Below are 57671 nucleotides of genomic sequence, written 5' to 3'. Positions count from 1 at the left end.
CTCCTGAACGCCACGATCGACCGCGCCATCGGCCTGAAGCCGAAGGGGCACGATTTCATCATCGATCGCCGCCACAACCGGCCGAGCGTCAGCCGGCATATGAGCGTGACCGGGGGGTAACCCACCGGCGGTGCTCCGTCCTTCCCCCTCGACCAATGGCCTGCGACAAACCGTCAATTTCCGATTGACGATTGCATGACGCGCTGAAATGGTGCCGCCGAATTCTTTCGCCCAGCGGAAAAAGCTGCGCTTTCTCAGTGAGAAAGACGTGATGAGCGGACAGCGGGGCGACTTTCGGGGGGAACTGTGGACGTACTCAAATTCACACGTGCGATCGATGCACTGAGCGATGTGTTCGGCTTCATCGCCAAGTGGCTCGTGCTGCTTGCCTGCCTCGTCAGCGCCGGCAACGCCACGATCCGTTATCTCTTCAACTATTCGTCGAACGGCTGGCTCGAAATCCAGTGGTACATGTTCGCGGGCATCGTGTTCTTCGGCGCGGCGCAGACACTGCGCCTCAATGAGCATGTGCGCGTCGATCTGCTCTATTCGGCCGTCTCCGATCGCGCGCGGCTGTGGATCGACATCATCGGCCTCTGCATCTTCCTGCTGCCGGCGATGACATACCTCACTTACATGACGTTCCCGTTTTTCCTGAATTCCTGGAATTCGCAGGAAGTCTCCAGCAATGCGGGCGGCCTGATCCTGTGGCCGGTGAAGCTTGTGCTGCCGCTCGGCTTTGGTCTGCTGCTACTGCAGGGTGTGGCCGAACTCGCCAAGCGCATCGCCGCGCTCGCCGGCGTCGTCAAGATCGACACCCATTACGAAGCGCCGCTGCAATAGCGGCGTTCGCTTTTTCAGCCTCTCGCATTTCGACCAATCCGTTCGATAGAACCAGTTCGATAGTCAGGACCACCGATGTTTTCCTACGGCGTGTTCCCCCCGCTGATGTTCGGCACCATGATCTGCTTCATGGTGTTCGGCTTCCCGGTCGCCTTCTCGCTGGCCGCGGTCGGCCTGTTCTTCGGCATTCTCGGCATCTTCACCGGTCACTTCGATCCGTCCTTCCTGCAGGCGCTGCCGTTCCGCTTCTACGGCACGATCTCGAACGACCTGCTGCTGTCGATCCCGTTCTTCACTTTCATGGGCGCGATCCTCGAGCGCTGCGGCCTTGCTGAAGACCTGCTCGAAGGCACCGGCCAGCTGTTCGGCAAGATCCCCGGCGGCCTCGCTTATGCGGTGATCCTCGTCGGCGCCGTGCTCGGTGCCATCACCGGCACCGTTGCTGCTTCGGTCATCGCCATGGGCGTGATCTCGCTGCCGATCATGATGCGCTACGGCTACGACATGAAGCTCGCCACCGGCGTCATCGCCGCATCGGGCACCATCACGCAGCTCATCCCTCCGTCGCTGGTGCTGATCGTACTCGCCGACCAGCTCGGCCGTTCGGTCGGCGACATGTATCTCGGCGCCATCGGCCCTTCGATCATCCAGGTCGTGATCTTCATTCTCTATATCGTCGTATTGTCGATCCTGAAGCCGAGCGCGATGCCGCCGATCCCGGAACATGCGCGCGAGCCCATGAACTGGAAGCTCATCAGCCGTGTGCTGTGGGGCATGATCCCCTCGATCGTGCTGATCTTCCTCGTGCTCGGCACCATTGGCCTCGGCCTCGCGACGCCCACCGAAGCCGGCGCCATGGGCGCGGTCGGCGCGATGGTGCTCGCCGCACTACATCGCCGCCTTACCTGGCCGCTGATCGACCAGGCGATGACATCGACCATGCGCCTGACCTCGATGGTGGTGTTCATCCTGATCGGCTCGACCTGCTTCAGCCTCGTCTTCCAGGGCATGGATGGTGCGCGCTGGATCGAGCATCTGCTCACCGGCCTGCCCGGCGGCGCGATCGGCTTCCTGATCTTCGTGAACATCTTCGTGTTCTTCCTGGCGTTCTTTCTCGACTTCTTCGAGATCGCCTTCATCATCATCCCGTTGCTGGCTCCGGTCGCGGCCAAGCTCGGCATCGATCTCGTCTGGTTCGGCGTGCTGCTCTGCGTGAACATGCAGACGTCATTCATGCATCCGCCGTTCGGCTTCGCACTGTTCTATCTGCGCGGCATTGCACCGCCCGAAGTGAAGAGCCGCGATATCTATCTTGGCGCCCTGCCATGGGTCGGGATGCAGATCATCCTGGTGATCATCGTGATCTACTGGCCCGGTCTCGTGACTTACTGGATCGACAACACGGCTGTGGATACGTCCAACGTGAAGATCGAGATCCCGCAGATCGAAATGCCGGCGATGCCGGACTTCGGGCCCCCGAAATAACGGGAAAGTCGGGCTTAGCCGTCGAACACCACTTCGGCTTCGCCCAGCCCCTCGAACCGGACGGTGCACCGATCGCCCGGTTTGAAGAACGGCAGTCCCGTCCAGCTACCTGTGGTCACGACCTGGCCAGCCTTCACGCCGTCGCGCATCATATTCACCAGCGCGACAGCGCCTGCGATCGGGTCGTCGGTGGGGTGGCCACCCTTGCGCGCGACCTGCGTCTCGCCATTCACAATAAAGGTCATCTGCAGGTTCGGCAGATCGAGATGCGACCAGTCGGCGAGTTCGGGACCGGTGACCAGCCCGGCATTGATGCCGCAATCGGCGAGCTGTTCCATCTTCGGTCGACTGAGCGGATCGCGGAAGCGGCTTGAAACCACTTCGATCACCGGAAGCACCGCGACGGCCTTCGCGACCTCGTCGCGCGTGTAGGGCGCGCTGCGCGCCGGCAGATCGCGGGTAAAGCGGAAGGCGACCTCGCCCTCGACGCCAAGATGCGGGACTTCGGCCACCGACATATGCGCCGGGCTCGAACGGACCATCCGGGCTTCGATCAGACCGCGTGTCGGTTCGCCCTCGGGCGGCGCGCCGGCCTTGAAGGCACCGATGGGCTCTCCGACCCGCGCAGCAACCCGATCCTGAATCTCGTGCGCCTCCGCAACCGAAGATGGCGTGACGGGCAGCGCTTCGATCTGCGTTCCGCTGCGGCGCGCCCCGGCAAGAATGTCGGTGGCCGTTTCGATTTCAGATTCGGTCATGGCAAATTCGGCTCCCTCCAGGAACAGAACACTTAGCGGATTCGCGATCCGCGCACCGGCGAAGGGAGACCGCTTCAACAAGAAGCCTAGCCTTCTCACGAAGGCCGGGCTCCTTTTTTCGAAACACTCTTCGATCAGCTACGGGTGCGCGAGCGGATCATGAAACTGTCGAAGCTGTACTCGGCGACCTGCCACCAAGTGTACTGGTCGCCGCGGAAGGCCACCATGCTGTCATAGACTTTCTTGAACGCCGCATTGCTGGCCGAGGTCTCGGCATAAACATCGTTGGCAGCCTTCAGCGACGCATCCATGATGGATGCGGGGAACGGCCGCAGCTGCGTGCCACCGGCCACAAGGCGCTTCAGCGCCGGCGGGTTGTAGGCGTCGTAGCGTGCCTGCATGGTTTCGTTAGCGAGCGACGAGGCGGTCCTGATGATCGACTTGTAGCTGGCAGGAAGCTGCTCCCACTTAGCGAGGTTGACCATGTTGTGCAGTGTCGGACCGCCTTCCCAGAAGCCGGGATAGTAGTAATATTTAGCGACCTTCTGGAAACCGAGCTTTTCATCATCGTAAGGTCCGACCCATTCGGCGGCGTCGATGGTGCCCTTTTCCAGCGACGGGTAGATATCGCCGGCGGCCACCTGTTGCGGAACGAGCCCGAGCCTGGTGAGCACACGGCCGGCGAAGCCGCCGATGCGCATTTTGAGACCACTGAGGTCGGATGGCTCCTTCAGCTCCTTGCGAAACCAGCCGCCCATCTGGCAGCCGGTGTTGCCGGCCGCGAATCCGATGACGTTGTAGCCTTTGAGAAATTCATTGAAGAGTTCGGCGCCACCGCCCACCTGCAACCACGAGGTCTGCATCCGGCTGTTGAGTCCGAACGGAACCGCAGTACCGAACGCGAAGGTTGGATCCTTGCCTACATAATAGTAGGCCGCCGTGTGGCACATCTCCACGGTGCCGTTGGAGGCCGCATCCAGCGCCTGCAGACCGGGAACGATCTCACCGGCGGCAAATACCTGGATCTGGAATTTGTTGTCGGTGGCCTCGGCAACGGCCTTGGCGAATACCTCGCTGGCGCCATAGATCGTATCGAGCGATTTCGGAAAGCTCGACGTCAACCGCCATTTGATCTCCGGCGAAGATTGCGCGATGGCCGGCGTGGCAATAGCCGCACCGGCAGCCCCCAGACCGGCAGCCTTGATGAACTCACGACGCTTCATGATGTGCTCCCTGGATGTGAATGTGTCAGCGCCCTTCTTGGCGAGGGCGTTGGGAGCAGCATGGGCCAGGTTCCAGCGAGAAGCCACGGCGATTTGAGCGACGCAATGCAAAAAGCCCGACCTTCTCGCGAAGGGCGGGCTTCATGTTTGATCGAGGCTTAAGATCAGCCGCGGGTACGCGAGCGGATCATGAAGCTGTCGAAGGTGTATTCGGCGACCTGCCACCACAGATATTCGTCCGAACGATAGGCCTGCATCGCGTCGATCGACTTCTTGAAGTCGGCGTTCTTCGCGGAGATTTCAGCCCAGAGTTCGTTGGTGGCCTTGAGGCACGCATCCAGAACTTCATTGGTGAACGGACGCAACTGCGTGCCACCGGCGACGAGCTGCTTCAGTGCTGCCGGATTCTGCATGTCGTAACGAGCGGCCATCCAGCTGTTGGCATTGGCGCAGGCATTGGTGAGGATCGCCTGATAGCTCTTCGGCAGCGCGTTGTACTTCTCGAGGTTGGTGAAGGCGTGGACCGTCGGGCCACCTTCCCAGAAACCTGGATAGTAGTAGTACTTCGCGACCTTCTGGAAGCCGAGCTTCTGGTCGTCATAGGGACCGACCCACTCGGCAGCATCGATGGTGCCTTTTTCCAGTGACGGATAGATGTCGCCGCCCGCGAGCTGCTGCGGCACGACGCCGACCTTCTGCAGCACCTGACCGGCGATGCCGCCGATGCGCATCTTGAGGCCGGAGAGATCAGCAACAGTCTTGATCTCCTTGCGGAACCAACCGCCCATCTGCGTGCCCGTATTGCCGCAAGGGTGACCGATGACGCCAAATTTCTTGAAGAACTCGTTGCCGAGCTGCTCGCCGCCGCCCTGGTACCACCAGGAATTCTGCTGACGTGCGTTCAGGCCAAACGGGACCGACGCATAGATCGCGAAGGTCGGATCCTTGCCGACATAGTAGTAGGACACAGTGTGGCACATTTCGACGGTGCCGTTCGATGTCGCGTCGAGCGCCTGCAGACCGGGGACCAGTTCACCGGCCGCGAAGACCTGGATCTGGAATTTGTTGTCGGTCATTTCGGCGACCTGCTTCGCCATCATCTCGGCGCCGCCATAGATGGTGTCGAGCGACTTCGGGAAGCTCGATGCGAGGCGCCATTTGACCTCGGGCGCGGACTGCGCGATCGCCGGCGAGGCAACGGCGGCCACCGCGGCGCCGGCCGTCGAAACCTTCAAAAACTCACGACGCTTCATTCAAGCTCTCCTTTTGCGGGCGTTTTCCCTAGAATTCCTTTGAGCATATTCAGCGGCAAATCGTTGCGCGATTCAACCGAAGACGCTCTGGTGCAGAGGCTGTCTAACACGGTTATTCGGCCGCGGAAAACACGACGAACGTCGTTGCCAGCCCAATTGAACGAAAGTTCTATGCGACATCTCGGCCCCGGCCACCGGCCGGGTTACGCTGCCGCAATAACGCCCTGCAACCGGTCGCGGATCTGCGTGCCGATGGCCCGATAGATCGCGGCGTGCGGGCCGTTGGGCTCGCTCACGACCACCGGCGTGCCGGCATCCGACATGGCGCGGATGGACATATGCAGCGGCACTTCGCCGAGGAACGGCACCTTGAGCCGCTCGGCCTCGTGACGGGCGCCGCCATGGCCGAAAATGTCGGAGCGCGTGCCGCATTCCGGGCACTGGAAATAACTCATATTCTCGATGATGCCGAGCACGGGCACATTGACCTTGGTAAACATCGCAAGGCCGCGCCTCGCATCGATCAGCGCCAGATCCTGCGGCGTCGAGACAATCACAGCACCCTTCAGGGGCACGTTCTGCGCCAGCGTGAGTTGTGCATCGCCGGTGCCGGGGGGCATGTCGACGATAAGCACGTCGAGCGTGCCCCAGGCGACGTCGCGCAGCATCTGGGTGATCGCCGACATCACCATCGGCCCGCGCCAGATCATCGCGGTCTCCTCCTCGACGAGGAAGCCGATCGACATGATCGACAGACCGAAGCGCTCGATCGGGATCATCTTCCTGTTGTCGTCCAGGGTCGGCTTTTCATTGATGCCGGTCAGCCGCGGCACCGAAGGACCATAGATATCGGCGTCGAGCAGACCTACCTTCAGGCCGAGATCGCGCAGGCCCAGCGCCAGATTGAGCGCCGTCGTGGACTTGCCGACACCGCCCTTCCCCGAGGCCACCGCGATGATCGCGGCAACGCCGGGAATCTCAGCCTGTTTTGACATTGGGGAGTTGGCCGGGTTCGCGTGCGGGCGATGCGCCGAGACCGGCTGCACGCCGCCCGATTGCGGACCATGCGAATGCCCACCGGGACCATGGGAATGTCCTGCGTGGTCGTGGCGCTGCGGCGCAGGCGGTGCGCTGCCCGGCTTGCGCTCGGCGGTCAGCGCGACCATTGCACCGGTGACACCAGGGATCGCTCGCACTGCGGCTTCCGCCTGCGCGCGCACGCTTTCCCAGGCCCGCGCTTCAGCGGCGTCCACATTGATCGAAAACAGCACCTTGCCGTCGGTCACGACGATCTCGGACAAAACATCCGCATGGATCAGCGGCACGCCGCGCGGCGATGTCACCTTGGCCAGACCATCCAGAACCTGCTGCTGCGAAACGCTCAATGCGTGTCTCCCGATCGACGGACAAACTAGACCGCACAGATAGAGAACTTCCGCCCTAAGTCCATGCCGTTTCTAGGCTATGTTGAGAATTCCGAGATTGCTCTGGCACAAGACCGGCACCAGATTTTCTTTTGCAGCGCACCATAAGCGGCTGCAGCCATGAGCGGTAACGGGGGCTTTGCCGCGTCCTGTGCAGCGACTATGCTGGCGCTCCTCATCACCAGCGATCTCGCCGCCACCAACCAGGGCGGCGCCTCACTTCCCAACAGTCGACGTTCGGCAGCAAAGCCGACAGCATCCAAAGGGTACGGACATGGCCAAAGTTGCATTTATCGGTCTCGGCGTCATGGGTTTCCCCATGGCCGGTCACCTTGCCACCAAGGGCGGCCACGAGGTCACCGTCTACAACCGCAACGCAGCCAAGGCCAAAGCGTGGGTCGAGAAGTTCGGCGGCAAGTCCGCACCGACCCCAAAAGCGGCTGCCGAAGGCCAGGACTTCGTGATGTGCTGCGTCGGCAATGACGACGACCTGCGCTCGGTCACCATCGGCGCTGACGGCGCATTCAGCGGCATGACTAAGGGCGCGATCTTCGTCGATCACACCACCGCCTCCGCCGAAGTGGCCCGCGAGCTCGATGCCGCGGCGACCAAAGCCGGCTTCCAGTTCATCGACGCGCCGGTGTCGGGCGGCCAAGCTGGCGCAGAGAACGGCGCCCTGACCGTAATGTGCGGCGGCACCCAAGCGGCCTATGCGAAGGTCGAGCCGATCATCACGGCCTACGCCAAGATGCAGAAGCTGCTCGGTCCCGCAGGCTCCGGCCAGCTCACCAAGATGGTCAACCAGATCTGCATCGCCGGCCTCGTCGAGGCACTGTCCGAAGGCATTCACTTCGCCAAGAAGGCCGGTCTCGACGTCAATGCGGTGGTCGAGGTGATCTCCAAGGGCGCCGCGCAGTCGTGGCAGATGGAGAACCGTCACAAGACCATGAATGACGGAAAATTCGACTTTGGCTTCGCCGTCGAATGGATGCGCAAGGACCTCTCGATCTGTCTCGCCGAGGCCCGCCGCAACGGTGCCAGCCTGCCGGTCACGGCCACTGTCGATCAGTTCTACGGCGAGGTCGAAGCGCTCGGTGGCAAGCGGTGGGACACTTCAAGCCTCTTGGCAAGATTACCCCGGTAACCATCTAGGTTTGCTGAACAAATCACGGTGGAGCGGCGCCGTACAGGTGCCCTCCGTCGATACCATTTTTATTGAATATTAACCGGATTACTTCGTTCTTTAAGGCACCTCTTAATGATTGTGCGGCACAGATAGGGTCTGTGAAAAACCGCGCGCGTTTGCGTGCAGGATTTGTGTACGAGTGATGAGTGAGCCCGCCGCCAGGCCCGAGGTCGTCCAGCTTCCGGCTGAAACGCCCGTCGCTGTTCCGCCGCGCAATCGCCGGGCGGCACAACAGCGGGTGCGCGAAGCGCGCGACCGGCTGACCTCGACTTCAGGAACACGCCCCGCTTTCGATCGCGAACTGCTCCGCCAATACGCCCAGACCCGCCTCTCCGCCTCGCTCGTCATCACGCTGCTGGTGGTCGGCACAGGCATCCTGTTCGGGTTCTGGATGCAGCCGCTGCCGGCCGCCGCATGGTCATGCGGCATGCTGTGCATTCACGCGGTGATCCTGCGCGCCTGCAATCGCTATCTGGCGGAAACACCGACACCCAACAGCACGCATAAATGGCGGCTGCGCTTTATCTTTCTGGACCTGCTCTACGGCCTGTCGTGGACGGTGATCCTGGTGCATCCGACCGGCGTCGACGTCGTCTCCAATTCGCTGATGATGTTCCTGATGCTGCTGGTGGTCGCGGTCTCCAGCATGCTCGCCGCGAGCCTGCCGATTGCCGCCTTTGCCGCCACCGCGCCGGTGACGCTCGGCGTGGCGCTGAGCTTCATCCTGCGCGGTACCTTCGACAACTACGTGCTGGCCGTTCTCGCCGTCGCAGCCGAAGGCTATTTCGCGCTTCTGGCGCAGCGGCTGCATTCGACCACGCTCGCGACACTGGAAGCCCGCGCCGAGAAGGACGCCCTGATCGGCGAACTCGAACAGGCCAAGGCCATCTCCGACGAAGCGCGCCACCGCGCCGAAGCCGCCAATGTCGCCAAGTCGCGCTTCCTCGCGCAGATGAGCCATGAACTGCGTACACCGCTGAACGCCATTCTCGGCTTTTCCGAAGTGATGAAGAGCGAGATCTTCGGTGGCCATGCCGTGCCGGTCTACAAGGACTACTCGGCCGACATCCATAATTCCGGCGTGCATCTGTTGAATCTGATCAACGAGATCCTCGATCTGTCCCGCATCGAAGCCGGCCGCTACGAGCTGAATGAAGAAGCCGTCTCGCTCGTGCATGTCGTCGCGGACTGCCATCACCTCCTGAAGCTGCGCGCATCGAGCCGCGGCATCACCATCCACGAAGTGTTCGAACACGGCATGCCGCGGGTCTGGGGCGACGAGCGCGCTTGTCGGCAGATCGTGCTGAACCTGCTGTCGAATTCGATCAAGTTCACGCCACAGGGCGGCGAGATCTGGCTCAAGGTCGGCTGGACCGCCTCCGGCGGCCAGTATCTGAGCTGCAGGGACACCGGCTCGGGCATCGCCGAAGACGAGATCCCGATCGTGCTGGCCTCCTTCGGCCAGGGATCGAACTCGATCAAATCGGCCGAACAGGGTGCCGGTCTCGGTCTGCCGATCGCCAAGAGCCTGATCGACATGCATGGCGGCACATTCACGCTGAAATCGAAACTGCGGATCGGCACCGAGGTGATCATCACTTTCCCGCCGGAGCGTGTGATGTCCGCGCTTGCTCCGATGGCGCCCGATGGACCACCGTTGCAACCCGATTACGAGATGAACGTCGCCGACGAAAAGCGTCGGGCCCGTAACAAACCCATCATGAATGCAGGAACCGGGCTGTGATTTCGACGCTTGCGCAAGCGAGCCGATCCGCTTCAATATTACTGGATGAGCAAAGAAACGCCGTGCATCGCAGTCTGCTTCATCGACCCCAAGACCAAGCTCTGCCTCGGCTGCGGACGCACGCTGCCGGAGATCGCGCGCTGGGGAAAAATGGACAGCGCGGAGCGTCTGGATACGATGGCACTGCTGCCGGCCCGCATGGCCGAGGCGGGGCTGGAGCCTTCGTCGACATACGCCGCGAAGAGGACATCCGCGGCCACCTGAGAGGCTCGCCATGAGTCGGGTCTTTCTTCTCGTCATCGTCATTGTCGCGACGGCAGGCGCCGCCCTCGCCTATGGCGATCCCAAGCAGATCTCCAAGGCCGGCAATCTCGTCACAGAAATTTTGCGCAAGCAGAGCCCGCCGCCACTGCGGCTGGTCGACGTCCCGCGCGGCAACACTGGCGAGTTCGGGCTTCAGGTCAAGATCAACGGCGTCCAGACGGCGATGGTGATCGATACCGGCGCAACCTCGGTGGTGCTGACTTATGAAACCGCAAAGGCCGCGGGCCTGCCGCTCGAATTGCTCGACTACAATGTCGATGTGGAAACTGCGGGTGGTCGCACCAAGGCGGCACGATTGACGCTGGATCGCCTCGCCGTCGGCAAGCTGGTCGAGCGATCCGTCCCGGCACTGGTGGTGCCGCGTGGACAGATGAAGACCAATCTACTCGGGATGAGCTTTCTCGATCGACTGGAGAGCTGGGAAGTGCGCGCAGACAGGCTGATGCTGCGCGGCTATCCGTAACTAGGCCGCGACCGACTCCGCAGGCTCATCCTCGACCAACGCAATTGCCTCGCGCAGGACATTGATGCTCGCACCATGCTTGACGCCATTCTCCGCCAGATAACGCCGGAATGCGCGTGCGCCGCGCACGCCGTGGAACGCGCCGACAAAATGCCGGGTGATCGAATGCAGCCGCGTGCCCTGCGCGAGTTGATCCTCGATATAGGGCATCATCGCCGCGAAGGCGTCTTTCATCGTCGCATGGGGCGCGGGCTCGCCGAACAATTCGGGATCCACCGACAGCAGCCGCCACGGCTCCTGATAGGCCGCGCGGCCGAGCATCGCGCCATCCACATGCGCCAGATGTTCGGCGGCTTCAGTGATGCCTATGATGCCGCCATTGATGATGATCGGCACGCCGGGCATTGCCGCCTTGAGCCGATAGACGCGGTCGTAGTTCAGCGGCGGAATATTGCGGTTCTCTTTCGGCGACAGGCCGTTGAGCCACGCCTTGCGCGCATGCACGATCAGGCCGTCGGCGCCGGCGGCGACCACCGCGCGTGCCAGCGTATCGAGTGCGACTTCGGGATCCTGATCGTCGATGCCGATACGGCACTTGACGGTGACCGGCACATCGACAGCCTGCTTCATCGCGGCCACACCGCGCGCCACCAGATCCGGCTCGGCCATCAGGCACGCCCCGAAGCGCCCGTCCTTCACACGATCCGAGGGGCAGCCAACATTGATGTTGATTTCGTCATAGCCGAAATCCGCGCCGATCTTCGCAGCCTCCGCAAGGTGCGCCGGCTCCGAACCGCCCAGCTGCAACGCCACCGGATGTTCGCTCGCGTCGAATCCAAGCAGCCGCGCGCGGTCGCCATGGATCACGGCGCCCGTCGTCAGCATCTCCGTATAGAGCCGCGCCCGTCGCGACAGCAGACGATGGAAGACGCGGCAATGCCGGTCAGTCCAGTCCATCATCGGGGCAATGGAAAAGCGGCAGTATAACATATTGTTTTCATTGAACTTTGTGATTTTAGTTCGTGTATCTGATTTTTGGGCTGACATATGGTCAGAGCCACAGAGCTAAAGCATTTTCCTTTCTTTTCAACTGCTTGATCAGATCTCAGTCCTGTTCGCGGAGATTTCCCCTCGCCGGCACAGTATTGCGGTACCGGATGACCCAAGAGCAGCGATTATATGTCCACGGTCATCGACAGGAGATACGTACGCGGTGCTCCCAGGAAGAACGTTCCGAATGAGGCCACGCTGGACCAGTAATTCGCACCGGTCACATTCTGAACGTTCGCGCGGAAAACCGTCTTCCTGCCGTTGATTGCCGTCGTGTAACGGGTACCGAGATCGAGTCGCGTCCAGTCCGGAATGGGTTGCTTGTTCGCTGTATCGACGAACTGCTTGCCCGTGTAGATGACTGCCCCATTCAAAGTGAGCCCCCTCACCCACGGGAGATCCCACTCGGCGCCAATATTGGCCTGTACGTTCGGAACGCCGATTGGCGTGTTACCCACGTTAGCCGCGACAGCGGTCTTCGTCAGGGTGCCATCCAGCAGCGACAAGCCTCCGAGGACACGGATATCGGGCATGAGTTCGCCATAGACGTTGAATTCGAGCCCACGGACTTGCTGTTCGGCGGTCGCCGCGAAGCGTCCGCCGGACAGCTCGCCGCTCGCCTTCGATATCTCGAAGGCGCTGAAGGTGGTGGCGAACCGACCGAAGTCCAGCTTGATGCCGGCCTCGTACTGCTTGGCGATGTAGGGCGAGAGTACTTCGCCGAAATTGGAAGCGGTCTGGGGCGCGACGTCGCCTCGGCTTAGACCTTCGATATAGTTCGCGTACAGAGAGACGTTGTCCCGGGGCCGGATGACGAGACCAACCACTGGGGTAGTCGCGCTCCTGTCGTAGGACGACGTGAGCGTTCCGACATTGGAGAGATAGTTGTTCGCCTCGATGCCCTGGCGCCGGACACCCAAAGTCAACAAGACACGCTCATCGAGCACGGACAAGGTGTCAGCAATCGAGAGCCCCGTGAGTTCACTGTCCGAGAGCCGAGGGCGCTCGCTGATCTCGTTCGCGAACTGGGTCGGCGCCACCGTCGGATTATAGATGTTCGACGTGACCAGACTGCCATTGGTGAGTCGCCGGTACAGCGCGTCATGATAGACCGAAGCCTGGAAGGCGACCGCGTGGTGGACGACGCCGGTATCGAAGCGGGCGCGGACGCCACCATCATATGTGGTTCGATCGATGCTAAGCCCGAAAAATTGAGGCGTTGCGGTCGTGTCACCGCTCGTATTGATGATCGTCGGAAGACCGAAGAATCGCTCGACGTTAGTCCGAGATCCGCCCACGTCGGCGAACAGCGTAACCTGATCGCTTACATCGTATTCGGTCCGCAGCAAGGCAGATTGATCGTTGATGTGCGACCATTCCCATGGTTGCGTCATGTTCAACCGACCATCCGGCGCCTTTGATACTTGCAGGCCGGGAGCCATGAGAAAGGGACGTGACGGAGCGTCGAACCGATCGGTCTGGGCGATGAGGTAGAGCCAGGACCTGAACCGTTCGCCCTGATAGTCAAGGGCCAGCGATCCGACACCTGTCGTTTCGGACTGGCGGTCAATGGGCGTATCGCCGTCGCGCAGGCTGCCGTTGACGCGCACGCCCCATTCCTTGCTGTCACCGTAACGCCTCGCAATATCCCAGTGGCCACCGAACTGTGCGGCAGAACCGTAACTTGCGGTGAAGCGAGTCAAGTCCTCTCCCGCGCGCTTGGGCACGACATTGATGACGCCGCCGACGCCGCCATTGGGCGCAATGCCCGAGAGCGCGGCTGAGGGGCCCTTGAGCACTTCGATGCGCTCGACGTAATCCGTGAAGATGCGGTATGTCGGTGCGATCCCATAAAGGCCCTCGAAGGCGAACTCACCGCTGTTGCCTTCGTTGACCGGGAAGCCGCGAATGTTGAAGGAATCGAGCACACCGCCCGTTGGGTGGGAACTGCGCACGGAAGGATCCAAGATCAAGGCATCCGCAGCCGTCGCCGCCTGCTGATCCCGGATGAACTTGTCCGTGTAACTCGTCATATTGAACGGCGACTTCATCGTATCGGTGTTTCCGAGCAGTCCCAGCCGTCCGCCTTGAGCGACCTGGCCGCCTGCAAAGGCGGGCACGACACCCGGCTGCGACGGCCGCGATTGCGCCGCGACGATTTGCGTTTGCGGGGCGTCAGACACCGTGGCGCGCCGCGAAGTTGATCGGACCCCGGCGACATTTCGTTTGATTGGTGCGCGGCGGACCAACCGCTGCGTCGGAGCATCGACGGTCACAGGAGGAAGAGCGGTGGCGCCTTGCGGTGTTTGGGATTGAGCAGGCGATTCAAACCACGCCACAAACGCCACGCCACCTAGTAGTGTCACGCCAAAGCGAGCCACCGTCCGAACCCCACCTGCAAGTCGCATTCCCAGAAAGTCCTTCATCAACAGCACGTCGGCCGACGCGAAATGGTTCCGCACGTGGCCTGCAACGACCATAGCTCCGAGATCCGCTCTCCGCGTCCGAGCAGGGCCGACACTCAACGTGAATCATTTTCTCCGCAGAATCGCATTCCGCGTTAGCCGCCTGTGCCTCATCGGCAACGTCCGATTGCTCGTGATCTGCAGCGCTTCACTAGAGAGACGCCATCGTCACCGCAACGCTAATGCACGCGCTGCGATTTAGAATGCCTCGATCATCGACGAATCGAGTCAGTTGAAATCGTGTCTGGAAAGATTCCAAAGGTGCTTTGAAAGACTCAAAATCAGTGCCGTTGAAATTTGGCAGGAAGATAGACGCAGCGCTCTCGTCGGCGAGCCATGCTTTTCCTGAACGCGGCAACGTAATAGGCTGCGCTTTTCTGGAACGCTCCAGACATCGTCACGGCCGACTGTTGCGCGCAACCATTTCGTTCCTGTCGCTGTCATTACGACGACAATCTGCAGCAGCTCAAGATGCGCAAATCAAAGGGAACGTGAAGAGCTCTGGCGATGGTTCGATGGGCCGCCGTCGTCTACTAATATGGTCGCCCTGTTTTCATAGCGGCGAGCAGCCTGACTGGCGCCGCGGCCCGTGCAGAGAAATCGACTTTCGATGTCGTTCGTGGAGCCGAACTACAGCTCAGTCCTTGTATTCATACAACAAGCGGGCGCGGATCGTACCTTCGAGCGCCCGAATGTCTGCCAGCACCCGCTCGCTATCCGCCGCCGATGCATCGGCGTCAAGGACGACATAGCCGATGTCGTTGTTGGTCTCGTAATATTGCGCGGCGATGTTGACCGCATGGCGCGCCAGCACTTCGTTCAGCCGCCCCAGCATGCCCGGAACGTTGCGCTGAACCTGAATGAACCGGGTGCCTGACGGACGCGCCGGCAGTTGCACCTGCGGGAAGTTCACCGTGCCCATAGTCGACCCGCTGTCGCTGTAATCGATCAGTTTGCGTGCGACTTCGGCGCCGATGCGCTCCTGAGCCTCTTCGGTGGAGCCGCCGACATGCGGCGTCAGGATGACGTTCTCCAGACCCTGCAGCGGAGTAACGAAGCGCTCCTGATTGGAGCTTGGCTCGACGGGGAATACGTCGACGGCCGCGCCACGCAATTTGCCCTGGCGCAGTGCATCAGCCAGCGCATCGAGATCGACCACGGTGCCGCGGCTGTTGTTGATGAAATAGGCGCCGTCCTTCATGGCGGCGAACTCGTCGCGACCGATCATCCCCTGCGTGGCCGGGGTTTCCGGCACATGCATGCTGACCACATCGCTCTGCGCCAGCAGTTCCTGCAGGCTTCCGACAGGCTCGGTGTTGCCGTGACGCAGTCGATCGGTGTGATCATAGAAGATCACGCGCATGCCCAGCGCTTCCGCCAGGTTCGAGAGCTGCGAGCCAATGCTGCCGTAGCCAACGATACCAAGCGTCTTGCCGCGCACCTCATAGCTGTTATTGGCCGATTTCTCCCAACCGCCTTCATGCGCCAGATTGGAGCGCGAGATGATCCGGCGGAACAGCATGACGATCTCGCCGATCACCAGTTCGGCAACCGAGCGCGTATTCGAGAACGGCGCGTTGAACACGGGAATGCCACTACGGCGCGCCGCGTCGATATCCACCTGATTGGTGCCGACGCTGAAGCAACCGATCGCGATCAGCCGGTCCGCGGCATCGAGCACGTCCTGGGTGATCTGCGTGCGCGACCGGATACCGAGAATGTGTACGCCCTTGAGTGCTTCCTTCAGCTCATTGCCACCGAGCGCCTTGGAGAGCCGCGTCACGCTCGAATAGCCCGCCGCCTCGATCAGCTCGACCGCGCTGTCGTTCACGCCTTCGAGCAGAAGGATTTTGATCTTGTCTTTCGGGAGGGAAAGCTGCGGCAAAGGCAGGCTGTTCATGGTCACGGTCGCGGCGTCCTTTGAGCAATGAATGAGATAGAAACCACGCTGGAGCGGTAAAGCCCCGGTTGGTCCGGCTCACATCGTCTGGTTTGGTTTGGCGCCTGTTTAACGTCACCGCGCCGATCTTGCTACGGGTATCTAACCCATTGAAATCACTTATCTCTGATCCAAGGTCATAGAGAAGCCGGCTCGGGACCGCGCTGTGGCCTGCGAGAATCTGGAGCAGCCTGCGCACCAGCGCGCTCCCCCAGGGAACGGAACGGGGCCCGGGAAATTGTCACGTGACTTCGGTACGAGGCGCGGACAGCGCCTTCCTTCCCCAGCCTCATGGTGCCCCATTTCCGATCTCAATCCCGATACCACCGAGCACGCTGATTTGCGCGGCGGACATTCGCCGTGGTTTGCCGGCCTGCAGCATGCCCCCCGTCGGCCCCTTACCGAAGACATCACATGCGATGCCCTGATCGTCGGCGGCGGCATCACCGGCGCCCTGATGGCCGAGCAACTGACGCGGCAGGGACTGGATGTGGTGATCGTCGATCGCGAATTGCCTGGGCGCGGCAGTACAGTAGCGAGCACGTCGATGCTGCTGTGGGAGATCGATCGTTCGCTGGAGGAGCTGACACATCTCTATGGCTATGAGCGCGCCGCGCGTGCCTATCGCGCCAGCTATGACGCCGTCCATGGATTGAAGGCGCTGGTCCGGACGCTCAACCTGCGATGCGACATGCGTGCGAAGGACTCGCTCTATCTTGCCGCAGGCGAGAGTGCCAAAGGGCTGATCGACGAGCACGCGCTTCGCGCGCGCGCCGGCCTGCCCGGCACACTCCTCGATCACAAGACCCTCCTGTCCGAATACGACATTGCCCGGGCGGGTGCCATCGTCTCGCCGGACTCGGCAGATTCCGATCCGTTGCAACTGGCACTGGGACTGCTGAATGTCGCCACGGCGCGCGGCGCGCGATTATTCGAGGCGGAGACGGCCGCGTTCGACTCCGCAGGCCACGCCGTCGGCGTTCAATTGACTGACGGCCATACCGTCGAGGCCCGCCACGTCGTGCTGGCCACCGGCTATGTTATGCCCGATATCGTGCACACAACGGTACAGAAACCCTCTTCAAGCTGGGCGATCGCGACGAAGCCGCAGCCGGACAGACTCTGGCGCGACGGCGTACTGATCTGGGAAGACAGCAAGGATTATCTCTACGCCCGAACCACCGCATCCGGCCGCATCATCATCGGCGGCGAAGACAGCGACGAGATCATCGATCCCGATGCACGCGATGCCCTGATCCCTGCCAAGGCACGTGCGCTGAAGGAGAAGCTCGCATCGCTCTGGCCACGCGCCGAACTTGCCATCGACTATCGCTGGGCCGGCACTTTCGACACCACGCGCGATGGGCTGCCGCTGATCGGACCCGTGCCCGGCCATCCGCATCTCTATGCCGCCTATGGTTATGGCGGGAACGGCATCACCTTCAGTTATCTCGCAGCGCAACTGATCGGCGGGATGATCGCGGGCAAACGCTCGCCATTGCTGGATGACTTCGCGCTGCAGCGCGATATCGCCTGAAACTTAGCGCGCTCGACTCGGCGAATTCAGCTATCCCCATTCTACTGTCACCACGTGATCAAAACGCAGGCGGCGAACGCCCCGTTTTGCGTCAGCGACACTGATTGACTTCCAAAAGACGATTGTTAGCATACAAGTGAATTTTGGCCCTCCTGCCCGGGGTTTTTCCATATGAAGCCGGCGCCGTTCACGCGACACGTCCCACGCACCGTGGATGAAGTTGTGAGTGCATTGGCCGAGTTTGCGCCGCTCGATGGCCGCATTCTGGCGGGCGGCCAGAGCCTGGTGCCGATCATGGCGTTCCGCATGGCGCGGCCAGCACACTTGATCGATATCAATGAGGTCGAAGGGCTCGACCGCCTCGCTGTCGACGGCGACTATCTCTCGATTGGCGCGCGGGTGCGCCACGGCGCATTCCACAAGCCTGTCATCGACGGTCCGCTTGGTAAGCTCCTCGCTTTCGTCGTCAGCCACATCGCGCATTATCCGATCCGGATGCGCGGCACGTTTTGCGGCAGCCTCGCCCATGCCGACCCTGCATCGGAATGGTGCCTCGTCGCGGCAACGCTGGACGCCAATCTAGTGGTGAAAAGTGTGCGCGGCGAACGCATCGTGCCCGTCACCGATTTCCTCGAAGGCATCATGTCGACATCGCTGGCCGAGGATGAGTTCCTCGCCGAAGCGCGGTTGCCGCTGCTGCCCGACGATACCAAGTTCGGCTTCTATGAATTCAGCCGCCGTGCGGGCGATTTTGCGATGTCTGCCGCACTCGTTACCTATCGTCTCGTCGATGGCCTGATCGCCGATGCACATGTCGGCATTGGCGGTGCCGAGGATCGTGCGCGACGGATCACTGAGGCCGAAGACGTGTTGAACGGTCAGGTTCCCTCGCCGGACCTGTTCGTCGCCGCCGGTGAAGCCGCAGCGAATGCAATCGAACCGCTGGAGGATATTCAGACCACGGCCGAATATCGCTGCGATCTGGTCCGCGCCGTGACGCGCCGCGCGCTGGAGCGGTCGACGCAATGACGATCCACACCAAGGGCACCGGCACGACCTGGGTTGGGCGCTCGATCCGCCGGCTCGAGGATCCCGCCCTCGTCACCGGCCGCGGCCGCTTCACCGCGGATATGCCGGCCACACACTGGGTGCGCTTCGTCCGCAGCAGCGTGGCCGCCGGAACGATCGAGAATATTACGGCACCAGGGGGCGCAGGCACCGTCACGGCCAAGGACCTCGCAAAGCTGAAGCCGATCCGGCCGATGCTGAGCAAGTTCAATTATGTCGCGGTCGGTCAGCCGATCCTTGCCGATGGAGTGGTGCGGTTCACAGGTGAGTCCATCGCGGCCGTCTACGCGCCGAGCAAGGATCAGGCGGAGGACATTGCCGATCAGGTCGAGGTCGAGATATCCGAAGGCGCACCGCTGATCGATGCGATGGATGCGCTTGCCGAAGGCGCTCCGCTGGTTCACGCCGACACCAAGCACAACGTAATCGTCGAGGGTCGCATCGCGACACCCGGCTTCGAGGATGTTTGGAAGACCGCACACAAGGTGCTGCATGTTGAAGCGCGCTCGCACCGTCAGAATGCGACGCCTATGGAGGCCCGCGCGGGTCATGCCTCCTATGACGCATCGACCGGCCGCGTGACGCTGACCTGCACCACGCAGATGCCGCATCTGACGCGCACGGCGGTGTGCGACATTCTCGGCATTCCGGAATCCGATCTGCGCGTCGTCGCCCCCGATGTCGGTGGCGGCTTCGGCCAGAAGATGTCGCTGGCGCCGGAATATGTGCTGCTGGTCTGGCTGGCGCGCAAATTGCGCAGCTCCGTGGCCTGGACCGAGGATCGCCGCGAAAACCTGATTGCGAGCTTTCACAGCCGCGACCAGCATGTGCAGCTCGAAGGCGCGTTCGACAAGAGCGGCAAGCTGCTCGCTTTGCGCGGCGATATCGTCGCCAATATCGGCGCCTATTCCTGTTTCCCGACGACCTGCGGCGTCGAGCCCTTGATGGCGCTGGCCGAACTCCCCGGCCCCTATGACGTCCGCGCCTATGATTGTCGCTCGCGCGGCGTGATGACCAATACCTGTCCGATGGCGCCCTATCGCGGCGTCTCGCGGCCGGTCATCACCTTCGTGCTCGAACGGCTGATGGACAAGGCTGCCGCAGCCTTCGGCATTGAACCGACTGAATTGCGTCGCCGAAACCTCATCGACAAATTTCCCTATACATCAGCGACCGGTCTCGTCTTCGACGACGGCAGCTACAAGGAAACCATGGAGATGGCCATCAAGGCCATCGACCTCGACGCATTCCGCAAGCGCCAGAAGATCGCGCGCGATGCCGGCCGCTATCTCGGGATCGGCCTTGCCACCTTCTCCGAGCGTACTGGCTATGGCAGCCCGGCTTTCGCGGCACGCGGGATGGAGATCACGCCGGGCTTCGAGACGGTGTATCTGACCATCGATCCCTCGGGCTTCGTCGAAGCGCGGATCGGCTCGTCGCCGCATGGCCAGGGACTGCGCACATCACTGGCGCAGATCATCGCCGACGAGATCGGCATCGATCCGGAATTCATCAAGGTGGTTCACGGCGACACAGACCGCTCGCCCTATGGCTGGGGCACATTCGCCAGCCGCTCGCTGGTGCTCTCGGGCGGCGCCAGCTTGCTTGCGGCGCAGAAGATCCGCGCCAAACTGCTGAAGATGGCGAGCCATTTCCTTGAAGCAGCGCCCGAAGACATCACGCTGCAGTCCGGCTCGGCGCATGTGATCGGCACCGACCGCTCCGTCACCATCGCGTCGATGGCGCGTGCGGCCTATCACCAGACCCACATCTTCAAGGGCGAGATCGAACCGGGTCTCACCGAAACCGGCACTTACGATCCATCCGGAACCTTCTCCAATGCCTGCCATGTCGCCATCGTCGAGGTCGATATCGAGACTGGCCGCGTCGAGATGGAGAAATTTCTGGTCGCGGAGGATGCCGGGCTGATCATCAATCCGATGATCGCCGACGGCCAAGTCCATGGCGGCGTCGCGCAGGGCATCGGCAACGCGCTGCTGGAAGAGATCATCTATGACGAGACCGGCAATATCCTGACCAGCACGCTGGCGGATTTCCTGCCGCCGACGACGCACGAAATTCCCGAGATCGAGTTGCATCACATCGAGACCCTGACCGGTAACTCCATCACCAAGGCCAAGGGCCTCGGCGAAGGCGGCGCCATCGGCGCGCCGGCAGCGGTGATCTCCGCAATCAACGATGCGCTGTCGCCATTCGGAATCTCCATCGATGAAATGCCGGCAACGCCACAGCGTATTCGTGCGGCCCTGCGCGCAAGCGGGAAATTGCCAAGCAACGGAAAACTTGCATGAGCGACAAGACCGACATCACCCTCACAATCAACGGCCAGTCCCACGCCATTCGCGTGGAGTCGCGCCGGACCCTCGCCGACGCGATCCGCGAGGACTGTGGCCAGACCGGCACGCATATCGGTTGCGAGCACGGCGTCTGCGGCGCGTGCACCGTGCTCGTGAATGGCGAACCGGTGCGCTCGTGCCTGATGTTCGCGCAGCAGGCGGACGGCAAGCAGATCCGCACCGTCGAAGGCCTCGCCGATGGCGACGAGATGCACCCGATGCAGCGCGCCTTCATGGAGAACCACGGGCTGCAATGCGGTTTCTGCACACCCGGCTTCCTGATGCTCGCCGTCGGCGTGCTGGAGCGCGAGCCGGATATTTCCGACCATGATCTGGTCGACGTGCTGTCGTCGAACCTGTGCCGCTGCACCGGCTATCAGAACATCATCAAGGCGGTCCGCGCCGCCGCGGTGGAGATGCGCCAGTCGTGACTGCTGCCGCCAAACCGGGACTGGTTGGCCAATCCGTCACTCGCAAGGAAGACGGCCCGCTGCTGCGCGGCCAGGGCAAGTTTGCCGCCGATATCAACTTCCCGAACCAACTCTATATGCGTGTGGTGCGCTCGAACTACGCGCACGGCAATATCGTCTCGGTCGATCTCGCGCCGGCTCTGGCGATTCCGGGCGTGGTCGCCGCCTGGAGCTTTGCCGATGTCTCCGAGATTCCACCGATTGATTTCCGTCTGACGCGGCTGGAGCAACTCGCCGCCTATCGCCAGACCATTCTGGCCAAGGACAAGGTGCGCTATGTCGGCGATCCCGTCGCCGTCGTGTTCGCCGAAGACCCCTATCTTGCCGAAGATGCCGCCGAGCATGTCGAGGTCGAGATAGAAGAACTGCCGGTGATCCTGCAGGCCGATGGCGAGATCGGTGAGTTCCGCGACGGACTACCGACCGAGACCGCGCTGATCGAGAAAGGTTATGGCGACGTCGATGGAGCGTTCGCCAATGCGCATGCCGTAGTCAGCCTTTCGCTCTCTATCGGCCGTCATTCCGGCGTTCCCCTGGAGACGCGCGGCGCCATCGGCCGCTATATCGCCGAGACCGACATGCTGGAAATGTACGGCGCGGCAAAGGTCCCGCACTGGAATCGCGACCAGCTTGCGAAAATGTTTGGCCGCACTGCCGAAAACACCAACCTGTTCGAAGGCCATGTCGGCGGCGGCTTCGGCATTCGTGGCGAGATGTATCCAGAGGACGTGCTGGTGTGTCTGGCCGCGCTGCGCCTCGGCCGCCCCGTGAAATGGATCGAGGATCGCCGCGAGCATCTGATCGCGGCCAATCACTCGCGGCAGCAGACCCATCACATCCGCGCGGCGATCGATCGCGACGGCAATATTCTGGCCATCGACAACGAGTTCTTCCACGATCAGGGCGGCTATATGCGCACGCATGCCGCCACCGTGCCCGACCTCGCCGCTGCGATGCTGCCCGGCCCCTATCGCATTCCCGCCTATCGCGTGCTCGGCCATATCCGCCTGACCAACAAGACGCCTGGCGGCACCTATCGCGCGCCCGGCCGCTATGAGAGCACCTTCGTGCGCGAACGCTTGCTGGATGCGGTCGCGGCCAAAGTGGGGATCAGCGGCGTCGAGGTCCGCCGCCGCAACCTCATCGCGACCAGCGAGATGCCGGTCACGCGTGCATTGGAAACGCTCGGCACCGACATCGTGCTGGATTCAGGCGACTATCCAAAGTTGCTAGACAAGGCGCTGAATGGCATCCGCTGGGACGACCTGCAGACGCAGATTACATCGCGTCGCAAGGCGGGCGAACTGGTCGGCTCCGGTGTCGCCATGTTCGTCGAGAAAAGCGGTCTTGGCCCATTCGACGATGTGCGGATCAATGTCGGGACCGACGGGCTCGTGGAAGTCATCACAGGCGCCGCTTCGGTCGGCCAGGGCGTCGAAACTGTCATCGCTCAGATTTGCGCAGAGAAACTCGGCGCCAGCTATGACAATGTCAGCGTGATCCACGGCCAGACCAACCGTATCGCCAGAGGCCTCGGCGCCTTCGCCTCACGCGTCTCCGTGATGACGGGCGAAGCGACGCGGCAAGCCGCGCTGAAGCTGCGCGACAAGGCTCTGGCTGCGGCAGCCGAATTGATGCAGTTGACGGCCGATCAACTCGATATCGTCGATGGCGAGATTGTCCGCCTCGATGGCGGTACCGGCCCATCGATGACGCTCGCCGAGATCGCAAAGGCGCTGAAACCGGGAGGCAATCTGGTTGGTGATGGCGAACCGGGCCTGTTCGCCGAAGCGTCGTTCGAATCCAAGCATATGACCTACCCATACGGCGTCCATGTCGCCGTCGTCTCGCTGGCGCGCGATACAGGCGGCATCAGCGTCGAGCGGTATCTTGTCGCCTATGACATCGGCAAAGCTATCAACCCGATGCTGGTCGATGGCCAAATCGTTGGCGGCGTGGCCCAAGGCATCGGTGGTGCGCTTTATGAAGAGTTCACCTATGACGACCGCGGCGAACCGCTGGCGGTAACCTTCGCGGACTATTTGATGCCGACGGCCCGCGAAGTACCTGATGTCGAAGTGATCATTTCCGAGGATGCGCCGAGTCCGCTCAACCCGATGGGGCTCAAGGGCGCCGGTGAAGGCGGCACCAATGCCGTCGGCGCGGCGATTGCAGCGGCCATCGACGACGCGCTCGGCCAGCCCGGGGCTATCACGCAGCTGCCGGTCTCGCCGCAGCGCGTGAAGGCGCTGCTCAACGCCAAAGTCTGATCAGGTAATCTTCTTCAGCAACCGCGTCAGCGTGCGCTGCTCTTCGGCCGTCAACGGTCGCAGCGTCTTGGCGCTGACCTCCGCTGCAACGCGGATTGCCGCATCGACCACACGGGCGCCCTTCTCGGTCAGCGACACCGCACGGCGACGGCGATCCGTAGGGTCACTACCGGTGGTGATGAAGCCGCGCAGACCCAGCCGATCCACAACCCCCTTGATGGTCGCGGCATCGAGATAGACCAGCCGCCCCAGATGGTTCTGTGAACTCGGGCCGACCTCATGCAGCTTCGCCAGCACGGCGAATTGCGTCTGGGTCAGATCCTCGATCATGTTGGTCATGAAGATGGAGGTATGGCGCTGCATCGCCACGCGCATCAGGAAGCCGACCTGGGCGTCGAGGACATAGTCCGGCGACGGCTCCGCGGCCGGAAGGGCCTTCAGCTTGCTCGGTTTCTGCGCCATGTCATCCCCGATGATCTCTCGCTAGTTATGGACGATCTTCGGTTGCTGCGACAGATGAAGTTTTGATCGTTACACCGTCAAATAGGCCCGTTGAATATCAATATTCTCCGCAAGCTCGGCCATGGTGCCATCCCACTGGATCTGGCCCTTTTCGAGGACATAGGCCCTATCCGAGACCAGTTCGGCAAAATGCACATTCTGCTCAGACAGTAGGATCGACACCCCCGCCTTTTTGAGCTCCAGAATAGTGTTGGCCATCAGTTCGACGATCAGGGGAGCAACGCCCTCGGACGGCTCGTCCAGCAGGATCAGCAGCGGGTTGCCCATCAGCGTCCGCGCCACGGTGAGCATCTGCTGCTCGCCGCCGCTCATCCGGCCACCCGGGCGGTTCGGCATTTCGCCAAGATTGGGAAACAGTGCCAGCAACTTCTCCTCGGTCCAGACCGGTGCCGGTACGCCATCGCTGAACTTGCGCGGCGGCTGGCGGCCGATATCGAGATTTTCCAGCACCGTCAGATCGGAAAAGATACGACGGTCTTCGGGGGTGAAGCCGAGGCCAAGCCGTGCGATCTCGTAAGGCTGCCTACCGGAGATGTCGTGGCCGTCAAACTGGATCTTTCCAGTGGACTGCGCCATCAGGCCCATGATCGCCTTCATGGTCGTGGTCTTGCCGGCACCGTTGCGGCCCATGAGTGCCACCACTTCGCCGCGCCCAACCTGCAGGCTGAGATCATAGAGGATCTGCGCGGCGCCGTAGGACGCGCCGAGATTTTCGACCGAGAGCATCGGAGCGCTCATCAGTGGGCCTCCGATTTCTGGAACGTCTTGCCGGTGCCGAAATACACTTCGCGCACCTGAGGATTGTCTCGGATCGATTTCGCGTCGCCGTCTGCAATCAGCCGTCCCCGCGCCAGCACAATGATACGATCGGCGAAGGCGAAGACCACATCCATCGAATGTTCGGTGAACAGCACGGAGATGCCTTTCTCGATCACCAGACGCTTCACCAGCGCGATCAGGTCGTTACGCTCCTTGGGCGCCATGCCGGCCGTCGGCTCATCCATCAATAGAAGGCGTGGATCGTTGGCGAGTGCAATCGCCAGCTCGACGCGCTTGACGTCGCCATAGGCCAGTTCGCGGCTCGGGCGATCGGCAGCATCCTGCATACCGACCTGGGCCAGCAGCTCCAGAGCGCGCTCGCGGTGCAGCGACGATGCCGGCTTCCACAGCCGATAGACCTGATTGGCGTGAGATATCAGCGCCATCTGCACGTTCTCGATCACCGTCATCGAATTGAACGTGGCGGCCACCTGAAAGGTGCGACCGATCCCGAGCCGCCAGATGTCACGCGGCTTCTTGCCGTTGAGCTTGGCGCCTTCAAACCAGATCTCGCCGGAATCCGGCGGCAGCTGGCCGTTGATCATGTTGAAGCAGGTCGACTTGCCGGCCCCATTCGGGCCGATCAACGCGAGGAATTCGCCGCGCTTGATGTCAAACGAAACCTCGTTGACGGCACGAACGCCGCCGAAGGATTTCGAGAGCGAACGAATGGCGAGGTCGCTCATGACGCGGCCTTCGATGTTGTCTTTCGTCGTGAGATCAGCTTGACGAAGCCGCCGACGATGCCACTCGGGAAGGCCAGCACCAGTAGCAGGATAATGCCGCCAAGCAATGCACGCCAGTATTCCGTCGAACGCATCATGAAATCCTGCAGCACCGCATATACGGAGGCGCCGACGATTGGGCCGGTCAGCGTCTGGATGCCGCCGAGAAGAACCATGACGAGACCATCAATGGAGCGGCTGACGCCGATGGTCTCCGGCGAGATCGAGCCCTTGGCGAAGGCGAACAATCCACCGGCGATGCCGCAGATGCCGCCAGCAATGGCGAAGGCCAGCCAGTGCACGCGCTTGACGTCGAGACCGATCGCTTCGGCGCGCAAGGGAGAGTCACGCCCTGCCCGCATCGCGTAACCGAATGGCGCGAACAAGAATTTGCGGAGTAGCAACACCCCGAGCGCAGCGAGTGCGAGTGTCAGGAAATAGAATGCTCCACGGCTGTCGAATGGCACCGACGGCCACACCCCGAGCACGCCGTTGGAGCCACCTGTGAGTGTTTCCCATTGGAACACGGCCGCCCATACGATCTGGGCGAAGGCGAGTGTGAGCATCGCCAGATAGACACCGGACAGTCGCACAGCGAACCAGCCGAACAGCAGCGCGCCGACCAGCGCCAGCACCGGCGCGGCTGCCAGTGCGAGCCCCATCGGCGCCGCAAACCATTTCACCAGCAGCGCTGCGCCGTAAGCACCGAGGCCGAAATAGGCCGCGTGGCCGAAGGAATGCATACCGCCCGGCCCCATGATGAAATGAAGGCTGGTCGCGAACAGCACGGCGATCAACACGTCGATGCCGAGCACCAGCGTATAGGGCGAGCTCTTGGCGATCAGCGGCAGGCACACGAGGACAACGAGAAGAATGAGGCCGGCAATCTTCGTGGCCGTTGTCGCCGGACGTAGCGGCTCTTCGGGCTCCGCGACACTGCGCACAGCCACCTGCTCCCGACCGAGCAAGCCGTAGGGCCGTGCGATCAGCACCGCGGCCATCACGAGAAATTCGGCAACCAGCGTCATCTTGGAGAAATTGACCGTGAAGCCGCCAAAATTCACGACGCCAAGGCCGATGCACAACGCCTTCACCTCGGCGATGATGACCGCCGCAAGATAGGCGCCGGAGATCGAGCCCATGCCGCCGACCACAACGACGACGAAGGCGTCGCCGATCACGATCAGGTCGGTCGCCAGCGTCGCCGGCTCGCGCGCAATCTGCAGCGCGCCGCCAAGGCCAGCGAGCAAAGCGCCGAGCGCGAACACGCCCGTGAACAGCATGGCCTGGTTGACGCCGAGCGCGCCCACCATCTCACGGTCCTGCGTGGCTGCGCGCATCAACCGACCGAAGCGGGTCTTGGCCAGCGCCAGATGCAGCATCCACAGTACGAAGGGGCCGACGAAAATCAGGAAGATATCGTAAGTGGGCAGCCGGCGGCCGAGCACCTCGACGGAGCCGGTCAGGCCTGGCGCGCGCGGGCCAAGCAAATCCTCAGGACCCCAGATCCACAGCGTCGCGTCGTTGATAACGAGCACCAGCGCGAAAGTGGCGAGCAATTGAAACAGCTCAGGCGCGCGATAAATCCGCCGCAGCAGAAGGATCTCGATCGCGGCGCCGATCAGGGCCACCAGCAATGCGGTCAGAACAATGCCGCCCCAGAAGCCGACGGCACCGCCGACCTTGGTGGCGATGCTGTAGGCGATATAGGTCCCGATCATATAGAGGGACCCGTGAGCGATATTGACGATCCGGGTGACGCCGAAAATCAGCGACAACCCGGCCGCCACGAAGAACAGGCCGGAGGCGGCCGACAGGCCGTTCAGTGCCTGAAACAGAAACGCGTTGAAACTCATCGGAGGAATCCCCCTCCCCGCGTTGAACATGCGGGGAGAGTATCAACGGCGATCATCGTCGTACTTCCTGTTACTCGGTCGCGGGACGGAGCTTCTTCACTTCGGCGTCGCTGGGCAGCACCGATGCACCATCGACATATTTGAAGTCGGCCATGGTGCCCTTGCCGCCCTCAAGCGCGATCTTGCCGACATAGGCCCCCATGGTCGCCTGGTGATCGCTGGCGCGATACATGAACGGACCGAACGGGCTGTCGAGCTTCAGACCTTCGAAGGCCGTAATCAGCTTGTCGGTGTCCGTCGAACCTGCCTTGGCGATACCGGCAGCCAGAGAAGTCATCGTGACATAGCCGACGATCGAACCAAGACGCGGATAGTCGTTGTACTTCTTCTGATAGGCCGTCAGGAACGCCAGGTATTCCGGGGTCTTGATCTTGTCCCAGGGATAGCCGGTGACGATCCAGCCGACCGGCGCTTCTTCCTTCACCGGATCGAGATATTCCGGTTCGCCCGACAGCAGGCTCACGACGGTGCGATCCTTGAACACGCCACGTGTGGTGCCTTCACGCACCAGCTTGGAGAAGTCCGCGCCGAACAGCACGTTGAAGATCGCATCCGGCTTGGCATCGTCGATGGCCTGCACCACGGCGCCGGCATCAACCTTGCCGAGCGGCGGTGCCTGCTCGGTGACGAATTCGATGTCAGGCTGCTTCGCCTTCATCATTTCCTTGAAGGTCGCGACCGCCGCCTGACCGTATTCGAAGTTCGGATAGACCAGCGCCCAGCGCTTCTTCTTGGCAGCCAGCGCATCCGGCAGCAGCATTGCGACCTGCATATAGGTCGTGGCACGCAGGCGGAACGTATACTTGTTGCCGTTCTGCCAGGTGATCTTGTCGGTCAGCGGTTCTGCAGCGAGGAAGAACACTTTCTTCTTGCCGGCGAATTCGGTCACCGCGAGACCGATATGCGAAAGGAACGTGCCGGCGATAATGTTGACGCCTTCGCGCGTCACCAGCTCATCGGCCACGCGCACGGCATCGCCCGGCGTCGAGCCATCATCGCGCGAGATCACTTCAAGCTTCTTGCCAAGCACGCCGCCCTTGGCATTGATCTGTTCGATCGCCAGCTCCCAGCCCTTCTTGTAGGGATCAAGGAATGCGGTCTGTGTCTTGTAGCTGTTGAGCTCACCGATCTTGATCGTGTCCTGCGCGAGAACCGCGTGGCCGAACGACAATGTCAGTGCGCCGGCCATTGTGCCGGCAATCGCGAGTGAGTGAAGGGAACGAGCCGTCATCATGATCGAACTCCGTTGTGATCGACGTTTGCGATAGAAGTGATTCTCGCCGAAGCCTTCGCAAGAAACGGATCAACCGTTCGCCCTTGCGTCGCTTACAGCCCCATGTTTGCAACGCGAATTAGTTTGTACGCAAATAGTCCGGCGCACCCTCTTCGTTGTCAAGACCGGTCTTGGTGCAACATGCCTAGCACATCGCCGAAGTTTTGATCATCTGATGTCGGTCGATGCGCGCGCATCTGCGACCGAATTTCGCAGAGCTGCGCGGCAGCGATATTCCGCCGCCGCGCGTCCTGTTTTGACGACTACCGGTCGCGGAAGCGATCCATCAGCGCCTTGTCCTGACCGCCATCGATTTCGATCATCGTGCCGTTGGCCATCTGCACGAGTGGTGACGCGAGCATGACGACGAGATTTGCAACTTCCTCGACTTCCGCGATGCGGCCGAGTGGGATCGAGGCCGGCGCAAGCTTGTCGGCTTCCTCGTAGGAGATCTTCATGTCGCGCGACATGGCGTTGACGAGGCCAGCCCAGCGCTCGGTGCGAACCGGGCCCGGATTGACGGCGCAGAACGAGATGTTGTGACGGCCGTACTGACCGGCGAGCGACAGGGTCATGTTCTGACCAGCAGCGTTCGCAGCCCCCGGTGCGATTTCCCAATACGATGGCTTGACGCCGTCATTGCCGATCAGATTGACCACGCGGCCACCACCCTGCTTGACCATGATGGGCAGCGCGTAGCGCAGGCAGCGCACATAGCCCATGAATTTGAGCTGCAGCGCCTGTTCCCAGTCGGCTTCGGTGAGCGTCTCGATCACGCCGCCCGGCGCCGAACCGGCATTGTTGATCATCAGATCGATGCTGCCGAGTTCCTTGGCGGCCTTCTCGACGAAAGCCTTGGCATCCGCATCCTTGGTGAGGTCGGCGGTAATCGCGACCACCGTCACCCCGTAGGCGTTGCGGATTTCTTCAGCCGTTTTCTCCAGCGGCTCCATGCGGCGGGCGCAGATGGCGACATTGACGCCCTCTTTTGCCAGCGTCATGGCAATCGCCTTGCCGATACCTTCGCTGCCGCCGGTGACGAGAGCGCATTTGCCTTTGAGTTGGAGATCCATGTGCGTGTCCTTCTGAGGTTGGCGGAAATGAAAACGAAAATTCTTAGGTCAATCAGCTTCCTGTAAAGCGCGGGGGTCGTTTCTCGGCAAAGGCCTTGCGGCCTTCGGCGTAGTCGGCGCTGGCGTCCGCTGCGGCATAGAACTGCTCGGCTTCAGCCAGGAGTTCGGCGTTGTTGGTGCTCAGTGCACGGATGGCAGCCTTGGCCGCCTTGATGGTCAGCGGCGCATTGCCGGCGATCTTCCTTGCAAGCTCCCCAGCCAGCGATTCAATGTCAGCCTTCGGTGCGATGACATGTACCGCGCCCAGCTTATGAGCGCGCATGGCGGGCAGACGATCGGCCGTAAACAAGACTTGTCGCGTCGCGCCGGCGCCGAACACGCGGATGAAGCGCGCAATGCCGCGCGGATCGTAGCCCAGACCGAGCCTGGCGGCGGGTACTGCGAAGAAGGCATCATCCGCAGCAACGCGCATGTCGCAACTCGCAGCAACGGATGACCCGGCGCCCATGCAGCCGCCATAGATCAGGCCGATGGTCGGCTGCGGGATCGCCTCGATCGCCAGGCAGGTATTCTCGACCAGATCGTCATAGGCCCGGGCATTGCCCTCGCCTGATCGAGCCGTGGCAAAGTCGGAAATGTCTGCGCCCGCGGAAAACATTAGCTCGCCCTCGCCGCGGATGACCACGACACGGATATCCTTGCGGGTGGCGACGTCGCCGGCAAAGGCGGCGATCTTGTTCCACATCGCCGTGGAGATCGCGTTACGTCGTGCCGGATTGGCCAGACGCAACGTTGCGATGCCGTCCGCAATATCAATGACGATATCGCCAGGCGTGCTCATCGCTCAGGCCGCCGGCTTGTGCGACATCCAGCGACCGGACTCGGCCGCCGGAAAAAGCTCCGCCAGCGCTGCATTGAATGCCGCCGGCTCTTCGCTGGTGATGGTATGGCCGGCACGCGGCAATACCAGAAGACCTGCCGTCGGCACCGTGCGCTTGAGAAAGATGCTGGGATCGAGGCACCAATCGTCCTCGTCGCCAACGATGATCAGCAGTGGCGGCGTGAATGTCTCGAGTTGCGGCTTCATCTCCCACAGCATCGGCCGCTTGGCCTGCAGCTCGCGCATGGTCAGCGCGTGCCCGACCGGCGAATGATCCGCCAGCATCCGCGCGAACTCGGCGAAACCACGCGGGTCCTTGTTCTTGTGCGTCTGACGCGTTGCACCATCGGCATAGCGCGCCGCAGCTGTCGGGAAATCGACCGTCTCGAACATTTTTGCGGTTTCGCGTGAGGCTGCACGGCCCTGCTCCACAAAGGCAGGATCGGGACTGGAGCCGTAACCGCAGCTTGCAGCGGTTACCGACAAACAGCGATCCGGATAGTGAATGCCGACATGCAGCGCCGTCGATGCGCCCATGGAATGACCGACGATATGCGCCTTGTTGATCTTCAGTGCATCCATCAATGCGATGACGTCATCGCGTGCAATATCCTGGCCGTAACGCGCGGGATCGGTCGGTACATCCGATGGCGGATAACCGCGCTGGCTGTAGGTGACGCAACGATAGGAGCGCGAGAAGTAACGAAGCTGCGGCTCCCAGGTGCGGTAATCCCCCGCATACTCATGGACGAAAACCACAGGACTCCCGGTGCCGACTTCCTCATAATAGAGTTGCGTCCCGTCGGGCGTCGTCACGTGCGGCATCGTCGCCTCCTGCAGTCAGAGCAGATTTCATTTGCACACAAACGAAATGCTAGTAGCGTTACTTCATGACTGCAAGAGGATTTAGTGGATTCAATTTTGGCATATCATTTGCAAACAAACAAATATCGCACCGCCGCATAAACCGATCGAAAAGCCACGCGCCACAACGTTTCTTGAGGAGATGTCATGACCGGACTTTCGCGACGCGCCTTCACAATGGGCACGGCTGCTACGCTGATGAGCAGCGCGCTCGCAACAAATTCGCAGGCGCAGGCGCCGACAAAAATCCGCGTGGGTAGCCTGACACTTCCCGTCTTCGCGCCGATCATCATCAACATCATGAAGGCGCAGAAGTTCGATACCAAGAACGGTTTCGAGGCCGAAGTTCAGGTCTATCCTTCCTTCTCCTCTTATTATGCGGGCCTCGCCACCGGCGAAATCGACACGCTGATCGGCGGGCCCACCTACTTCCAGAAGCTGCGCCTCGAAGGCGTGCCGCTGCAAATCGTCGCAACAGGTGCCACGCTCGCCGATCTCGTCATCATCACCAAGGACCCGGCCATCAAGTCGCTGGCCGACCTCAAAGGCAAGCAACTCGCCGCCGACATGGGCAGCGGGCAATTCCAGATCCTGTCGATCTACGCGAAATCCAAAAAGATGGACCTCGCCAAGGACATGACATTGGTCAACGCGAACTTTGCTGTAGCGCGTGCGCAGCTTGCCGCCGGCCGCGTCGATGCCGCGATGATCATCGAGCCGATCGCCACCATGATGATGAAGGACGATCCGTCGCTGAAGATCATCTTCAACGCTAATGACGGATGGAAGGAGATTGCGGGCACCACCGGCTGGGAGCTGGTCTATGCCATGCGCGAGGATACCATCAAGAAAGCCCCGGATGCGCCGAAGAAGTTCGTCGCGGCGCTGGCGGACGTCACCAAATATCTGCGCAGCGATCCGGATGGTGCTGACAAGATCGCAGTCGAGACTGTCAAACTCCCCCCCGGCATCTTGAAGGAAGCCGTGCTCGCCAAGCGCTGGGACTTCGACGCCAAGCCAGCCTGGGACGCCACCGAACGCAAGAGCATCTGGGATACGTTCGAGCGCGCCGTCGCCGCCGGCTTTCATCCAAAGCTGCCTGACGAAGCGATCATCTATGCCCCCTGACGAACCGAGACCTGCCACGCCATTCGAGGAACCGATCTTCGAAAGGTCACCGCGAAGCCTGATGATCTCCAGCCTGCCGCGCGAGACGATCATATCGATCGTACTCTTCGCAGCGGTCTGGCAGGTCATGTCCTATCTGGCACCGTCGCTGGGCATCCCCGCTTTCGCGATCCCGGGCCTCGGGCGTATTGCCGAAAGCCTGACCAAGATCACCCCGCTCGACGTCGCGGTGACGCTCGGCCGCGTGCTGCTGTCGCTGGTCGTGTCTTTCGTCATCGGACTACTGGTGGCAGTGCTGATGTATCTGTCCGAGAGCGTCGAGAAATATCTGCGCCCGATGGTGCGGATCCTGATGGCCGTGCCGGTCGTCTCCTGGATCCTGTTCGCGGTGCTGTGGTTCAAGGGCGTCGAGTTTCGCATCGTCTTCGTGCTGGTTGTGGTCTGCGCACCGGTCTTCACCGTCGATTCCCTCGACAACATGCGCGAGGTGTCGCGCGATCTGAAGCAGATGATCCGCTCCTTCCGGCCGACGCCATTGCAGTTCTTTCACAAGCTGATGCTGCCTGCGATCACGCCGGGGATCATCACGAGCTGGAAGATCACGCTCAGCCTCGCCATACGCGTCGTGACCATCGCTGAACTGGTAGGTGCGGTAACCGGCATCGGGCATCAGCTCTCGGTCGCGCAGGAATTATTCTCGGTGGCCGACGTATTCGCCTGGACGCTGGTATTGGTCGTCCTGCTGTTCTTCCTCGAAGCGCTGCTCGTCAGACTCGAAACACACGTATTGCGGTGGCGGGCATGACGGCAGCTTCAGCGCCCATCGAGATCGCCGGCCTGCGCAAGGTATTTCGCCAGACCACATCCGGCCAGTCGATCACAGCCATCGACCAGTTGTCGCTGCGGATCGAGCCTGGCGAACTCATCGCCATGGTGGGCAAGACCGGTTGCGGAAAATCGACCCTGTTCGACCTCTTGATCGGCCTCGAACATCCCACCGCCGGCAGCATCACCATCGGCGGCAAGACGCCCTATGACGACTTCAATGCCTTTCGCGGCAAGATAGCGACGATCTTCCAGCAGGATCGGCTGTTTCCGTGGCGCTCCGCGCTCGACAACGTCAAGCTCCCGCTCGAACTGATCGGCATCGCCGAAGATGTTCAGCAGGAGCGCGCGATGACCTGGCTGAAGCGGCTGGGGCTGGAGAAATTCGCCAATGCCTATCCGCGCGAACTTTCCGGCGGCATGCGCCAGCGTGTTGCGATTGCCCGTGCTTTCGCCGTGCAGCCGGAAATTCTGCTGGCCGATGAATCGTTCAGCGCGCTCGATGAAGTTACGGCCAATGAGCTGCGAAAGACCTTCGTCGATCTGGCTCGCGAGTTTAAATCGACCGCGATCCTGATCACGCATCAACTCGAAGAAGCCATGGCCGTGGGTGACCGCATTGTTGTGTTCGGCAAGTCGGCGACGCTGCTCGCCGATATCAGGATGGCGGACTGGAATCGCGCCAACTATCCCCTGCTCCGCGAAGCGATCCAGAATACGCTGCAGGCGAACGCACCTGATGCGAGACTAAGGCGCTAGAAGACGATCAACCGACCTCTCCACGTCTTGCCCGGGCTTGTCCCGGGCATCCACGACTTGGCCGCTATCCAGACAGACGTGGATGGCCGGGACAAGCCCGGCCATGACGGCGTGGGCCTAAACTACATCACCCCATGATCGCCTTCGCCGCGTTCCCCATGGCTTCCACCGAGGCATCGCCCGTATCTGTGAAGCACAGGATACGACACGGGCATGACTCAAGCCCATCATAGCGCCACGGGAATGCGCCGATCAGGCAACGCTGGTTGAGCATGAGCTCGATGTCGCCGCCGATATTCTCGGCATGCAACAAGCCTTCCTGGAACGCGTAATTGTGGAACGGAAACATGTCGGCAGTCACGTGGCGGCCCGAGAGCTTGTGATTATACTCAAACGTGCCGAAGAATTCCGCCGGCGTCTTGCCGTGCTTCTTGGTGAACTGCGCCGCGATGTCCGGCCGCATGTTGCGGATCGAGGTGTTCATCGAGTGATCGCAGGAACCAGTGTCCATGCCGAACCACTTGATCTTCTTCTCGAGCATCCAGTGCAGCGTGTCGAGGTTCGGGCCCGGATGATAGCAGAAGTATTTCACCAGATCCTGCTGCGCCTGACCTTCGTAATATTTGTGCCAGCCGGTGTGCAGGATCAGAATGTCGCCTTCGCGAATATCCGCGCCGGACTTCTCAAGCATCTCCGGCGTGATGACCGCCCAGTCATGCATCTGGCTTGAGATGTCGACGACAACGCCGCGATTGAACAGGTAGTCCAGCGGCAGCGAGGCCATGTCGCCCTTGCGCCCGTCGGTGGCGTGCATCGCGCCGTCGAAATGGGTGCCGGCATGCAGCGCCGTCTCGATCCGCTGCGCCACGATCATCTGCGTCTGCAGGTTCTGCGCATAATACATCTTGTTGCCGGCATAGCCGACCCAGCCGGGCGTGTGGATGTTCATGACGTGGGAGAGATCGACGACTTTCATGGTGCTGTCCTTCATCGTTTCGGGGCGCCCACCGGCAGGTGGAAATCGTAAGCATGCAAACAATTCTGCGCAATGCCCGCAGATGCAGGATCAAGGCCAAAAACAGAGGGACAAACGCTGGGCTGCCACGACAATCCTCGATTGTGAAAGCGCGGTTCAGCGCTTGCGTTGACATCGATAAACCCGGCGGATACGCCAATTTAATGAACTGCTGCAAAGACAGCGTCAGCGATGCGGCCACTGCCGTTTCGGTGCAGGTGCCACGATCAGGCACGTTACCAGGAGTGGCGTTGCCATGATGGATTTCGCCACCCGGGTCCACAATCACAACTACCGGCTTGATCCGATCATCCGGTCGCTGCTGGACACCGACTTCTACAAATTCCTGATGCATCAATTCATCTGGATGCTTTATCCGAAAGTGCCTGTGACCTTCGGCCTGATCAATCGGACCAAAACCGTCCGCCTTGCCGAGATCATTCCGGAAGCGGTGCTGCGCGCGCAGCTCGATCATGCCCGCACGCTTTCATTCCGCGAGAACGAACTGATCTGGCTGGCCGGCAACCGCTTCTATGGCCGCCGCGACATTTTCCGTCCTGAATATATCGAATATCTGCGCAGCTTCAGGTTGCCTGACTACAAGCTTGAGACCATCGATGGTCAATATGTCCTCACCTTCGAAGGTGACTGGGCCGAAGTCACGATGTGGGAGATCTACGCCCTCGCCATCGTCAGCGAATTGCGATCGCGGATCGCCATGGCCACGCTGGACAAGTTCGAGCTGGATATTCTCTACGCCCAGACCAAGACCAAGATCTGGAACAAGATCAAGAAGCTGAAATCCTATCCGGACATGCGGCTCGCGGAATTCGGCACCCGTCGCCGCCACGGCTTCCTGTGGCAAGAATGGGTGACGGACGCGATGGCCAACGAGCTTGGCCGCAGCTTCGTCGGAACGTCGAACGCCCTGCTCGCCTTCAAGCATTCATTCGAAGCCATCGGCACCAATTCGCACGAACTGCCGATGGTGTTCGCCTGCCTCGCCGAAAACGACGACCAGCTGAAGACCGCGCAATATGACGTGCTGGCGAAATGGCAGGAGGTCTATGACGGCGAATTGCTGATCATTCTGCCCGATACGTTCGGCATGACGCAGTTCCTGCGCGACGCACCACCCTGGGCCTCACAATGGACCGGCATGCGCATGGACAGCAAGGAGCCGGTTGCGGCGGGCGAAGAGATGATCGCCTGGTACGCGATGCGCGGCGAGGATCCGCGCAAGAAGCGCGCGATGTTCAGCGACGGTCTCGAAGTCGATCTGATGATCGATCTGCATCAGCGTTTCCGTGGGCGCATCCGCGAGAGCTTCGGCTGGGGCACCATGGCCACCAACGACTTCCGCGGCGCGCATCCGCGCGGGCTCGATTCACTCGACCCGATCAGCCTGGTCTGCAAGGTCACCTATGCCAACGGCCGCTCGGCCGTGAAGCTGTCGGACAATCCCGCTAAGACCACCGGCAGCAGCCCTGCAGAGATCGAACGCTATCTGCGCATCTTCGGCCGTGAGGGCGTCGCCGAACAGCCGGTGATCGTCTAGCCAGAACCGCAAACGCAAAAAAGCGCCGCCCGGTTTCCCGGACGGCGCTTTGTTTTGTGTATAGATCGAAGCTGCTTACAGCAGGCCCGCTCCGCGTGCCCACTTGTACTTGGCACCGAGCACCTCGACCGGGAGTTCGGTCGAATAAGCGTAAGCCGGAATGCCGTTCTGGTAGAGATATTCGGCGGCTTCCTCGACTTCCACGTCGCCCGCGAGCGAAGCCACCATCGGCTTCTCGATGCCCTTGGCCTTCATCTCGTTCTTGATCTCGACCATGTTGCGCGCGAACACCATTGGCGGCGTCACGATCGTGTGCCAGTAGCCGAGGATCAGCGAGTGGATGCGATCATCGGTGAGACCGAGCTTCACAGTGTTGACGTAGGTGATCGGCGGTTCGCCACCGGTGATGTCGACCGGGTTGCCGGCGGCGCCGAACGGCGGGATGAACTTGCGGAACGCCGCATCCAGATCCGGCGGCATTGCCATTAGCGACATGCCGTTATCGACCACCGCATCGGACAGCAGCACGCCCGACCCACCGGCACCGGTGATGATCAGCACGTTCTCGCCCTTCGGCGTCGGCAGCACGGGAATGCCACGGGCGAATTCGAGCAGCTGGCGCAGCGAGCGGGCGCGAATGACCCCCGACTGCTTCAGCACGTCTTCATAGATCTTGTCGTTGCCGGCAAGTGCGCCGGTATGCGATGAGGCCGCCTTGGCGCCGGCCGAGGTACGGCCTGCCTTGAGGACGACAACCGGCTTGATCTTAGAGACGCGCTTGGCGGCTTCGGCGAAGGCACGGCCATCCTTCAGATCCTCGCAGTGCTGCGCGATGATCGTGGTGTTCGGATCCTGCTCGAAGAAGGCGAGCAGATCGTCCTCATCGATATCCGACTTGTTGCCGAGGCCGACGATCGCCGACACGCCCATCTTGGCAGAGCGCGAGAAGCCGATGATCGCCATGCCGATGCCGCCGGACTGCGACGACAATGCCGCCGAGCCCTTCACGTCGTAGGCTGTACAGAAAGTCGCGCAGAGATTGGCCGGCGTATAATAGAAGCCATAGATATTCGGCCCCATCAGACGGACGTCGTATTTCTTGCCGATTTCGACAATCTCTTCCTGCAGCGCAGGCTCGTTGGCTTCGGCAAAGCCCGATGGGATCAACACCGCGCCCGGAATTTTCTTCTCGCCGCATTCGATCAACGCACCTGCAACGAACTTGGCGGGAATTGCGAATACCGCGGTGTCGATCACGCCCGGGACATCCTTGACGCTCTTATAGGCCTTGCGGCCCATGATCTCTTCGGCCTTCGGATGGATCGGGTAGATGTCGCCCTTGTAGCCGCCGTTGATGAGGTTCTTCATCACCGAATTGCCGATCTTGCCATCTTCGGCGGAAGCGCCGATCACAGCGACGGCCTTTGGCATCATGATGCGGTTCATCGCCGTGACGATTTCGGCGTTGGAGCGCGGCGCGGGGCGCGGCTTGTAGTCGAAGTCGACGACGATGCGCACGTCGGCGGCAATCGCGTCTTTCTTGGTGGCGAAGACCGGGTTGAGATCGAGTTCGACCATTTCCGGGAAATCGCTGACGAGCTGCGATACCTTGACGATGATGTCAGCCAGCGCCTCGCGGTTGGCGGGATCGCCGCCGCGCACGCCGTGCAGCATCTCGGCGGCCTGAATGCCATCGAGCATCGACAGCGCGTCATCATTGGTCGCGGGTGCGAGACGGAAAGTGACGTCCTTCAGCACTTCGACGAGCACGCCGCCGAGGCCGAAGGCCACCAGCTTGCCGAACGAACCATCGGTGATCGAACCGATGATCACTTCGGTGCCGCCCATCAGCATCTGCTGAACCTGGATACCTTCTATCTTGGCATCGGCCTTGTACTTCTTGGCATTGGCCAGAATGGTGTCGTAAGCTTTCTGCGCGTCTTCGGCGGTCTTGACGCCGACAATGACACCGCCCGCTTCGGTCTTGTGGAGAATGTCCGGCGAGACGATCTTCATCACGACCGGGAAGCCCATGCCGCTTGCCATCTTGGCGGCGTCAGCGGCTGAGGTGGCCACGCCTTCTTTCGGCACGGGAATGCCGTATGCGTCACACACAAGCTTGCCCTCGGGGGCGGTCAGGCTGGTGCGCTTGTCGGCTTTGACCGCATCGAGAACTTTGCGGACGGCCTGTTTCGCCGATGGTGTTGCTTCTTTGACGGCAAGATTCGATTGGGACATGGCTTCCTCCTTCACGTCTTTTCCAATAGACGGATTGATGGCATTTGGTATGCCAGAAACTTGATTGTCAAGGCGCGTTGCAGCGCAAAATTGCTGAAATAGCTGTCATCTTGACATCCTGGCATCTGGTATGCCAAAAATTCTTGACGTTATTTCTGTGGTAGGACATCTCGACTGGAGATGATTCATGCCCACGCGAAAACAAACCAAGGCGCCGTCCGTCATGTCTGAAGCCGATATTGCGATCGTTCGGATTGCACCGGAGACCAGCTTCAAGACCAAGGCCTATGAAGCCTTGAAAGAAGCCATTCTTAAGATGGACATCTACACCTCACCCGATCCGGTGATGCTTGACGAGCGCGCTCTGTCGGAACGGCTCGGTGTCAGCCGCACACCTATCCGCGAAGCCATTGCGATGCTGGAGCAGGATGGCTTCGTAAAGACTGTGCCACGCCGCGGCATCGTCGTTGTCAGAAAGACCAAGGTCGAGATCGTCGACATGATCCGCGCCTGGGCGGCGCTGGAAAGCATGGCCGCGCGTCTGATCACGACTACCGCACGCAAAAAAGATATCTCGGCGCTGCGCGACTTTTTCAAGGACTTCAACAAGGACCGTCTGCCACAGGACCACGTTGAGGAATATTCGAAAGCGAATATCGCTTTCCACCAGGCACTGATCTCGCTCAGCGAGTCGCCTGTGCTGGTCGATATGACCAACGATATTCTGCTGCATGTGCGTGGCTATCGTCAGCTGACCATCGGACGCACGGACCGTACCGCGACGTCCCTGCCCGAACATCTGGCCATCATCGAAGCGCTTGAGGAGCGCAACACCGAGCTCGCGGAAAAGCGCGCGCGCGATCACACGCTCGGTCTGGCTTCTTATGTCGAAGCCCACGGCCAGGAGTTGTTTACGTAAGCGCCGTCTCGCGACGGTTCACCACTCCGCACCACGTCCAATTGAGCAACGACCAACAGTCACAAGAAAAGTCAGGGAGAGCGGGATGTCCGCAGTAGTCCAGAGCATCGATACCAACGCAGCCGCCGAGCAGGAATTGACCGATGGCTTCCATCTGATCATCGATGCGCTCAAGCTCAATGGCCTCAACACGATCTATGGCGTGCCGGGCATTCCAATTACCGACTTCGGCCGCATGGCGCAGGCCGAGGGCATCCGGGTGCTGTCGTTCCGTCACGAACAGGCCGCCGGCTATGCCGCATCGATCGCCGGCTATCTTACCAAGAAGCCTGGCGTCTGTTTGACCGTGTCGGCACCCGGCTTCCTCAACGGCCTTACGGCGCTGGCCCATGCCACCACCAACTGCTTCCCGATGATCCTGATCTCCGGCTCGTCCGAGCGCGAGATCGTCGACCTGCAGCAGGGCGACTATGAAGAAATGGATCAGCTCGCGATCGCCAAGCCGCTCTGCAAGGCCGCGTTCCGCGTGCTGCATGCGGCCGACATCGGTATCGGCCTCGCCCGCGCGATCCGCGCCGCGGTGTCCGGTCGTCCCGGCGGTGTCTATCTCGATCTGCCGGCCAAGCTGTTCGGTCAGGTGATGAATGCCGATGCAGGCAAGAAGTCGCTCGTGAAGGTGATCGACGCCGCGCCGGCGCAGATCCCTGCCCCGGATTCGATCAAGCGCGCGCTCGACGTGCTAAAATCGGCCAAGAAGCCACTGATCATTCTTGGCAAAGGTGCAGCCTATGCGCAGGCCGACGATGCCGTGAAGGCGCTGGTCGAGACATCCGGCATTCCGTTCCTGCCCATGAGCATGGCCAAGGGTCTTCTGCCTGACACCCATCCGCAGTGTGCGGGTGCTGCACGTTCGACGGTCCTGAAAGACAGCGACGTCGTCATGCTGATCGGCGCACGCCTGAACTGGCTGCTGTCACACGGCAAGGGCAAGGCCTGGGGCAGCGCGCCCAAGAAGTTCATCCAGATCGACATCGAGCCGAAGGAAATGGATTCCAACGTCGAGATCGTCGCGCCCGTCGTTGGCGATATCGGCTCCTGCGTCACTGCCCTGCTCGATGGCATGGGCAAGAGCTGGCAGAAGGCATCGTCCGACTGGACATCGACCGTCACCACGAAGCGCGACGAGAACGTCGCGAAGATGGCGCCAAAGCTGATGAACAACAACTCGCCGATGGATTACCACGGCGCGCTCGGCGTTCTCCGCACCATCATTGCCGAACGCCCCGACGCAATGCTCGTCAATGAAGGCGCCAACACGCTCGACCTCGCCCGCGGCATCGTCGACATGTATCAGCCGCGCAAGCGTATCGATGTCGGCACCTGGGGCATCATGGGCATCGGCATGGGTTATTGCATCGCTGCTGCGGTCGAGACCGGCAAACCTGTCCTCGCGATCGAAGGCGACAGCGCATTCGGTTTCTCCGGCATGGAGGTGGAGACGATCTGCCGCTACAATCTGCCGGTCTGCATCGTTGTCTTCAACAATGACGGCATCTATCGCGGCACCGACGTCAATCCGACCGGCGGTTCCGACGTGGCACCGACGGTCTTCGTCAAGGGCTCGCGCTACGACAAGATGATGGAAGCCTTCGGCGGCATCGGCGTGAACGCGACCTCGCCCGACGAACTCAAGCGCGCCGTCAATGCGGCGATGGATTCCGGCAAGCCGACGCTCATCAATGCGGTGATCGATCCGGCGGCCGGCAGCGAGAGCGGCCGCATCGGCAACCTCAATCCGCAGAGTGTGCTCAGCAAGAAGAAATAACACATCAGGCGGGGTCGCGAGACCCCGTCTCCTTTTCTCATATGCCGAGGCGGCAAAACTAGTTTACGGGAGCAAAACAATGACACAGGCGCTCAAAGGCGTTCGCATTCTGGACTTCACCCACGTTCAATCTGGCCCGACCTGCACGCAGTTGCTGGCATGGTTTGGCGCCGATGTGATCAAGGTCGAACGCCCCGGCGTTGGCGACATCACCCGCGGCCAATTGCAGGACGTGCCGAATGTGGACAGCCTGTATTTCACCATGCTGAACCACAACAAGCGTTCGATCACCCTCGACACCAAGAACCCGAAGGGCAAGGAAGTCCTCACCGCGCTGATGAAAGAGTGCGATGTTCTCGTCGAGAACTTCGGACCCGGCGTGCTCGACCGCATGGGCTTCCCGTTCGAAAAGATTCAGCAGATCAACCCGAAGATGATCGTCGCCTCGATCAAGGGGTTTGGTCCCGGTCCCTATGAGGACTGCAAGGTCTATGAGAACGTCGCGCAGTGCACCGGCGGCGCCGCTTCCACCACCGGCTTCCGCGATGGTCTGCCGCTCGTCACCGGCGCGCAGATCGGCGATAGCGGCACTGGCCTGCATCTCGCCCTCGGCATCGTCACCGCGCTGTATCAGCGCACGCAAACCGGCAAGGGCCAGAAGGTCACCGCCGCGATGCAGGACGGCGTGCTCAACCTGTCGCGCGTCAAGCTGCGCGACCAGCAGCGCCTCGCTCACGGTCCGCTCAAGGAATACAGCCAGTTTGGCGAAGGCATTCCGTTCGGCGATGCCGTGCCCCGCGCCGGCAACGACTCCGGCGGTGGTCAGCCCGGCCGCATCCTGAAGTGCAAGGGCTGGGAAACCGACCCGAACGCCTACATCTACTTCATCACTCAGGCGCCGGTGTGGGAGAAGATCTGCGACGTGATCGGCGAACCGACCTGGAAGACCGACACGGCCTATGCCAAGCCGGCGGTGCGCCTGCCCAAGCTCAACGCGATCTTCGCGCGCATCGAACAGTGGACGATGACCAAGACCAAGTTCGAGGCGATGGAAATCCTGAACCAGGACGACATCCCGTGCGGCCCGATCCTGTCCATGAAGGAACTGGCCGAAGACCAGTCACTTCGTGCGACCGGCACCGTGGTCGAGGTCGATCACCCCGAGCGCGGCAAGTATCTGTCGGTGGGTAATCCGATTAAGCTATCGGAAAGCCCTACCGAAGTGACCCGCTCGCCCCTGCTCGGCGAGCATACCGACGAAATCCTCAAGCAGGTGCTGGGCTTCAGCGATCATCAAGTGGCCGAAATCCACGATTCAGGCGCGCTCGATCCGCCGCGCAAGGTTGCCGCTGAGTAATTTCGCCAGTTATTTCAGATAATTACATGCGAAAGGCCGCCGATTGGCGGCCTTTTTCATTTACGGTGGTCAACGCGGAACTTTAATAAGAGAATCAAATCGATCTATATCGCACTGCAAAATTCTCATGCTGCCATGCAAACAAGACAATTGTCCTTGGCATCTGGTATACGTAAATTGATCCCAGATGACGAGCCGCCAAGACGGGGCGGCCTCCAGCAAAGGATCAAATCATGTCGAAGACTGCTTCTCTCGACCTCGCGACATCCACCAGCTTCTTCGCTCGCTTCATGGCCTCGCTCGATCGCGCGCTGATGGCCAGCGCACGCATCTCGGCCCGCAACGGCGACCTGCCCCGCTTCGGCCTGTAAGGCTGCGACGTCACTACTTTTGCGCGGCCAGCCCGCGCAAAATTCTCTGCGTTCCTCCCGACGACTGGCCCCGGATTTCCGGGGCCTTTTTTTGTTTGTGTAGTTGCATCGCAGCGACGTCTCGCGCTCCCTGCGACATTTCAGCCTCCCCGGCTTTTAACGGCTCTAATCGCTTGCCGCCTGGCATATCGCATACCAAAATGCGCGAACGGTAATGCTTCACGTCTGAATAGAAAGCATACCTGGGGAGGACAAAGGCTGCGCTGCCTTCGCGGGCACGCGATGCCGCATGCGCCATGACAGAGCGATCGAGACCCACTCATCCTTTTTGCAGGCGAGCCGCTTTGTTGCTCGACAGTCTGACGTGCGCATATGGCGCATGCAAGGGCGCGTTTGAACACCTGCAGTCAGGACATTCGAAGGAAGACCCAACCACGCACTGACGATTTCAAAGTCGACGAACGATCGACGCTATCAAAACGAATGGGAGAGAAACAATGAAACGCCTAGGTTCATGTCTCACGCTAGCCGCCGCTGCATCCATTCTCTGCCTGGGAGCGTCTCTCCCGGCATCTGCTGCATGGGAGCCGACGCGCCCCGTCGAATTGATCGTTCCCGCGGGCACCGGCGGCGGCGCCGATCAGATGGCGCGCACCATTCAGGGCATCATCACCAAGCACAGTCTGATGAAACAGCCGCTTGTCGTCATCAACAAGTCGGGAGGCGCGGGCGGTGAAGGTTTCCTCGACGTGAAGTCGGCGAACAACAATCCGCATAAGATCATCATCACGCTCTCTAACCTATTCACGACACCGCTCGCCACCGGCATTCCCTTCAACTGGAAGGATCTCACCCCGGTCGCGATGCTGGCACTGGACGAGTTCGTGCTGTGGGTAAATGCCGACAAACCGTACAAGACGGTAAAGGACTATATCGACGCCGTGAAGGCCGCACCGGCCGGCACGATCAAGATGGGCGGCACCGGCTCGAAGCAGGAAGACCAGATCATCACGGTCGCAGTTGAGAAAGCGATCGGCAGCAAGTTCACTTACATCCCTTACAAGGGCGGCGGTGAAGTCGCAGTGCAGCTCGTTGGCCAGCATGTCGATTCAACCGTGAACAATCCGATCGAAGCTGTTGCGCAATGGCGCGGCGGCAAGGTGCGTCCGCTCTGCGTCTTCGACAGCAAGCCGATGGCCTATGACGAGCAGGTTGCCGACGGCAAGGGCTGGAAGGACATTCCGACCTGCAAGTCACAGGGGCTCGACATCGAATATGTGATGCTGCGTGGCATCTTCATGGGGCCGAAAGCAACCAAGGATCAGATCGACTACTATGTCGAGCTGTTCAAGAAGGTCCGCGCGACGCCTGAGTGGCAGGACCTGATGAAGAGCGGCGCCTTCAACACGACCTTCATGACCGGTGGTGACTACGCCAGCTGGGTTGGCACCGAAGAGAAGCGCCACGAGACGCTTATGAAGGAAGCCGGCTTCCTCGCGCAAGGCAACTGACGCGGGCACCATGACGCCGGACCTGATCGCACATCAGGTCCGGCGCATGCAACACGCTGATCGACGCTGATCTCTCACACAGAGTTGTCCATGACCACGCAGCAATCTCACAACGCAGGCCCGTCTCACAAATCGGTCGAAGCCGGCGTCACCACCGTCATCGGCCTGTTCGGCGCCATTGTCGTCTATGGCAGCGTCAAGGCCGGCATCAACTGGGGCGCAGAGGGACCGAAAGCCGGATTCTTCCCGTTCTATATCGGGCTGTTCATTATCATCTCCAGCCTCGTCAATATTTGGAACGCGCTGCGCGAGGACGACGGCAGCCTGTTCGCCGAATGGGGCCAGCTGCGCCAGGTCTTCAGTGTCGTCATTCCCACCGGCATCTATGTCGGCGTCCTGCCGTTCATCGGACTCTACGTGTCGTCGATGATCTTCATCGCATGGTTCATGCGTTGGCTCGGCAAATATGAGTGGCCGATCATCGCCGCGATCTCTCTTGGCATGCCTGTCGTCACCTACCTGATCTTTGAACGCTGGTTTCTCGTGCCGCTCCCCAAAGGGCCCCTCGAGGATCTGCTCGGTCTCTGATTTCCGCGATCTTTAATTCCGTTGCGTCTGCCGGTCTCTTTCTGAGGACTACTCGAAATGGAAGAAATTGCTAATCTGTTCCAGGGCTTTGCGGTCGCGCTGCAGCCATTCAACATCGCGGTGATGGTGCTCGGCATCGTGCTTGGCGTCATCATCGGCGTGCTGCCCGGCCTTGGCGGCGCCAATGGCGTTGCGATCCTGCTGCCCCTCACCTTCAGCATGCCGCCGACATCGGCCATCATCATGCTGTCCTGCATCTATTGGGGCGCATTGTTCGGAGGTGCGATCACCTCGATCCTGTTCAACATCCCCGGAGAGCCATGGTCGGTGGCCACGACATTCGACGGCTATCCGATGGCGCAGCAGGGCAAGGCTGCCGAAGCACTGACAGCCGCCTTCACCTCCTCTTTCGTTGGCGCACTGTTCGCCGTCGTCATGATCACCCTGGTCGCGCCGCTGGTCGCAGGCTTCGCCTTACGATTCGGGCCCGCGGAGAAATTCGCGGTCTATTTCCTGGCATTCTGCAGTTTCGTCGGGCTGAGTAAGGAGCCGCCCTTCAAGACCATTGCGGCGATGATGATCGGCTTCGCTCTCGCCGCCGTCGGCCTCGATTCAATCACGGGACAACTGCGACTCACGTTTGGCTCGACCGAGCTCCTCAATGGCTTCGACTTCCTGATCGCAGTCATCGGCCTGTTCGGTCTTGGCGAAATCTTCCTCACGATGGAGGAAGGCCTGCGCTTCCAGGGCGGCAAGGCGAAGATCGATCTTCGCGTCGTGCTCCGTACCTGGATGAGCCTGCCGCAATACTGGATGACGTCGCTGCGCTCCTGCGTCATCGGCTGCTGGATGGGTGTTACGCCGGCAGGCGCAACACCCGCGTCCTTTATGAGTTACGGCATCGCCAAGCGCGTCTCCAAGAACGGCAACAATTTCGGCAAAGGCGAGATCGAAGGCGTCATCGCTCCGGAAACGGCCGCGCATGCCGCCGGTACCGCAGCCCTGCTTCCGATGCTCTCACTCGGCGTCCCCGGTTCGCCAACTGCCGCTGTGCTTCTTGGTGGTCTACTGATCTGGGGCCTGCAGCCTGGCCCGATGCTATTCGTCGAGCAGAAGGAGTTCGTCTGGGGCCTGATCGCCTCGATGTATCTCGGCAACCTCGTCGGCCTGATCATCGTGCTGACCTGCGTACCGATCTTCGCAGCAATCCTGCGGGTTCCATTCAGCATCATCGCACCTCTTATCCTGGTGCTCTGTGCGATCGGAGCTTACTCCGTCCACAACTCGACCTTCGACGTGGTGATGATGCTGGTATTCGGAATCATCGGTTACGCACTGAAGAAGTGTAACTATCCCCTCGCCCCGCTGGTGCTGGCCATTGTGCTTGGCGACAAGGCCGAGGAAGCCTTCCGTCAGTCGCTGCTGGGGTCGCAGGGATCGCTCGGGATCTTCTTCTCGAACACACTGGTCAGCAGCATCATGATCCTCGGCCTGATCGCGCTGTTCTGGTCGGTGATCCAGAACGGCTTCACCCGGCTGCGTACTCGCACTGCAGCAGCGTAAGTAACGATACAAATAACTGTTAAACCCAAAAGCCGGCGGTCTGGACCGCCGACTTTGTGCTGTCTTGTAGTATCGCAGTACAGCATTCAGTCATGCGAAACTTGCAGCGGCAAATTGGCAAGATTTCGCTTGTTAGTTGGCATATCATATACCAAACTATCCTTCGCAGCTGTCGAGCTCTCAATAGAACAGCGCTTTAGGAGGAACTATGACTGATGCAGTTCACGGGGTGGCGCCAGCTGCCGCACGTGTCAGCGATGCCTACCGCTGGACACAACTCGCCATCGGCGTTGGCGCGATGGTGATGATCGCCAACTATCAATACGGCTGGACGTTCTTCGTCCCCGACATCCAGAAGAAGTTCGGCTGGGATCGTGCGTCGATCCAGTGGGCCTTCACCCTCTTCGTTCTGTTCGAGACCTGGCTGGTGCCCGTCGAAGGATGGTTCGTCGATAAGTACGGCCCGAAGCTCGTCGTCCTTATCGGCGGCATCCTCTGCGGCATCGGCTGGGCGATCAATGCACAGGCGGAAACGCTCAACGGCTTCTATCTCGGCATGATCGTTGCGGGCATCGGCGCTGGCGGCGTCTACGGCACCTGCGTCGGCAATGCGCTGAAGTGGTTTCCTGACAAGCGCGGCCTCGCGGCTGGCATCACCGCCGCAGGCTTTGGTGCCGGCTCCGCCCTCACGGTCGCGCCGATCCAGGCCATGATCCAGGATTCCGGCTTCCAGACCGCATTTCTGTATTTCGGTCTCGGGCAAGGCATCATCATCGTGATCCTCTCCTTCTTCCTGTTCGCACCAAAGGCTGGACAGGTACCGGCGGTCACGCAGAACGCCAACGTTATCCAGACCCGCCGCAACTACGCGCCGACAGAAGTCATCCGCCATCCGATCTTCTGGCTGATGTACTTCATGTTCGTGATCGTCGGCGCCGGCGGCCTGATGGTGACGGCCAACCTGAAGCCCATTGCGGCCGACTGGAAGATCGACAACGTACCCGTCACGCTGATGGCGATGACGATGACGGCGGTCACCTTCGCAGCCACCATCGACCGCGTACTCAACGGCCTGACACGCCCGTTCTTCGGCTGGATCTCCGACATGATCGGCCGCGAGAACACGATGTTCATCGCCTTCGGCATGGAAGGCGTCGGCATCTGGGCGCTGTACATGTGGGGTCACGATCCGCTGTGGTTCGTGCTGTTGTCGGGCTTCGTGTTCTTCGCCTGGGGTGAGATCTATTCGCTCTTCCCATCGACTTGCACCGATACCTTCGGCTCCAAGTTCGCAACGACCAATGCCGGCCTGCTCTATACGGCAAAGGGGACGGCAGCACTTCTGGTGCCGGTCGCGAACTACATGCAGCAGTCGTCGGGCACGTGGGACAGCGTCTTTCTCATTGCAGCCGGCGCCAATATCCTGGCATCACTGCTCGCCATTGCGGTGTTAAAGCCTTGGCGTAAGGTCGTCGTCAGCAAGGCGCTGGCGACCTAAAAAACGCAAAAAGCCTCAAGAAAACAACGCGCTCAGCTCCGGCTGGGCGCGTTTTGCGTGGGCGATGCGCTGCTCGCCAAGGCGTGATCGCCTTCACGCAACAATCTGCCAAGACCACCTTGCATCGTGGAATATAATATACCAGTCTCCGACCAAGCGACGCCTGCGGCAATACGCCACAACCTTAGCGACACCACGCCGCAAGGGAAAAAGCGCGCATCGGAGGAAACACGATGGCTCAGCCAGACTTCACCACCGCGTCCAACCCACCCGGCAGCTTCCGCTGGATCCAACTCGTGATGGGCATCGTCTGCATGGCGATGATCGCCAATCTGCAATACGGATGGACGCTGTTCGTCGATCCGATCGACGCCAAGTATCACTGGGGTCGCGCCGCGATCCAGCTTGCCTTTACTCTGTTCGTCGTCGTCGAGACCTGGCTGGTGCCGGTCGAAGCGTGGTTCGTCGACAAATACGGTCCCCGCGTCGTCATCATGTTCGGCGGAGCCATGATCAGCCTCGCCTGGGTGCTGAACTCCTATGCGGACTCACTGGTGATGCTTTACACCGGCGCCGTCGTCGGTGGCATCGGCGCCGGTTCGGTCTACGGCACCTGCGTCGGCAATGCTCTGAAGTGGTTTCCCGATCGCCGCGGCCTCGCTGCGGGCGCCACGGCGGCAGGCTTCGGCGCTGGCGCTGCGATCACCGTCGTTCCGATTGCGCATATGATTGCCGAGAGCGGCTATCAGCACGCCTTCTTCACCTTCGGCATCGGCCAGGGCGTGATCGTGTTCATGCTCGCCTTCTTCATGCGTCCGCCTGGGCAGGCCGTGCCGGTAACGAGGAAACAACTCAATCTGCCGCAGACAAAGACGGATTTCACGCCGCCGCAAGTCCTGCGCAGCCCGATCTTCTGGGTCATGTATCTGGTCTTCGTGATGGTCGCCGCCGGTGGCTTGATGACCGCAGCGCAGATCGCGCCCATCGCGCATGACTACAATATTGCGAATTCTCCGGTGACATTAGCCGGCTTCCAGATGGCAGCACTGACCTTCGCCATTTCGCTCGATCGCATCTTTGACGGGTTCGGCCGCCCGCTCTTCGGTTGGTTGTCGGATCAGATCGGTCGTGAACACACCATGTTCATCGCCTTCGGCACCGCCGCGCTGATGCTGCTGACGCTGTCGGCCTATGGCCACAACCCACTCGTCTTCGTACTGGCGACTGCGGTCTATTTCGGCGTGTTCGGTGAGATCTACAGTTTGTTCCCGGCAACATCAGGCGATACGTTCGGTGCAAAATATGCCGCGACGAATAACGGCATGCTCTACACCGCAAAGGGCACGGCGGCATTGTTGGTACCGCTCGCGAGCCTGATTGCAGCGAGCTATGGATGGCAGGCCGTGTTTGTGATCGCCGTTGCACTCAATGCCACGGCTGCATTGCTCGCTTTGTTCGTCATCAAGCCGATGCGGCGCGCATTCATTCTGGGAAGCGAACCTGTGGTGACGGAAGCGGCACCGCAGAGCGCCAAAACCGCCTGATCGATCGGGCTATGCCGAGAAGGGTCGCACGCGAGTGCGCCCCTTCTTTCATGCCCAATTGGCATGCCAGACCTCCAACTGGATTCGCGGGTGCGATAGAAGCACGTCGAAAAACACGCGCCACGCAGCAATAAACGTCAGAAATACTGACTTTCTTTCTTGACCACCGGGCTTCGATATCCTCGTTTCCGCGTTGACAACTGGCATACCGTATACCAATCTTGCGCCTACAAGATCGATCCTCAGCCGATCAGCCAAGGGAGGTTATTGCCATGCAAGTCGGAGATATCCTGCGTAGGAAGAGCACCCGTATCGCCACTGTCCGCATGAACGAGACCGTCGCCATCGCGGCGCAGTTGCTCCGGACGGGCAATATCAGCGCACTGGTCGTGAAGGACGTGTGCCGCACCGAGGGCAACACCGCTGTCGGCATGTTCTCGGAACGCGACGTGGTGCGCGCGATCGCCGAACACGGCGCCGCCGGCGTCAATCGCAAGGTCTCGGATATGATCTCGGTCCAGGAATTGATTTCCTGCCACTCGACCGACACGCTCGAACATGTGCGACACCTGATGAACAAGCATCACATTCGGCACGTCCCGGTCATCGACGATCACACGCTGATCGGTGTGATCAGCATCCGCGACATCAGCAGGGCGCTCGACCATGAGGATGCACCGCAAGCGCATGCAGCGGTCGCCTGAGGCCTAGCCTCAAGCTCACTTCGCGTTTCATACCGGTATCGACACGGACCGCCAGCGGTCCGTGATGCCAGTTCTTTTGCCTTGTCCGCGCTGCGGGCGATCCTTCAATCGCTGAGCAGCTTGTCCGGCGTCAGCGGCAGATCGCGGACGCGTTTTCCGGTCGCGTTGAACACAGCATTGGCGATGGCGGCGGCAACACCGGCGATGCCGATCTCGCCGATCCCGCGCGCCCCCATCGGCGTGCGAGGGTCCGGAATGTCGGTCCACAACACATCGATCTCCGGCACGTCGAGATGTACGGGCACGTGATAGTCCGTCATCGACGCACTCATGATCCGCCCGTTACGTTTGTCGAGTAGCGTCTCTTCGGTGAGCGCCATACCAAGCCCCATGATCATGCCGCCGCGAAACTGGCTGGTCGCCGTCTTGGGATTGAGGATGCGGCCGCAATCGAACGCTCCAACAAGACGGGTGACCCGGACCTCGCCGGTCACCTCGCTAACGCGGAGTTCACAAAAGATGGCCGATCGGCTGTGCATGGAGAATTTCAGGATTTCGAGCGGTGCCCCGCTCTCTCCCATCGCGCTGATCTCGCTGCGCGACGCGCGCTCGAGGATCGACGCGAAGCTCTCGTAGCGCGATGGCTCGCCGATCTTGCGGAGGCCGTGATTGGCGAATTCGATCTCGTTCGCCCGCAATCCCGCCAGCGGCGTGTCGTTACCAGCCAGCCGCAGCAGATCTCCGGCCAGTTTCACGCTGGCCGCGTTGATCGCGGCGCCGAGCGAAGCTGTCTGCGATGAGCCGCCCGCAAAGCTGCCGAAAGGCAGATCGGTGTCGCCGATCCGCACGGTGACGTGATCGAGCGGCAAACCGAGACGATCCGCAGCATGCTGTCGCTGCACCGTCGCAGTGCCCATGCCCATCTCATGCGCGGCACTCGACACCGTGGCGTGGCCATTGCTGTCGATCGTGATTCGCGCCGACATGCCAGGCATGCGCACATAGGGGAAAGAGCCGGTGGCACAGCCCATGCCGATCAGCCATTCGCCGTCCTGACGCGACTTTGGTGTCGCCGCGCGGCGATCCCAATCGAACTTTTTCGCGCCGAGCTCATAGGCCAGCGTCAGGTCACTTTGGGAATGCGGCGCACCGCTGACCGGATCGGTATCGCCGATATTGCGCAGCCTCAATGCGATCGGATCGATGCCGAGATCATGCGCGAGCTCGTCCATCGCGCTCTCGATGGCAAAGGTGCCGACCGCCTCGCCGGGCGCGCGCATGAATGTGTTGGCCAGCAGATCGAGATCGAGCGTGTGCTGCACGATATCGTAGCTCTCCGATTCATAAAGCGAGCGGCCTGACAGGGTGAAGGCCTCGTCGCAGACGCTATGCGGGGGTTTGACGGAGAAACCTTGATGCAACAGTGCCTTCAGCTTTCCGGTCGCATCGGCGGCCAGCGCCACGCGCTGCTCGGTCTGGCTCCGGCCGCCGATCAATCGATGCATGCTGGCACGCGACAATGCGATCCGCACCGGCCGGCCCGCGAGTTTCGATGCTGCAGCGCCCAGTATCTGGTGATCCCACAGCGCCTTGCCACCGAAAGCGCCGCCGACGAAGGGGGAGCTGACAAAGACCTGCGTATCCTTGATGCCGAACACTTTGGCGAGCGAACCCGCGGTGCCATTGAGCATCTGCGTCGCGTCATGCACGATCAGGCGGTCGCCTTGCCAGGTAATCGTCGCGGCATTGGGCTCGATCGGATTGTGATTATGCCAGGGCGTCCGATAGACCGCATCGACACTGCCCACGGCATTTCGAAATGCCGCGTCCGTATCGCCGCGCTTCAGCCGGTTGCGTTCGATCATCAGCGAGTCCGGCGTCGTCGCGTCAGCCTTGGCATCCTCGAACCGGGTGCGTGCGGCAGCTTGCTCGTAACGAACCACAATAAGCGACGCCGCATGGTTCGCCTGCTCCTGGGTCTCGGCCAGCACCAGAGCGACCGTCTGCCCGTTCCAGCGGATGTCTGCATCCTGCATGATCGGGAGAATGTTGTTTCCTGCGGCCTTGAGATTGGTCATGCCGATCGGCGGCGGCAGCGCCAGTTTCGGCGCATTGCGATGGGTCATCACCAACACCACGCCCGGTGCGGCTTCCGCGGCAGCAAGATCGAGTTCGGTGATCTTGCCGCGCGCGATGGTCGAATGCACGCAGGCTGCATAGACCAGCCCGTCCATTCGCACTTCCGCAGCAAAGCGTGCAACGCCCTGCACTTTGTCGGGACCATCGACCCGCGACTGCTGCGTGCCGAGGGTGACGCGCTTATCGATCAGCGGATCGCGCGTGCCGCCCGGCAGCCAGCTCGATGGCACATAGCCCATCGCCGTGCGAACACCACCGACGATCGCGTTTTGCAGCTTGCTCATGCGCCTGCTCCTGTCAGATCGCCGAGAACGGCGGCCATGGTTCGCTTTGCGAGTTCGATCTTGAAAGCGTTGGCTTCGGTGGGTTTAGCCGCAGCGAGTTCGACATCAGCGGCGCGCAGAAGGTTCTCCCGGGTCGGCGCCTCGCCGCGCAGGACGTCTTCGGCCTGCAAAGCGCGCCATGGCTTTGCGGCGATACCGCCCAGAGCAATCCGTACGTCCCTGATCCGGCCGTCGGCGACATCCAGCCCCGCGGCGACGGACACCAGCGCGAAAGCGTAGCTCGAACGATCGCGGACCTTGCGATAGCGCGAATTGGCTGCGGCAGCGCTGGGGGATATCGCGATTGCGGTGATCAGCTCGCCGGGCCGCAAAACGGTCTCGATGTGCGGCGTCGTCCCCGGCAGTTGATGGAAATCCAGCAGCGGCACGCTGCGTGGGCCCATTGGGCCATCAAGATGCACGATTGCATCCAGCGCCGCGAGCGCCACGCACATGTCCGACGGAAGCGTCGCGATACAATGCTCGGAAGTGCCGAGGATCGCATGATTGCGGCTGAGGCCGTCGATGGCATCGCAGCCGGCTCCGGGATCACGTTTATTGCATCGTGATCCCGCAGCGTCGTAAAAATACGAGCAGCGCGTTCGTTGCATCAGGTTGCCGCCGACGGTGGCCATGTTGCGGATTTGTGCCGACGCGCCGGCCAGCAGCGCGCGGGACAGCATCGGATAATGCGCACGCACGACGGGATGCGCGGCCAGCGCGCTGTTGCGAACGGCGGCGCCGATGATCAGGCCGCCTTCGGAGGTCACATCGATAGTAGCAGGCAATCGGCTGACATCGACCAGCGCCGCGGGCGCTTCGATATTCTGCCGCATCAGATCGACGAGATTGGTGCCACCGCCGAGAAAGCGGCAGTGGCCGGCTGCAGCGAGCGACAGGGCTTCAGTCTGGTCGGCGGCGCGCCTATAATCGAACGGCGTCATGCGGCGTCTCCAACCAGCTGTTCTTCGATCGCTTCGACAATGCCGTGATGGGCGCCACAGCGGCACAGATTGCCGCTCATGCGCTCGCGGATTTCTTCGCGGGTGGTGCTGCCCAGCCCTGCAACGAGATCGGCGGTGACATAACTGGGATCGCCGCGGCGCATCTCGCCGAGCATCGCGACCGCCGAGCAGATCTGCCCGGGCGTGCAATAGCCGCACTGCAAGCCATCGTGCTCGATGAATGCGCGCTGCAGGGGATGCATGTCACCCCGCTTGCTCAGGCCTTCGATGGTGGTTACCGCGCTCCCGTCCGCCTGCACCGCAAGTGTCAGACAGGACAGCACCCGCTCGCCATCGAGAATGACGGTGCAGGCGCCGCAGGCGCCCTGATTGCAGCCCAGCTTGGTGCCGGTTAGGCCGATCCGTTCACGCAGAAGGTCGAGCAGCGAAACCCGGGGATCGTCGGGCAACGAGTAGTCCGTACCATTGATGGCGATGGCCATGAGCGCCTCCGTCAGGAACCGGCTTACGGCCGGCGGCACGCTCAAGATATTACGAACTTCGTAATGTTCAAGTTTCGTTGTCAGCGATTTTTTCCGTCAACCGGATCAATTCGTTACGCTCGATCGGGTCGAGTGACCGCAGCATCATCTGACAGGCCGCGCGATAGCCGGCGACCTGTTCTTCCACCACCTGCTTGCCCTTCTCGGTCGCGGTCAACGCCACGGACCGGCGATTGTCTTCGGGCCGGCGACGCTCGACCAGGGCCTTTTTGACGAGCCGGTCGATGGCAGAGGACATGGTGGTCATGGCGACATTGAGATAGCGGGCGACGTCGCCTATCAAGCAGCCGGGATTGTCACCGACAAACACCAGCGTCTGCGCGTCGAGCGCATTGAGCGCGTTGTCGGCGGCAGCGGCTGCCTCCGCGACTTTGAATTTGCGCGTAAAACGTTCGAAGGCGCGCGTGAGTTGTTCGATCTGTTGCGGGGTCGGCTCGGTCATGCGCGGGAGAAAAGCATGTTCGCGCCGCGAGTTCCAGCGATCACGACGGCACGCCCCACGCATCAGACCTGCATCGGCGGCGCATGGGGCCGTATCCCGTGGCGGTAGACATTGCTGCGCCCCACCGGCATCCTTCGCCCCGAACAAGCAAGAACCATTCGGCGCCAAGCGCGTCTCCGGGGAAACAAGAGGACCATCATGATCAAGACGCGCTTTACCGAGCTCGTGGGTGTCGAACACCCGATCGTCCAGGGCGGCATGCAGTGGGTCGGCCGCGCCGAGCTCGTCGCCGCAGTGGCCAATGCCGGCGCGCTCGGCCTGATCACCGCACTGACCCAGCCGACGCCGGAAGACCTCACCAAGGAAATCGCGCGCTGCCGCGACATGACCGACAAGCCGTTCGGCGTGAACCTGACCATTCTGCCAACCATCAAGCCGCCACCCTATGCGGAATATCGCCAGGCCATCATCGAGGCCGGCATCAAGGTGGTCGAGACTGCCGGCAACAAGCCGCAGGAACACGTCACCGAATTCAAGAAGCACGGCATCAAGGTCATCCATAAATGCACCAGCGTGCGCCACGGCCTTTCCGCCGAGCGCATGGGCGTCGATGCGATCTCCATCGACGGCTTCGAATGCGCCGGCCATCCCGGCGAGGACGACACTCCTGGCCTGATCCTGATCCCGGCCGCGGCCGACAAGATCAGGATCCCGATGATCGCCTCGGGCGGCTTCGGCGACGGCCGCGGCCTTGTCGCCGCGCTGGCGCTTGGTGCCGAGGGCATCAACATGGGCACGCGCTTCATGTGCACCAAGGAAAGCCCGATCCATCAGCTGGTGAAGGAGCGCATCGTCGCCAATGACGAGCGCGAGACCGACCTGATCTTCCGCACCATGCGCAACACCTCGCGCGTCGCCAGGAACGCGGTGAGCAAACAGGTCGTCGCCATGGAGAAGGAAGGCGCCACTTTTGAGCAGATCAAGGAACTTGTCGCCGGCGCCCGCGGCAAGCTGGTCTATTCGCACGGCGATGCCGAAGACGGCATCTGGTCGGCCGGCCAGGTCCAGGGCCTGATCCACGACATCCCGAGCTGCCAGGAACTCGTGTCGCGCATCATGCATGATGCCGAGACGATTATTCGCGCACGCTTCGAAGCCATGCTTGATGGCAGCCAGCGCCAAGCCGCTGAATAGACGGAACGGAAAGCAGAGCCATGAAAGCTTATGTCTACGGCGCCAATGGCGCTGCGATCGGTGATGCCCCGAAGCCCTCGCCCACCGGCACGCAGGTGCTGGTCAAGGTGAAAGCCTGCGGCCTCAACCGCGCCGACCTCGGCATGACCAAAGGCCATGTCCACGGTGCTGCCGGCGGCGTCGGTACGGTGCTGGGAATGGAATGGGCCGGTGAGATCGCCGAACTCGGCCCGGAGGCCAAGGACGTCAAAGTCGGGGATCGCGTGATGGGGTCCGGCGGTGCGGCCTTTGCCGAATTCGCCGTGACCGATCACGGCCGGCTGTTCCACATGCCAGCCAGCATGAGTTTCGAGGATGCCTGCACCCTGCCCGTCGCCATCACCACGATGCACAATGCGCTCATGACCAATGGCGGACTGCAGCCCGGCCAATCGGTCCTGATCCAGGGCGCCAGCTCCGGCGTCGGCCTGATGGCGCTGCAGATCGCCAGGCTCAAGGGCGCAAAGACGGTGATCGGCTCATCGACCGACGCCGCACGTCGCGCCCGGCTGAAGGATTTTGGCGCCGACCTCGCCATCGATTCGAAGGATGCCGGCTGGGTCGATCAGGTGCTCAAGGCCACGGACGGCGACGGCGTCGATCTGATCGTCGACCAGATCTCAGGGCCCGTCGCCAACCAGAACCTGAAAGCCACGAAAGTGATGGGACGCATCGTCAATGTCGGCCGCCTCG

At 61.3% G+C, this 57671-nt stretch carries 49 protein-coding genes (1 of these 49 running past the window's edge); 28 read left to right on the top strand and 21 right to left on the bottom strand.

All coding sequences use genetic code 11. From position 1 onward, the window contains the following. The 3 genes from moaA to AB8B20_RS00235 all read left to right on the top strand — a co-directional run. Positions 1 to 120, top strand: partial view of a GTP 3',8-cyclase MoaA gene (gene moaA / locus AB8B20_RS00245; protein ID WP_175367385.1) — the final stretch only. It extends 912 nt beyond the left edge of the window; the window shows 120 of its 1032 coding nt (coding positions 913-1032); its start codon lies off the left edge, out of view; the stop codon is at positions 118 to 120. Between the two features lie 186 nt (positions 121 to 306). Beyond that, a complete protein-coding gene (locus AB8B20_RS00240; RefSeq protein WP_089267141.1) occupies positions 307 to 843 on the top strand; it encodes a TRAP transporter small permease subunit in 537 nt (178 codons plus the stop codon). 75 nt (positions 844 to 918) lie between these two features. Then, complete coding sequence (locus AB8B20_RS00235) at positions 919 to 2328, top strand: TRAP transporter large permease (RefSeq protein ID WP_093758926.1); 1410 nt, start codon at positions 919 to 921, stop codon at positions 2326 to 2328. A 14-nt stretch (positions 2329 to 2342) separates the two neighbouring features. Here AB8B20_RS00235 and AB8B20_RS00230 read toward each other — a convergent pair whose 3' ends face one another. From AB8B20_RS00230 to apbC, 4 genes are all read right to left on the bottom strand, one after another. Then, on the bottom strand, positions 2343 to 3086 hold the full coding sequence (locus AB8B20_RS00230; protein WP_439071245.1) for a 2-keto-4-pentenoate hydratase: 744 nt from the start codon (positions 3084 to 3086) through the stop codon (positions 2343 to 2345). 134 nt (positions 3087 to 3220) lie between these two features. Further along, positions 3221 to 4309, bottom strand: coding sequence for a TRAP transporter substrate-binding protein (locus AB8B20_RS00225; protein ID WP_439071244.1), 1089 nt, complete (start codon positions 4307 to 4309; stop codon positions 3221 to 3223). A 164-nt stretch (positions 4310 to 4473) separates the two neighbouring features. Further along, positions 4474 to 5562 carry a TRAP transporter substrate-binding protein gene (locus tag AB8B20_RS00220; RefSeq protein ID WP_089267138.1) on the bottom strand — a complete coding sequence of 363 codons (1089 nt, stop codon included), beginning with the start codon at positions 5560 to 5562 and terminating at the stop codon, positions 4474 to 4476. 203 nt (positions 5563 to 5765) lie between these two features. Further along, positions 5766 to 6947, bottom strand: coding sequence for an iron-sulfur cluster carrier protein ApbC (gene apbC / locus AB8B20_RS00215; RefSeq protein WP_068730555.1), 1182 nt, complete (start codon positions 6945 to 6947; stop codon positions 5766 to 5768). A 313-nt stretch (positions 6948 to 7260) separates the two neighbouring features. Between apbC and AB8B20_RS00210 the strand changes: the two genes are divergently transcribed. From AB8B20_RS00210 to AB8B20_RS00195, 4 genes are all read left to right on the top strand, one after another. Continuing rightward, positions 7261 to 8130 carry an NAD(P)-dependent oxidoreductase gene (locus AB8B20_RS00210; protein ID WP_439071242.1) on the top strand — a complete coding sequence of 290 codons (870 nt, stop codon included), beginning with the start codon at positions 7261 to 7263 and terminating at the stop codon, positions 8128 to 8130. A gap of 184 nt (positions 8131 to 8314) precedes the next feature. After that, positions 8315 to 9916, top strand: a complete 1602-nt coding sequence (locus AB8B20_RS00205) for a sensor histidine kinase (RefSeq protein WP_439071241.1) — start codon at positions 8315 to 8317, stop codon at positions 9914 to 9916. Positions 9917 to 9961: 45 nt separating this feature from the next. Beyond that, complete coding sequence (locus tag AB8B20_RS00200; RefSeq protein ID WP_068730727.1) at positions 9962 to 10180, top strand: DUF1289 domain-containing protein; 219 nt, start codon at positions 9962 to 9964, stop codon at positions 10178 to 10180. 10 nt (positions 10181 to 10190) lie between these two features. Continuing rightward, complete coding sequence (locus AB8B20_RS00195; RefSeq protein WP_175367389.1) at positions 10191 to 10703, top strand: TIGR02281 family clan AA aspartic protease; 513 nt, start codon at positions 10191 to 10193, stop codon at positions 10701 to 10703. Here AB8B20_RS00195 and dusA read toward each other — a convergent pair whose 3' ends face one another. The 3 genes from dusA to serA form a co-directional block, all read right to left on the bottom strand. Continuing rightward, the gene (gene dusA / locus AB8B20_RS00190) at positions 10704 to 11693 is read right to left on the bottom strand and encodes a tRNA dihydrouridine(20/20a) synthase DusA (protein ID WP_439071240.1); all 990 of its coding nucleotides are present in this window, start codon (positions 11691 to 11693) and stop codon (positions 10704 to 10706) included. It lies immediately after the preceding gene. A gap of 185 nt (positions 11694 to 11878) precedes the next feature. Beyond that, entirely contained in the window at positions 11879 to 14233 is a 2355-nt protein-coding gene (locus tag AB8B20_RS00185) for a TonB-dependent receptor (RefSeq protein ID WP_439071239.1), read from the bottom strand. 622 nt (positions 14234 to 14855) lie between these two features. Further along, positions 14856 to 16118, bottom strand: coding sequence for a phosphoglycerate dehydrogenase (serA, locus tag AB8B20_RS00180; RefSeq protein ID WP_089267132.1), 1263 nt, complete (start codon positions 16116 to 16118; stop codon positions 14856 to 14858). Between the two features lie 379 nt (positions 16119 to 16497). Here serA and AB8B20_RS00175 point away from each other — a divergent pair, with 379 nt between their 5' ends. From AB8B20_RS00175 to AB8B20_RS00155, 5 genes are all read left to right on the top strand, one after another. Next, positions 16498 to 17694 carry an NAD(P)/FAD-dependent oxidoreductase gene (locus AB8B20_RS00175; RefSeq protein WP_439071237.1) on the top strand — a complete coding sequence of 399 codons (1197 nt, stop codon included), beginning with the start codon at positions 16498 to 16500 and terminating at the stop codon, positions 17692 to 17694. Between the two features lie 171 nt (positions 17695 to 17865). After that, the gene (locus tag AB8B20_RS00170) at positions 17866 to 18723 is read left to right on the top strand and encodes an FAD binding domain-containing protein (RefSeq protein ID WP_439071236.1); all 858 of its coding nucleotides are present in this window, start codon (positions 17866 to 17868) and stop codon (positions 18721 to 18723) included. Further along, the gene (locus tag AB8B20_RS00165) at positions 18720 to 21074 is read left to right on the top strand and encodes a xanthine dehydrogenase family protein molybdopterin-binding subunit (protein ID WP_439071235.1); all 2355 of its coding nucleotides are present in this window, start codon (positions 18720 to 18722) and stop codon (positions 21072 to 21074) included. Before AB8B20_RS00170 ends, AB8B20_RS00165 begins: the two co-directional genes overlap by 4 nt. Continuing rightward, positions 21071 to 21550, top strand: coding sequence for a (2Fe-2S)-binding protein (locus AB8B20_RS00160; RefSeq protein ID WP_439071234.1), 480 nt, complete (start codon positions 21071 to 21073; stop codon positions 21548 to 21550). The genes AB8B20_RS00165 and AB8B20_RS00160 overlap by 4 nt, the downstream gene beginning before the upstream one ends. After that, positions 21547 to 23859 (top strand): xanthine dehydrogenase family protein molybdopterin-binding subunit, encoded by a 2313-nt coding sequence (locus AB8B20_RS00155; RefSeq protein WP_439071233.1) that lies wholly within the window; start codon positions 21547 to 21549, stop codon positions 23857 to 23859. Before AB8B20_RS00160 ends, AB8B20_RS00155 begins: the two co-directional genes overlap by 4 nt. Here the strand turns inward: AB8B20_RS00155 and AB8B20_RS00150 are convergent, their stop codons facing one another. The 8 genes from AB8B20_RS00150 to AB8B20_RS00115 form a co-directional block, all read right to left on the bottom strand. Further along, a complete protein-coding gene (locus AB8B20_RS00150) occupies positions 23860 to 24321 on the bottom strand; it encodes a MarR family winged helix-turn-helix transcriptional regulator (protein ID WP_439071231.1) in 462 nt (153 codons plus the stop codon). A gap of 69 nt (positions 24322 to 24390) precedes the next feature. Next, positions 24391 to 25119, bottom strand: coding sequence for an ABC transporter ATP-binding protein (locus AB8B20_RS00145; RefSeq protein WP_439071230.1), 729 nt, complete (start codon positions 25117 to 25119; stop codon positions 24391 to 24393). Then, complete coding sequence (locus AB8B20_RS00140) at positions 25119 to 25886, bottom strand: ABC transporter ATP-binding protein (RefSeq protein ID WP_093758939.1); 768 nt, start codon at positions 25884 to 25886, stop codon at positions 25119 to 25121. The genes AB8B20_RS00145 and AB8B20_RS00140 overlap by 1 nt, the downstream gene beginning before the upstream one ends. Beyond that, the gene (locus AB8B20_RS00135; protein WP_439071229.1) at positions 25883 to 27781 is read right to left on the bottom strand and encodes an ABC transporter permease; all 1899 of its coding nucleotides are present in this window, start codon (positions 27779 to 27781) and stop codon (positions 25883 to 25885) included. Before AB8B20_RS00135 ends, AB8B20_RS00140 begins: the two co-directional genes overlap by 4 nt. 70 nt (positions 27782 to 27851) lie before the next feature. After that, the gene (locus AB8B20_RS00130) at positions 27852 to 29072 is read right to left on the bottom strand and encodes an ABC transporter substrate-binding protein (RefSeq protein WP_120291209.1); all 1221 of its coding nucleotides are present in this window, start codon (positions 29070 to 29072) and stop codon (positions 27852 to 27854) included. A 305-nt stretch (positions 29073 to 29377) separates the two neighbouring features. After that, a complete protein-coding gene (locus AB8B20_RS00125; RefSeq protein ID WP_089267123.1) occupies positions 29378 to 30187 on the bottom strand; it encodes an SDR family NAD(P)-dependent oxidoreductase in 810 nt (269 codons plus the stop codon). Between the two features lie 52 nt (positions 30188 to 30239). Further along, positions 30240 to 31028 carry an enoyl-CoA hydratase-related protein gene (locus AB8B20_RS00120; RefSeq protein ID WP_439071228.1) on the bottom strand — a complete coding sequence of 263 codons (789 nt, stop codon included), beginning with the start codon at positions 31026 to 31028 and terminating at the stop codon, positions 30240 to 30242. A 3-nt stretch (positions 31029 to 31031) separates the two neighbouring features. Next, a complete protein-coding gene (locus AB8B20_RS00115) occupies positions 31032 to 31892 on the bottom strand; it encodes an alpha/beta fold hydrolase (protein ID WP_439071227.1) in 861 nt (286 codons plus the stop codon). 186 nt (positions 31893 to 32078) lie between these two features. On the opposite strand from AB8B20_RS00115, the gene AB8B20_RS00110 reads away from it, so the two are divergent. From AB8B20_RS00110 to AB8B20_RS00100, 3 genes are all read left to right on the top strand, one after another. After that, positions 32079 to 33059 (top strand): ABC transporter substrate-binding protein, encoded by a 981-nt coding sequence (locus AB8B20_RS00110; RefSeq protein ID WP_093758943.1) that lies wholly within the window; start codon positions 32079 to 32081, stop codon positions 33057 to 33059. A gap of 61 nt (positions 33060 to 33120) precedes the next feature. Then, complete coding sequence (locus AB8B20_RS00105; RefSeq protein ID WP_439071226.1) at positions 33121 to 33864, top strand: ABC transporter permease; 744 nt, start codon at positions 33121 to 33123, stop codon at positions 33862 to 33864. Next, on the top strand, positions 33861 to 34643 hold the full coding sequence (locus AB8B20_RS00100; protein WP_439071225.1) for an ABC transporter ATP-binding protein: 783 nt from the start codon (positions 33861 to 33863) through the stop codon (positions 34641 to 34643). Before AB8B20_RS00105 ends, AB8B20_RS00100 begins: the two co-directional genes overlap by 4 nt. 127 nt (positions 34644 to 34770) lie before the next feature. Here the strand turns inward: AB8B20_RS00100 and AB8B20_RS00095 are convergent, their stop codons facing one another. Then, positions 34771 to 35619, bottom strand: coding sequence for a cyclase family protein (locus tag AB8B20_RS00095; RefSeq protein ID WP_170849696.1), 849 nt, complete (start codon positions 35617 to 35619; stop codon positions 34771 to 34773). Positions 35620 to 35914: 295 nt separating this feature from the next. On the opposite strand from AB8B20_RS00095, the gene pncB reads away from it, so the two are divergent. Further along, a complete protein-coding gene (gene pncB, locus AB8B20_RS00090) occupies positions 35915 to 37216 on the top strand; it encodes a nicotinate phosphoribosyltransferase (protein WP_089267118.1) in 1302 nt (433 codons plus the stop codon). A 75-nt stretch (positions 37217 to 37291) separates the two neighbouring features. On the opposite strand, the gene AB8B20_RS00085 is transcribed toward pncB, so the two are convergent. Next, the gene (locus tag AB8B20_RS00085; RefSeq protein ID WP_093759141.1) at positions 37292 to 39454 is read right to left on the bottom strand and encodes an acetate--CoA ligase family protein; all 2163 of its coding nucleotides are present in this window, start codon (positions 39452 to 39454) and stop codon (positions 37292 to 37294) included. Between the two features lie 187 nt (positions 39455 to 39641). On the opposite strand from AB8B20_RS00085, the gene AB8B20_RS00080 reads away from it, so the two are divergent. The 10 genes from AB8B20_RS00080 (at position 39642) to AB8B20_RS00035 (ending at position 51334) form a co-directional block, all read left to right on the top strand. After that, entirely contained in the window at positions 39642 to 40373 is a 732-nt protein-coding gene (locus tag AB8B20_RS00080) for a GntR family transcriptional regulator (RefSeq protein ID WP_068730533.1), read from the top strand. A gap of 85 nt (positions 40374 to 40458) precedes the next feature. Next, complete coding sequence (oxc, locus tag AB8B20_RS00075; protein WP_309944581.1) at positions 40459 to 42198, top strand: oxalyl-CoA decarboxylase; 1740 nt, start codon at positions 40459 to 40461, stop codon at positions 42196 to 42198. A gap of 79 nt (positions 42199 to 42277) precedes the next feature. After that, positions 42278 to 43555, top strand: a complete 1278-nt coding sequence (gene frc / locus AB8B20_RS00070; protein WP_439071224.1) for a formyl-CoA transferase — start codon at positions 42278 to 42280, stop codon at positions 43553 to 43555. 233 nt (positions 43556 to 43788) lie between these two features. Further along, positions 43789 to 43926, top strand: coding sequence for a hypothetical protein (locus AB8B20_RS00065; protein WP_199712085.1), 138 nt, complete (start codon positions 43789 to 43791; stop codon positions 43924 to 43926). Between the two features lie 497 nt (positions 43927 to 44423). Beyond that, entirely contained in the window at positions 44424 to 45437 is a 1014-nt protein-coding gene (locus tag AB8B20_RS00060) for a Bug family tripartite tricarboxylate transporter substrate binding protein (protein WP_120290949.1), read from the top strand. Positions 45438 to 45527: 90 nt separating this feature from the next. Beyond that, positions 45528 to 46025, top strand: coding sequence for a tripartite tricarboxylate transporter TctB family protein (locus tag AB8B20_RS00055; protein ID WP_439071223.1), 498 nt, complete (start codon positions 45528 to 45530; stop codon positions 46023 to 46025). 57 nt (positions 46026 to 46082) lie between these two features. Further along, entirely contained in the window at positions 46083 to 47588 is a 1506-nt protein-coding gene (locus AB8B20_RS00050) for a tripartite tricarboxylate transporter permease (protein ID WP_089267113.1), read from the top strand. Positions 47589 to 47796: 208 nt separating this feature from the next. Then, on the top strand, positions 47797 to 49086 hold the full coding sequence (gene oxlT / locus AB8B20_RS00045; protein ID WP_089267112.1) for an oxalate/formate MFS antiporter: 1290 nt from the start codon (positions 47797 to 47799) through the stop codon (positions 49084 to 49086). 233 nt (positions 49087 to 49319) lie between these two features. Then, the gene (gene oxlT, locus AB8B20_RS00040) at positions 49320 to 50630 is read left to right on the top strand and encodes an oxalate/formate MFS antiporter (protein ID WP_439071222.1); all 1311 of its coding nucleotides are present in this window, start codon (positions 49320 to 49322) and stop codon (positions 50628 to 50630) included. Between the two features lie 272 nt (positions 50631 to 50902). Then, positions 50903 to 51334, top strand: a complete 432-nt coding sequence (locus tag AB8B20_RS00035; protein ID WP_089267110.1) for a CBS domain-containing protein — start codon at positions 50903 to 50905, stop codon at positions 51332 to 51334. Positions 51335 to 51438: 104 nt separating this feature from the next. On the opposite strand, the gene AB8B20_RS00030 is transcribed toward AB8B20_RS00035, so the two are convergent. From AB8B20_RS00030 to AB8B20_RS00015, 4 genes are all read right to left on the bottom strand, one after another. Beyond that, positions 51439 to 53712 (bottom strand): xanthine dehydrogenase family protein molybdopterin-binding subunit, encoded by a 2274-nt coding sequence (locus AB8B20_RS00030; RefSeq protein ID WP_439073003.1) that lies wholly within the window; start codon positions 53710 to 53712, stop codon positions 51439 to 51441. Positions 53713 to 53753: 41 nt separating this feature from the next. Continuing rightward, complete coding sequence (locus tag AB8B20_RS00025; protein WP_439071221.1) at positions 53754 to 54740, bottom strand: FAD binding domain-containing protein; 987 nt, start codon at positions 54738 to 54740, stop codon at positions 53754 to 53756. Continuing rightward, positions 54737 to 55243, bottom strand: coding sequence for a (2Fe-2S)-binding protein (locus AB8B20_RS00020; RefSeq protein ID WP_439071220.1), 507 nt, complete (start codon positions 55241 to 55243; stop codon positions 54737 to 54739). The genes AB8B20_RS00025 and AB8B20_RS00020 overlap by 4 nt, the downstream gene beginning before the upstream one ends. Positions 55244 to 55310: 67 nt before the next feature. Then, a complete protein-coding gene (locus AB8B20_RS00015; protein WP_439071219.1) occupies positions 55311 to 55985 on the bottom strand; it encodes a MarR family winged helix-turn-helix transcriptional regulator in 675 nt (224 codons plus the stop codon). On the opposite strand from AB8B20_RS00015, the gene AB8B20_RS00010 reads away from it, so the two are divergent. Then, on the top strand, positions 55944 to 56939 hold the full coding sequence (locus tag AB8B20_RS00010) for an NAD(P)H-dependent flavin oxidoreductase (RefSeq protein ID WP_439071218.1): 996 nt from the start codon (positions 55944 to 55946) through the stop codon (positions 56937 to 56939). The two genes, AB8B20_RS00015 and AB8B20_RS00010, sit on opposite strands and share 42 nt — an antisense overlap. Positions 56940 to 56959: 20 nt before the next feature. Then, the coding region (locus tag AB8B20_RS00005; protein WP_441253316.1) for a quinone oxidoreductase family protein at positions 56960 to 57671 on the top strand (712 nt) is incomplete at its 3' end.

This window comes from Tardiphaga sp. 866_E4_N1_4 (assembly GCF_052076075.1).
Classification (GTDB): domain Bacteria; phylum Pseudomonadota; class Alphaproteobacteria; order Rhizobiales; family Xanthobacteraceae; genus Tardiphaga; species Tardiphaga robiniae.
The sequence above is the reverse complement of the archived record's forward strand: the minus strand, read 5'-3'. Positions and strand labels throughout refer to the sequence as shown.

Excerpts from the sequence above, each read along its gene's own strand:
- AB8B20_RS00235 (WP_093758926.1), top strand. The coding sequence starts at position 919 with ATGTTTTCCTACGGCGTGTTCCCCCCGCTGATGTTCGGCACCATGATC.
- AB8B20_RS00230 (WP_439071245.1), bottom strand. The coding sequence starts at position 3,086 with ATGACCGAATCTGAAATCGAAACGGCCACCGACATTCTTGCCGGGGCG.
- AB8B20_RS00225 (WP_439071244.1), bottom strand. The coding sequence starts at position 4,309 with ATGAAGCGTCGTGAGTTCATCAAGGCTGCCGGTCTGGGGGCTGCCGGT.
- AB8B20_RS00220 (WP_089267138.1), bottom strand. The coding sequence starts at position 5,562 with ATGAAGCGTCGTGAGTTTTTGAAGGTTTCGACGGCCGGCGCCGCGGTG.
- AB8B20_RS00210 (WP_439071242.1), top strand. The coding sequence starts at position 7,261 with ATGGCCAAAGTTGCATTTATCGGTCTCGGCGTCATGGGTTTCCCCATG.
- AB8B20_RS00205 (WP_439071241.1), top strand. The coding sequence starts at position 8,315 with ATGAGTGAGCCCGCCGCCAGGCCCGAGGTCGTCCAGCTTCCGGCTGAA.
- AB8B20_RS00200 (WP_068730727.1), top strand. The coding sequence starts at position 9,962 with ATGAGCAAAGAAACGCCGTGCATCGCAGTCTGCTTCATCGACCCCAAG.
- AB8B20_RS00195 (WP_175367389.1), top strand. The coding sequence starts at position 10,191 with ATGAGTCGGGTCTTTCTTCTCGTCATCGTCATTGTCGCGACGGCAGGC.
- dusA (WP_439071240.1), bottom strand. The coding sequence starts at position 11,693 with ATGTTATACTGCCGCTTTTCCATTGCCCCGATGATGGACTGGACTGAC.
- AB8B20_RS00185 (WP_439071239.1), bottom strand. The coding sequence starts at position 14,233 with ATGGTCGTTGCAGGCCACGTGCGGAACCATTTCGCGTCGGCCGACGTG.
- serA (WP_089267132.1), bottom strand. The coding sequence starts at position 16,118 with ATGAACAGCCTGCCTTTGCCGCAGCTTTCCCTCCCGAAAGACAAGATC.
- AB8B20_RS00170 (WP_439071236.1), top strand. The coding sequence starts at position 17,866 with ATGAAGCCGGCGCCGTTCACGCGACACGTCCCACGCACCGTGGATGAA.
- AB8B20_RS00165 (WP_439071235.1), top strand. The coding sequence starts at position 18,720 with ATGACGATCCACACCAAGGGCACCGGCACGACCTGGGTTGGGCGCTCG.
- AB8B20_RS00160 (WP_439071234.1), top strand. The coding sequence starts at position 21,071 with ATGAGCGACAAGACCGACATCACCCTCACAATCAACGGCCAGTCCCAC.
- AB8B20_RS00150 (WP_439071231.1), bottom strand. The coding sequence starts at position 24,321 with ATGGCGCAGAAACCGAGCAAGCTGAAGGCCCTTCCGGCCGCGGAGCCG.
- AB8B20_RS00145 (WP_439071230.1), bottom strand. The coding sequence starts at position 25,119 with ATGAGCGCTCCGATGCTCTCGGTCGAAAATCTCGGCGCGTCCTACGGC.
- AB8B20_RS00140 (WP_093758939.1), bottom strand. The coding sequence starts at position 25,886 with ATGAGCGACCTCGCCATTCGTTCGCTCTCGAAATCCTTCGGCGGCGTT.
- AB8B20_RS00135 (WP_439071229.1), bottom strand. The coding sequence starts at position 27,781 with ATGAGTTTCAACGCGTTTCTGTTTCAGGCACTGAACGGCCTGTCGGCC.
- AB8B20_RS00130 (WP_120291209.1), bottom strand. The coding sequence starts at position 29,072 with ATGACGGCTCGTTCCCTTCACTCACTCGCGATTGCCGGCACAATGGCC.
- AB8B20_RS00125 (WP_089267123.1), bottom strand. The coding sequence starts at position 30,187 with ATGGATCTCCAACTCAAAGGCAAATGCGCTCTCGTCACCGGCGGCAGC.
- AB8B20_RS00120 (WP_439071228.1), bottom strand. The coding sequence starts at position 31,028 with ATGAGCACGCCTGGCGATATCGTCATTGATATTGCGGACGGCATCGCA.
- AB8B20_RS00115 (WP_439071227.1), bottom strand. The coding sequence starts at position 31,892 with ATGCCGCACGTGACGACGCCCGACGGGACGCAACTCTATTATGAGGAA.
- AB8B20_RS00110 (WP_093758943.1), top strand. The coding sequence starts at position 32,079 with ATGACCGGACTTTCGCGACGCGCCTTCACAATGGGCACGGCTGCTACG.
- AB8B20_RS00105 (WP_439071226.1), top strand. The coding sequence starts at position 33,121 with ATGATCTCCAGCCTGCCGCGCGAGACGATCATATCGATCGTACTCTTC.
- AB8B20_RS00100 (WP_439071225.1), top strand. The coding sequence starts at position 33,861 with ATGACGGCAGCTTCAGCGCCCATCGAGATCGCCGGCCTGCGCAAGGTA.
- AB8B20_RS00095 (WP_170849696.1), bottom strand. The coding sequence starts at position 35,619 with ATGAAAGTCGTCGATCTCTCCCACGTCATGAACATCCACACGCCCGGC.
- pncB (WP_089267118.1), top strand. The coding sequence starts at position 35,915 with ATGATGGATTTCGCCACCCGGGTCCACAATCACAACTACCGGCTTGAT.
- AB8B20_RS00085 (WP_093759141.1), bottom strand. The coding sequence starts at position 39,454 with ATGTCCCAATCGAATCTTGCCGTCAAAGAAGCAACACCATCGGCGAAA.
- AB8B20_RS00080 (WP_068730533.1), top strand. The coding sequence starts at position 39,642 with ATGCCCACGCGAAAACAAACCAAGGCGCCGTCCGTCATGTCTGAAGCC.
- oxc (WP_309944581.1), top strand. The coding sequence starts at position 40,459 with ATGTCCGCAGTAGTCCAGAGCATCGATACCAACGCAGCCGCCGAGCAG.
- frc (WP_439071224.1), top strand. The coding sequence starts at position 42,278 with ATGACACAGGCGCTCAAAGGCGTTCGCATTCTGGACTTCACCCACGTT.
- AB8B20_RS00065 (WP_199712085.1), top strand. The coding sequence starts at position 43,789 with ATGTCGAAGACTGCTTCTCTCGACCTCGCGACATCCACCAGCTTCTTC.
- AB8B20_RS00060 (WP_120290949.1), top strand. The coding sequence starts at position 44,424 with ATGAAACGCCTAGGTTCATGTCTCACGCTAGCCGCCGCTGCATCCATT.
- AB8B20_RS00055 (WP_439071223.1), top strand. The coding sequence starts at position 45,528 with ATGACCACGCAGCAATCTCACAACGCAGGCCCGTCTCACAAATCGGTC.
- AB8B20_RS00050 (WP_089267113.1), top strand. The coding sequence starts at position 46,083 with ATGGAAGAAATTGCTAATCTGTTCCAGGGCTTTGCGGTCGCGCTGCAG.
- oxlT (WP_089267112.1), top strand. The coding sequence starts at position 47,797 with ATGACTGATGCAGTTCACGGGGTGGCGCCAGCTGCCGCACGTGTCAGC.
- oxlT (WP_439071222.1), top strand. The coding sequence starts at position 49,320 with ATGGCTCAGCCAGACTTCACCACCGCGTCCAACCCACCCGGCAGCTTC.
- AB8B20_RS00035 (WP_089267110.1), top strand. The coding sequence starts at position 50,903 with ATGCAAGTCGGAGATATCCTGCGTAGGAAGAGCACCCGTATCGCCACT.
- AB8B20_RS00030 (WP_439073003.1), bottom strand. The coding sequence starts at position 53,712 with ATGGGCTATGTGCCATCGAGCTGGCTGCCGGGCGGCACGCGCGATCCG.
- AB8B20_RS00025 (WP_439071221.1), bottom strand. The coding sequence starts at position 54,740 with ATGACGCCGTTCGATTATAGGCGCGCCGCCGACCAGACTGAAGCCCTG.
- AB8B20_RS00020 (WP_439071220.1), bottom strand. The coding sequence starts at position 55,243 with ATGGCCATCGCCATCAATGGTACGGACTACTCGTTGCCCGACGATCCC.
- AB8B20_RS00010 (WP_439071218.1), top strand. The coding sequence starts at position 55,944 with ATGATCAAGACGCGCTTTACCGAGCTCGTGGGTGTCGAACACCCGATC.